The organism is Pseudomonas sp. FYR_5 (assembly GCF_043106315.1).
GTDB classification, from domain to species: domain Bacteria; phylum Pseudomonadota; class Gammaproteobacteria; order Pseudomonadales; family Pseudomonadaceae; genus Aquipseudomonas; species Aquipseudomonas putida_Y.
The window spans coordinates 1-45,423 of the sequence record NZ_JBICMK010000065.1 but is presented as its reverse complement, the minus strand read 5'-3'; the positions used below and the strand labels follow the sequence as shown (position 1 = coordinate 45,423).

Genomic DNA, 45,423 nt, shown 5'->3' with positions numbered 1-45,423 from the left:
GTTTTTTTGTCTTGAGAGTATGTCGCCTTTGCTGGTTGCTGGCATTCAGCGTCCGGGCGTGGAATCCGATCAATTACCGAGTAACTGTCGTCATGGCCGTTGTGCGCGGAAGGTCACAAACCTACCGGTTTAACTCGTAGCCTGGATTCCACACCGCGTAGAGCTGCCACCCTTCGTGTGGAATCGGAGAAGCAGTCAATCAGTAAGCCTACGAGTGATTGATATGAAAATGACAGTCCCTGATCCCCCCCTCATTTCCATTAGAACTTTCATTCATTGTCACTCGAAATGATTCAGGAGAAGGATCAATGAGCACAGTCGACACCCAATTCACCGTCGGCAAAACCACTTTCTTCCAAGGTGAAAACCAGACCCACCCACTGTTTCGCATCGAAGCAGGCATTCCGTGCCGGGACGCCCGTGATCAGGCATCCGAATTGATGGGTTATGTGCACGAGCTGACCATCCTCGGCCTGATGGATGAAAAACCCATGATGATCTGGGCTGCCCACTACCTCAGTGCGATGACCAAGGCGTTGATGGATGATGCCGAGTTAGGCTCTGTATGAAATCCCTTGATACTCAGTAACGCTGCGTTGAAAACAGCCTCGGAATGCTCATTTACGGCCCATAAACTGCGCTTCTTCGGCTGTTTTCGCCTTGCCTGACTTTCGTCTCAAGGCATTTCATACAACCCCTAGGTATGTCGCGTTGAGGTTGGCGCCACTGCTACTCGGCTAAGGGCAGTAATTACTCCATACATGAATGGGTCACCTCCCCCATGTACACCTTCTTGCCCCGACACACCGGGGCAACGGAAGATTTCCCACAGCCAATTACCTAAAGAGCCACATCAGCTTCGGAAAATCTTCTCAATCAGTAACCCCCATATCTTATCGAACCCACTACACCAAGCGACTAATGTCTCCTAGCGCCAACCACCACTATCTGGCTAACAGCCTTTAAGGCATTGTTCAAAACTTGAGGCATAGCCAATGCAAAGACAATTCGCTCCAAGTGACATTAGCATTCTAGACAATGCCATTACACTGGATGAACAAGCCAAACAAGAAGATTAGAGCTATTCCAAGTTAACACCTGGGGGCAACCAGTTATTTATGGCGGTGTGAATCCCCCCATTCAGCCGCCGCCATCTACTAGTGACGGCGCTACGATCACCGTTGGAATTGACAGCATTAATGGACAACCGCCCGCAGGTCCTCGTCCATCAATCACCACCGTCATAGGTGGCGGCCAGGACAAGTACGCTTGTTGCTCTGCCCCACAGCAAGACAAATATCGTTAGAAGGCTTCATTCCTAGGAGGGATTTGCTGATGTTAACTTGGCGTGCCTGGATCGAAATCATGCAGGCTTTGGAACCCCATAAGCGAATGACATCCATGTTACTTATCGGCTTCATTTTCTTATGTTTTATTCCGATCTACCTAACGAACTGGAACAGCAGCACACAACCAGTAACAGCTCCCTGGGTACGCGTTCCAGCCACTCTTACATCAAAACCTGAACTTTGGGAGCATGACAAGTCGATCTACAGTTTTGGCATTGCTTACACCGAACCAAGCGGCCATCTGATCAAAACATGGGTTTATGCAGAAAAAGCCCGCTTCGACGCCGCCAACCTTAGCAAGGCAACGCCCCTGTTTGCAGATATCGAAGATGCTTTAGCCGGCTCAATCGTCAGACAATTATCGACCAGCGATGAGATTCTGTACGATCAAACAATCAAGAAGTATGTGAGAGAGACTTACAACCGGGAAGCAGTCGAGGGGATGGTGTTCTTCTCACTGCTGAGCCTGGCTTCGTTCGTCGCAGCAGGCGTCATGCACTGGCAGAACCGGAAGCGCAAAAGGCAATCCGAGATCCGCCACTAACAGTTGCATGTGTGGGAGCGGGCATGATTTGAGGTCAATGCGGGCGAGGGGGCTGGCTTGCCGGCGATGGGCTGCAAAGCAGCCCCCATTTACAGTCAGCGCGGCTCCATATGCGCAATCATCAACTGCACACTCTCATTACCGCGAAACTCGTTCACATCCAGCTTGTACGCCAACTCCACCCAGCGCACCGTCGGGTTTGGCCACACTTCGCGGTCAATGCCGAAGGCAATGCCATCCAGCCGCACCGAGCCACATTCGCTCTTGAGCACCACTTTCAGGTGCCGTTCGCCAACCACACGCTGCTCCACCAACTGGAACACGCCATGGAACAGCGGCTCCGGGAAGTGCTGGCCCCAAGGCCCGGCGTGGCGCAGGGCCTTGGCCAGGTCGAGGTGGAATTCCTCGACCGCCAGGCTACCGTCGGATAACAGCCGGCCGGTCAGGTCTTCTTCGCGCAGTTGACGCCGCACCTCTTCATCGAACGCCTCGGCAAATGCCGGGAAATTGGCCTCGGGCAACGATAACCCTGCCGCCATGGCGTGGCCGCCGAACTTGCTGATCAACTGCGGATGGCGCGCCGCCACGGCATCCAGCGCATCGCGAATATGGAACCCCGGCACCGAGCGCGCCGAACCTTTGAGCATGCCGTCGCCAGCATCAGCGAACGCAATGGTCGGCCGGTGGTAACGCTCCTTCAAGCGCGAAGCCAGAATACCGATCACGCCCTGGTGCCAGTCGGCATCGAACAGGCACAACCCATACGGCATCGACTCGACCGGCAGGTCCTTGAGTTGGGCCAGGGCTTCGCGCTGCATGCCCTGCTCGATGGACTTGCGGTCCTGGTTCAGGTCATCCAACTGCTGGGCCATGTCCTGGGCCAGCGCCGCGTCCTCGCACAGCAGGCATTCGATGCCCAGGCTCATGTCGTCCAGGCGCCCGGCGGCATTCAACCGTGGGCCGAGGATGAAACCAAGGTCAGTCGAAGTGATGCGCCGGTGATCGCGCCGCGCCACCTCAAGGATGGCCTTGAGGCCGGGCCGGGCGCGGCCGGCGCGGATGCGCTCGAGGCCTTGGTGCACCAGGATGCGGTTGTTGGCATCCAGCGGCACCACGTCAGCAACACTGCCCAGCGCCACCAGATCGAGCAGCTCGCCAATGTTCGGCTGTGGCTGCGCCTCGTAGCGCCCAAGGCTGCGCAAGCGAGCGCGCAGGGCCATCAACACATAGAAGATCACCCCTACCCCGGCCAGCGACTTGCTCGGAAAGCTGCAGCCCGGCTGGTTGGGGTTGATGATGGCATCGGCGTCGGGCAACTGCTCGCCCGGCAGGTGGTGGTCGGTGACCAGCACCTTGAGCCCGGCGGCCTTGGCCGCCGCCACCCCGTCGACACTGGAAATGCCGTTGTCCACGGTAATCAGCAACTGCGGCTGGCGCTGCAGCGCCACCTCGACGATTTCCGGGGTCAGGCCGTAGCCGTACTCGAAGCGGTTGGGCACCAGGTAATCAACATGGGCCGCACCCAGCAGGCGCAGGCCCAGCACCCCGACGGTGCTGGCAGTGGCACCGTCGGCATCGAAGTCGCCTACGATGAGGATGCGCTGGCGCTGGTCGATGGCTTCGACCAGCAGGTCCACACCGGCCTCGATCCCCTTGAGCTGCTGGTACGGCAGCAGGCGTGCCAGGCTTTTGTCCAGCTCGGCCTCGCTCTGCACGCCACGCGCGGCGTAAAGGCGGGTCAGCAAGGGTGGCAGGTTACCCAGAAATGGCAGGGTAGGCGGCAGCGGGCGAGGTTCGATACGCATGGGTTGCTTCAACCACGCTCACCGAGCAGCCACTGCAGTTGGACTTCATGCTGGCCACGGTCGTCAGTCACGAATACCGTACCTTCACTGATCATCACGTCCCACTTGATGCTACGCGGCATGTCGGTCGCCAGGGTTTCCAGCACCTCTTGCGGCACAGCGGCAATGCTCAGGTTTTTCAGGTTCTTTACCGCGCTTACCACTTTACCCTCCCACACTCGCAGGCTGCCGTAAGCCAGCAAGCTGGTGCGTTCGGTACGACGCGAGCACCAGGTCAGGCGATCGGCATCGGGCTGGCCAACTTCAATCCAGTGCAGCACGCGGTCGTCCAGGCTCTTTTCCCACAGCGCCGGCTCATCGACATCCGACAGGCCGCGGCCAAACGACAAGTTCTCGTTGTACCAGAGCGCGTACGCCAACAGACGAACTGCCATGCGCTCTTCGGTTTCCGAAGGGTGCCGAGCGATAGTCTGTTTGACGCTTTCGTAGACGTTGCGATCAAGGTCGGTGAGATTCAATTCGAACTTGTAGGTGGTGGACGGCTGGGCCATGGTCAACGGGCTTCGTGCAAAAGAAAGTGGCACAGTCTACCCCATCCGCACCTTCCATGCCCCGCAGCAGTACCCGGCGAAACCGACGTGTGATAAAACCACGGCTCTGCCCAACAGCCACGGATACCCCATGTCGACGCCCAGCAAACCCCTCGCCGGCCTTAAAGTTGTCGAACTCGGTACCCTGATCGCCGGGCCGTTCGCCTCGCGCATCTGTGCCGAATTCGGTGCCGAAGTGGTCAAGGTCGAATCGCCCGACGGCGGCGACCCGCTGCGCAAGTGGCGCAAGCTGTACGAGGGCACCTCGCTGTGGTGGTTCGTGCAGGCCCGCAACAAGCAGTCGCTCACCCTCAACCTCAAGCACCCCGAGGGCCGCGATATCCTCAAGCGCCTGCTGGCCGAGGCCGACATCCTGATCGAAAACTTCCGCCCGGGGGTGCTGGAGAAACTTGGCCTGGGGTGGGATGTACTGCATGCGCTGAACCCGCGCCTGGTGATGGTGCGCCTGTCGGGCTTTGGCCAGACCGGGCCGATGAAAGACCAGCCAGGCTTCGGTGCCGTAGGCGAGTCGATGGGCGGCCTGCGTTACATCACCGGTTTCGATGACCGCCCGCCGGTGCGCACGGGGATTTCCATCGGTGACTCGATTGCCGCCCTGTGGGGGGTGATCGGCGCGCTGATGGCGCTGCGCCACCGGGAGGTCAATGGCGGCCAGGGCCAAGTGGTGGACGTGGCCCTGTACGAAGCGATCTTTGCCATGATGGAGAGCATGGTCCCGGAGTTCGATGTGTTCGGTTTCATCCGCGAACGCACCGGCAACATCATGCCAGGCATCACGCCCTCCTCCATCCACACAAGCGCCGACGGCAAGCATGTGCAGATCGGCGCCAACGGTGATGCGATCTTCAAGCGCTTCATGCAGGCGATCGGTCGTGACGACCTGGCCAATGACCCCACCTTGGCCAGCAACGACGGCCGCGACCTGCGTCGTGACGAGTTGTACGGGGTAATCGACCGCTGGGCCAACAGCCTGCCACTGGAGCAACTGATGCAGGTGCTGACCACCGCCGAAGTGCCGGCCAGCCGTATCTATTCGGCCGAAGACATGTTCAACGACCCCCAGTACCTGGCGCGCGAGATGTTCCTGCAGGCCAAGCTGCCGGATGGCAAGCCATTCCACATGCCCGGCATCGTGCCCAAGCTGTCGGAGACTCCCGGCTCTAGCGAATGGGTCGGCCCGGCCTTGGGCGAGCATACCGAGGCGCTGCTCGGCAGCCTGGGCTACGACGCAGCGGCCATCGCCAGCCTGCGTGCAGCGGGCACGGTCTGACCCTGGCGCTTCCGTCTCCATGTACGCAATCCGCTGCCTACGCCTTCTGGTCCTGCTCTGCGGGCTTTTGCCCGCGTTGCTGATGCAGCCAGCGAGCGCCAAGGAGCACCTCTTCTGGCTGGTACGTGACCTGCCACCGTTCACCATTTTTGATGGCCCGGAAGAAGGCCGGGGGGTGATCGACCAGTTGTTACCGCTGCTGATCAGGCAGATGCCCGAGTACGAGCACAGCATCGTGCGGGTCAACCGCGCCCGCGGCCTGCAGATGCTGCAAGACCGTGACACCTTTACCTGCGACCCAACCGTGCTGTGGACCCCGAAACGGGCCGAGTATGTGCATTTTTCCGTTCCATCGCTGGGCGCGCTCAGCGGTGGCCTGGTGTTGCGCAAGGAAAACCAGGCGCTGGTGGCACCCTACCTCGACGGCCAGCAGGTGGACCTGCGTGGCCTGCTGAGCAAGACCCCGCTGAAGCTGGGGGTTGTCGCCGAGCGCAGCTACGGTACGCAGATTGACAGCATCCTGCGCCAGTTGCCCGACAGCGCGCTCAGCCGGCACTACGGCAACGAGGCCACCGCCAACCTGCTGCAGATGCAGCAGCTGGGGCGCCTGCGCCTGGTGCTCGGCTACTGGCCTGAAGTGCGCTACCTGATACAACAACAAGGCGGATCACTGGATGACTATCAGTTTCATACTGTGCAGGGCGTGAAGCGCTACCAGTTTCTGCACGTGGGGTGTACAGACAGCGAACTGGGGCGTGCGGCAGTTGCCCACATCGATCAGTTGCTGCCTGCCCTGCGCCGGGATGTGTTGCCTGGGTTGTATGCCCGCTGGCTGGACCAGGCATTGCGGGAAGACTACCTGCAAGAAAGCCGCCGTTTCTTTGAGGCCAGATAAACCCAACCGGCATGCACCGTGGTTGCAGGAGCAGCCTTGGGGATAGGTGCCTGCCCGGAAAAAGAAACCCCGGGCGCTGGGGAAGACGCCCGGGGCCAAGCGAAAGCCCTTGAGGACTTCCCGTGACAGCCTTGCCAGCGCTGGAGCAAAGCACTGGCTGGCTGCCCCTACACTGTCTGATAAGCCACTCAGGCAAAGGTTCCCTGCGGTTGCTGACGATGCTGCAATGCCGCGATCACACAAGGCTGCAACCGCCCCTCAGCTATCTGCAGGTCTCGGTGCAAGCCGTCCACGAGGTCGATCAGCAGGCGTTGCTCTTGCAATTGGCGCTCGCTGACCGTGCGCCGCAAGGTAATACCTGAGAGGGGATCGTGAACGGTCAGTTGACGATTACCGCCGGGATCGGCGATGCCAAGGTGGGTCTGATAGGGCGTCAGGGCTTCGTTGAGCAGGCTGCAGATTCTTTCCATCCGGATCACTCGCTGCGTGGTGGGACCTAAAGTGACTGACCAGCAGGCGCCGCAGAAAGTTCGTCAAACCGCGCCCGCTTCAATGAGCATGCGGGGCTGGCATGACAGTTTGAATACGCCGACCAGGGCGTACCTGCAGTGTCTGCAAGGCATGCTGCAGGCGTGGCATAGACAGCGGCCAGGGCAACTCGTCGAGCACCCACATGCCGCGCTTTCTGGCCTCTTGGGCAAGGTTTTGACGCGTTGGGGCAGGCTGCCCGACGAACAGCAATGCGCGCGCGCGCTGCGGCTGGGCGAACAGGGCAAGGCCGGCCCGGGCTGGCATGGCGTGGTCGAGGATCAGCAGGTCGGGGCGACGCTCAGCACAGAGGCAGGCGTCGAGGTCAGCGATGCTCTCGCTGATGCGCACGTTGAAGACGCCTTGGCCGTTAAGGGCCTGGTGCAAGAGGATCTGATGGGATGGGCGAGCCTGGTGGATCAACACATAGGGCTGGTGCATGAGCCGCTCCTGGAGGGAGGACCGGCTAATTTATGCTTGAAGCTCTGCGGACCGAATAGGATGTTTCTGATAGACCGGAGGGAAAAGTCTGAGACTTTGGGGCTGCTCTGTGCAGCCCCAAACGCCATGCAATTACAGCGGCTTGCCGCGGTTGCCGTGCTGGCTGACAAAGCCCTGTACAGCCTTCAGGTCATTGGCCAGTACCGTGCAACGCTCTTCACGGCTGAACAGGTCGCTGAGGTGCACGGGTAGCTCCAGCGCCTTGCCCACACCGGCCTTCTCCACCGCTTCCGGGAACTTGACCGGGTGCGCGGTACCCAGCACCACCATTGGCGTGTCCAGGCTGCGGCGGCACTCGCGGGCAGCCTTGACGCCGATTGCGGTATGCGGGTCGAGCACTTCACCGGTGGCGGCGAACACTTCTGCGATGGTTTCGCAGGTTTGCTCGTCACTGACAGCCAGCGAGTCGAACAGTTTGCGGGCTTCGGTCCAGCGGTCTTGCTCGACGCTGAAGCCGCCACCTTGCTTGAAGTTGGCCATCAGCTCGGCAATCGCACCACCGTTGCGGCCATGCAGGTCGAACAGCAGGCGCTCGAAGTTGGACGAGACCATGATGTCCATCGACGGCGACAGGGTGGCGTGCAGGGTTTCCTTGACGTACTGGTTGCCGCTCATGAAGCGGTGCAGGATGTCGTTGCGGTTGGTGGCGACGATCAATTGGCTGACCGGCAGGCCCATGTTGCGCGCCAGGTAGCCGGCGAAGATGTCGCCGAAGTTGCCGGTCGGTACCGAGAACGCCACCGAGCGCGCCGGGCCACCCAACTGCAGGGCTGCATGGAAGTAGTAGACGATCTGGGCCATGATCCGCGCCCAGTTGATCGAGTTGACGGCTACCAGGCGGGTGCCCTTGAGGAACGACTGGTCGGCGAAACTGGCCTTGACCATTTCCTGGCAATCGTCGAAGTTGCCTTCGATGGCGATGTTGTGGATGTTGTCGCCAAAGATGGTAGTCATCTGGCGGCGCTGCACTTCCGACACACGCTGGTGCGGGTGCAGGATGAAGATGTCGACGTTGTCGCAACGGCGGCAGCCTTCGATCGCGGCGGAACCGGTATCACCGCTGGTGGCACCGATGATGACCACGCGCTCGTTGCGCTTGGCCAGCACATGGTCCAGCAGGCGGCCGAGCAACTGCAGGGCAAAGTCCTTGAACGCCAGGGTCGGGCCGTGGAACAGTTCCAGCACCCACTCGTTGCTGTTCAGTTGACGCAACGGGGCGACCGCGGCGTGGGCGAACTCGCCGTAGGTTTCTTCGAGGATCTTCTTGAAGTCGGCGTCGGCGATGCTGCCTTCGACGAACGGGCGCATCACGCGGAAGGCCAGCTCGTGGTAAGGCAGGCCTGCCCACGAGGCGATTTCTTCCTGGGTGAAGCGTGGCAGGTTTTCCGGCACGTAGAGGCCGCCGTCGCTGGCCAGGCCAGCCAGCAGCACGTCTTCGAAATTGAGGGCCGGTGCCTGGCCGCGGGTACTGATATAGCGCATGGGTGCAAACCTTCGATGCTGGGGCCGGGGCCGCGCAGGCGGCCCGTCGGCAAATACTTGTTAGTTGAGCTGTTCGACGCGAATGCGCACAACCTTGCCGACCACGTCCTGCAGGGCTTCCAGAGCGACGATGGCATCATTGATACGCTGCTCGACCACGCCATGGGTCACCAGGATCATTGGCACCAGGCCATCCTGTTCCTCGGCTTCCTTCTGCATGATCGACTCGATGTTGATACCACGCTCCGAGAGGATGCTGGCGACCTGGGCCAGTACGCCCGGGTGATCCTTGGCCTGGATGCGCAGGTAGTAGGCGCTTTCGCAGGCTTCGATCGGCAGGATCGGGTGGGCCGACAGCGAGTCTGGCTGGAAGGCCAGGTGCGGCACGCGGTTTTCCGGGTCGGAGGTCATGGCACGGACCACGTCGACCAGGTCGCCGACCACTGACGAAGCGGTAGGCTCCATACCCGCGCCGGCACCGTAGTACAGGGTGGAGCCTGCAGCATCACCGTTGACCATGACAGCGTTCATCACGCCGTTGACGTTGGCGATCAGGCGGTCGGCCGGGATCAGCGTCGGGTGCACGCGCAGCTCGATACCTTCGGCGGTGCGACGCGCCACGCCCAGGTGCTTGATGCGGTAGCCCAGGGCCTCGGCGTAGTTCACGTCTGCCGTTGTCAGCTGGGTGATACCTTCGGTGTAGGCCTTGTCGAACTGCAGCGGGATACCGAACGCGATGGACGCCAGGATCGTCAGCTTGTGCGCAGCGTCGATGCCTTCTACGTCAAAGGTCGGGTCGGCTTCTGCGTAGCCCAGCGCCTGAGCTTCGGCCAGCACGTCCGGGAAGGCACGGCCCTTCTCACGCATTTCGGTGAGGATGAAGTTGCCGGTGCCGTTGATGATGCCAGCCAGCCAGTTGATGCGGTTGGCCGACAGGCCTTCGCGAATGGCCTTGATCACCGGGATGCCACCGGCTACGGCCGCCTCGAACGCAACAATCACACCCTTCTCGCGGGCTTTGGCGAAGATTTCGTTGCCATGCACGGCAATCAGCGCCTTGTTGGCGGTGACCACGTGCTTGCCGTTTTCGATGGCCTTCAGCACCAGGTCGCGGGCGATGGTATAGCCACCGATCAGCTCGATGACAATGTCGATCTCCGGGTTGCTTGCAACTTCGAACACGTCAGCGGTAATGGGGGTACCGGTAATCTGGCAGTTCGGGTTCTGCGAGCGCATGGCGATCTGTGCCACTTCAATACCGCGCCCGGCACGGCGGGCAATCTCCTCGGCGTTGCGCTGAAGTACATTGAAGGTTCCGCCACCGACGGTCCCCAACCCACAGATGCCTACTTTGACCGGTTTCACTGTGAACTCCCCATTGAACGGCCGACACGTTTGCCGACCGTGAAACTTGCCGTCACCCCATGACGACGGCGTACTGAACTGAATTACTTGGCAAGTGCCAGCTTGGCGACCTGCGGTGCCGGCTGGTAGCCAGGAATGACCTGGCCGCTTTCAAGAACAATGGCCGGCGTGCCATTGACCCCGATCGACTGACCCAGCTGGAACTGCTTGCTGACCGGGTTGGTGCACTTGGCGGCCTTGATTTCTTTACCTTCGACCATTTTGTCCATCGCCCCACGGCGGTCACTGGAGCACCACACCGCCTGCAACTGCTGGTCACCCGACGAACCGAGGCCCTGGCGCGGGAAGGCGACATAGCGCACTTCGATACCGCGACGGTTCAACTCGGGCACTTCGGCGTGCAGCTTGTGGCAGTACGGGCAGGTGGTGTCGGTGAACACGGTGATGTGCGACTTGGTCTCGCCCTTGGCAGGATAAACCACCATCTCGGCGGCTGGAATGCCGTTGATGAGTTTGGCGATACCTTGGCGTTCGGCTTTTTCGGTGAGGTTGACCGGCTTGCCGTCCTGGATCTGGAACAGGTAGCCCTGCATCACGAACTGACCGTCGGCGCTGGCGTACAGCACGCGCCCGCCCTGCAGCTTGACTTCATACAGGCCATTGAGCGGGCTGCTGGCCACGCTTTCCACGGGCACTTCCAGTTCGAGGTTCTGCAACGATTTACGGATGGCCTGCTCCGCACCGGCGTTGCTATCGGTTGCCGCGGCAACGGCAAAGGTACTGGCCAACGCCAACGCGGCGGCGGCGAAAAACTGGGTCACGCGCATGGGAACTCCTGAAGGCGGACAGGGGCCGGAGGGCGCCACCTGCGGAAAATACGCGGTGACCGTGCGGCCCGTGGTGCAAACCGCTCAAGCCTACCACATCACGCTGCCAGTGAAGGGGCTCGCAAGGACCGGTCGGCGGAACATGAATAACATTCATCCACGCGGATGGTGCTGGGCGTGCAACTGCTGCAGCCGGGCCTTGGCGACGTGGGTATAGATCTGCGTGGTCGACAGGTCACTGTGCCCCAGCAGCATCTGCACCACACGCAAGTCGGCACCATGGTTGAGCAGGTGGGTGGCGAAGGCATGCCGCAGGGTGTGCGGCGACAGCGGCTTGTCGATGCCGGCAACCCGTGCGTGGTGCTTGATACGGTGCCAGAAGGTCTGGCGGGTCATCTGCTCGCCGCGCTGGCTGGGGAACAGCACATCGCTGGGACGGCCATTGAGCAGTTCGGCGCGCCCATCGCGCTGGTAGCGCTCCAGCCACACTACCGCCTCTTCCCCCATAGGCACCAGGCGTTCCTTGCTGCCCTTGCCCATCACCCGCAGCACACCCTGGCGCAGGTTGACCTGGTCGAGGGTCAGGCTGACCAGTTCGGTGACCCGAAGGCCGCAAGCGTAGAGCACTTCGAGCATGGCACGGTCGCGCTGGCCAATGGCTTCGCCCAGGTCCGGAGCCTGCAGCAAGGCTTCGACGTCGGCTTCAGACAGCGACTTGGGTAGCGGCTTGCCCAATTGCGGCATGTCGACCTGCAGGGTCGGGTCGATCGCCACCAGCTTTTCCCGCAGCAGGTAACGGAAGAAACCGCGCAAACCAGACAGGAAACGCGCCGTGGAACGTGGCTTGTAACCTTGATCCAGGCGCCAGGCCAGGTGATCGAGGATCAGGTCGCGGCCGGCGTCTGGCAACGATACCGAATGCTCCTGCAACCAGCCATTGAACAGGGCCAGGTCGCTACGGTAGGACACGCGGGTGTTGTCGGACAGGCCTTTTTCCAACCATAAGGCGTCAAGGAACTGGTCGATCAAGGGGTGGTCGAGGGCGGGCATGAAATCTCGGTGGCAAACGATGAAATGGCGCTTAGTCTTTCATAACAACGCCGGCATAGGGAGCCCGCATGAACGAACAGCAGATCCTTCTGAGCGTGGGCGGCATCGGCGCCGCAGCGCTCGCCTGCCAGTGGCTGGCCTGGCGCCTGAAGCTGCCGGCGATTCTGTTTCTGTTGTTGGCCGGGATCCTTGCCGGCCCAGCGCTGGGATGGCTCGACCCCGAGGCGCTGTTCGGCCCATTGCTGATGCCGCTGGTGTCGCTGGCGGTGGCGCTGATTCTGTTCGAAGGCAGCCTGACCCTGCACCTGTCCCAGTGGCGCGAGATCGGCAGCGTGGTGCATCGCTTGGTCACAGTGGGCGCACTGGTCACCTGGCTGGTGATTGCACTGGCAACCCACTGGCTGCTCGGGTTCGACTGGCCGCTGGCGATTCTCTTCGGCACCCTGACCCTGGTGACCGGCCCAACGGTGATCGTGCCCATGCTGCGCGTGGTGCGGCCAAAGGCAGCGATCGCGAACATCCTGCGCTGGGAAGGGATCATGATCGACCCGATCGGCGCGCTGCTCGCCGTGGTGGTATACAGCTTCATCATCGCCAGCGCCGAGGGTAACGGCCTGAGCCAGAGCCTTATCACCTTCGCCGGTGTGCTCTTCTGCGGTACCGCCCTGGGCGCGGCTGGGGGCTGGCTGCTGGGGCAAATCATGCGCGAACAGTGGCTACCGGAATACCTGCACAACCTCGCGTCACTGGCGGCGGTACTGGGTATTTTCATCGCCGCCAACCAGATCATGCACGAGTCCGGGCTGCTGGCAGTGACCGTGATGGGGATGTGGCTGGCCAACATGCGCGGGGTTGATGTGCGACAGATCCTGCACTTCAAGGAAAACCTAAGTGTGCTGCTGATTTCCGGCCTGTTCATCCTGCTGGCTGCACGCCTTGACCTGCATGCCCTGCTAGGCCTTGGCCCTGCCGTCCTGGCACTGTTGCTGGTGATCCAACTGCTGGCACGCCCGCTCAGCGTCTGGCTGGCCACATTGGGCTCGACACTCAACTGGCGGGAGCGCGCGCTGCTGGCCTGGATTGCGCCACGCGGCATCGTTGCCGCAGCCGTTTCAGCCATTTTTGCCATCCGTCTGCACCAGGCCGGCCACCAGGATGCCTTGCTGCTGGTACCGTTGACCTTCGCGGTAATCATCGGCACGGTAGTACTGCAAAGCGCCACAGCCAGGCCGCTGGCACGCTTGCTCAAGGTTGCCGAACCGGCTCCCAGCGGGTTTCTCATCGTCGGTGCCAACGAGCCGGCCCGGGCCATCGCCAAAACCCTCCAGCAATTGGGCTGCCGGGTTTTGCTGACGGACTCCAGCTGGGAAAACATCCGCGCCGCGCGTATGGACGGGCTCACGACCTATTTTGGCAACCCAGCCTCGCAGCATGCCGACGCCCATCTGGACCTGGTCGGCCTCGGGCACTTGCTGGGCCTCTCTCCTGCCGGCGAAATCAATGCCTTGGCCTGCGCCAGGTTCCGTCATGATTTCGGGCACAGCCGGCTGTTCGTGCTTGCCAGTGGCCTGGAAAAACAACGTAGCGACAAGCATCGGGCGGCCGAAGAGCACCGCGGGCATCTATTGGGGGCCAAGCCGATGACCTATCTGCAACTGGCCAACCGCATGCATCAGGGCGCCGAGCTGTACAGTACCAACCTGACCGAAGGCTTTGGCTGGGACGCCTACCAGGCGCTGCATGGCGAGCGTGCACACTTGCTGTTCGCGCGCGATGACCATGGCTGGGTCCATGTAGCCAGCCCTGACAACCCGTTGCAGCCGCAACCGGGATGGACCTTGGTGGCATTGATCGAGCGAGCACCGGAGCCGTGATACTCAGGCGCCTGGCAGCACGGGTACCGGGCGCTTGTCCTCGTCGATGGCGACGAAGCTGAACACCCCATGGATCGCCCGGTCACGGCCATCCAGGTACATGTTCTCGACAAACACATCCACCTGCACCTGCAAGCTGGTATTGCCGACCTTGATCACCGTACCCACCAGCTCGACGATCGAGCCCGCCGGAATCGGGTGCTTGAAATCGATGCGGTCGGTAGACACGGTCACCAGCGGCAGGCGACAAAAGCGCGTGGCAGCGATGAACGACACTTCGTCCATCCAGGCCAGGGCGGTGCCGCCGAACAGGGTGTTGTGGTGGTTGGTGGTATTGGGGAACACCGCCTTGGTCACGCGGGTCACCGACAGTTCGGTGCGGCGCTGGATTTCCTGGTCTCGGGTCGTCATGGCAATCACATTTTCGGGGTTTCAAAACGCAAAAAAGCAGCCCGAAGGCTGCTTCTTTCTCGCTAGGCGGCCTCGGCCACCGGGCAAACTGCACTCAGGACAGTTTTTCCTTGATGCGAGCGGCTTTGCCGGACAGGTCGCGCAGGTAGTACAGCTTGGCTTTACGCACGTCACCACGACGTTTCACGGCCAGGCTGTCGATTTGCGGGCTGTAGGTCTGGAAGGTACGCTCTACGCCAACGCCGCTGGAGATCTTGCGCACGGTGAAGGCGCTGTTCAGACCGCGGTTACGCTTGGCGATAACGACGCCTTCGAACGCCTGCAGACGGGAACGCTCACCTTCCTTCACTTTAACCTGAACGACAACGGTGTCGCCTGGTGCGAAGGTCGGGATTTCCTTGCTCATCTGCTCGGCTTCGAGCTGCTGGATGATCTTGTTGGTCATGCTGTGCTCCTAAGATGGATACGCGATCCACCATCGATACGTTTAACTATCGTCCCGCTCGCGGAGATATTCCTCGAGCAGCTTCTTCTCTTCTCCAGAAAGCGAGCGACTTTCCAGAAGATCGGCGCGTCGTTCGAAGGTCCTACCAAGGGACTGCTTCATCCTCCAACGCCGGATATGTGCATGGTTGCCACTTAGCAACACGTCGGGAACACGCTGATCCGCATACACCTCAGGCCGGGTGTAGTGCGGGCAATCGAGCAGACCGTCGGTGAAGGAATCTTCTTCCGCCGAGTCCACATGCCCTAAAGCTCCGGGCAGCAGCCGCGTAACCGCATCGATCAGTACCATGGCCGGCAGCTCGCCACCGGAAAGCACATAGTCGCCAATCGACCACTCCTCATCGACATGAGCCTCGATAAAGCGCTCGTCGATGCCTTCATAACGACCGGCGATCAGGATCAACGATTCCTGTTCGGCCAGGCCTTTGACCGCCTGCTGAGTCAGCTTGCGGCCTTGTGGCGAAAGGTAGATCACCTTCGCCGCTGCTCCGGTCGCCTGCCTGGCGCTAACCAGGGCGTCTTCCAGAGGCTTGATTTTCATCACCATGCCCGGACCACCGCCAAACGGCCGATCATCTACCGTGTGGTGACGATCTGTGGTGTAGTCCCGCGGGTTCCAGCAAGTCACCTGAAGCAACCCCTGTTTCACCGCGCGGCTGGTAATGCCGTACTCCGTGATGGCCGAGAACATCTCGGGGAACAACGTGATGACGTCTACGCGAAGGTTACCCATCGTTTAGAAGTCCGCGTCCCATTCGACCCGCATCACGCCTGCTTCGAGGTCGATTGCCAGCACACATTGCTCCGTATAGGGCAACAGACGCTCGCGATCATCCAGGCTGCCTGCGCAGGGCTTGACCACCATTACATCGTTCGCACCGGTCTCCAACAGGTGATCGACCTTGCCGAACAGTTGTTCGTCCTGGTTGATGACCTTCAGACCTACCAACTGGTACCAGTAGTACTCGTCGGCAGCCAGGTTGGGCAAAAGGCTCCGCGGGATGCAGATTTCGTAACCGCTCAGAAGACGGGCTTCATCGCGATCCTCGAGACCTTTCAGTTTCACGACCAGGCCCTTTTGGGAGCCACGACCGCTGACCAGCTCGACCTGCTTTACCTTGCCTTCGTGCCGAAGCGTCCAGCGCGGATAATCCAACAGGTTTTCAATCGGATCGGTAAAGGAATACACCTTCACCTCGCCGCGAACGCCGTGAACCGAAAAAATCTTGCCAACGACGATGAGGTCGTCAGCCTTTTCTGGCGTCGCGTTCATACTATTCAGGCAGCGGCCTTGGCAGCTTCCTTCAGCAGCTGAGCAACACGCTCAGACGGCTGTGCACCCTGGCTCAGCCAGTAGGTGACGCGCTCTTGGTTGACCGACAGCTTGACTTCGGCGCCAGCAGCGATCGGGTTGAAGAAACCTACGCGCTCAACGAAACGGCCGTCACGGGCGTTACGCGAGTTGGTCACGGTCAGGTGGTAGAATGGGCGCTTTTTCGAGCCGCCACGGGCCAGACGAATGGTTACCATGTGAACATCGTTCCTATAGTCGGTGCTGCAGTTGATACAGCAGCTGGTACTGCAAATCTGAATGCCAAATAGGCACACGGGTGCCCAAAAGGCCGCATATTCTCGGGGAATACACGGACATTTGCAAATGACTTTTTCGGCAAGGCCTCGCCCTGCCGTCCAGATTTGCCGGTTGCGCCGCGAAATTCGCGGCCGTTGCCCCGCTACAGCGGGGATTCTGGGCGCTTGCCAGACAAAAGGCAGGCACCCGGATCAGGGGTTACAGCTTTGGCATGCCGCCACCTGGCAGCATCCCACCGAGGCCGCGCATCATCTTGGCCATGCCGCCTTTGGCAGAAAACTTCTTCATCATCTTCTGCATCTGCTTGTGCTGCTTGATCAGCCGCCCGATGTCCTGCACCTGGGTACCGGAACCCAATGCAATACGGCGCTTGCGCGAACCGCTGATCAGGTCAGGGTCACGGCGCTCGGCCGGGGTCATGGAGTTGATGATCGCTTCCATCTGCTTGAACTGCTTTTCGGCCGCGCCTTGGGCGTTGCCCATTTGTGAGAGGTTGACCCCACCGATGCTCGGCAGCTTGTCCATCAGGCCGCCGAGGCCGCCCATGTTCTTCATTTGCTGCAACTGGTCGCGGAAGTCTTCGAGGTCGAAGCCCTTGCCCTTCTTCAGCTTCTTGGCCAGCTTGTCGGCCTTGGCCTTGTCGATGGTCTGCTCGGCCTGCTCGATCAGGCTGAGCACGTCGCCCATGCCGAGGATGCGCGAAGCGACGCGGTCGGGGTGGAACGGCTCGAGTGCCTCGGTCTTCTCACCCATACCGATGAACTTGATCGGCTTGCCGGTGATTGCACGGACCGACAGCGCGGCACCGCCACGGGCGTCACCGTCGACCTTGGTCAGCACCACACCGGTCAGCGGCAGCGCCTCGCCAAACGCCTTGGCGGTGTTGGCGGCGTCCTGACCGGTCATGGCGTCGACCACGAACAGCGTCTCGACCGGTTTGACGGCCGCGTGCAGCGCCTTGATCTCGTCCATCATGTCGGCGTCGATGTGCAGACGGCCGGCGGTGTCGACGATGACCACGTCGATGAACTTCAGCTTGGCTTCACGGATGGCGGCTTCGGCGATGGCCACCGGCTTCTGGCTGATATCGGACGGGAAGAAGGTGACGCCAATATCGTTGGCCAGTGTTTCCAACTGCTTGATCGCCGCAGGGCGATAGACGTCGGCAGATACCACCATCACACTCTTTTTCTTGCGCTCTTTAAGGAAGCGCGCAAGCTTGCCGGCGGTGGTGGTCTTACCGGCGCCCTGCAGGCCCGCCATCAGTACGACAGCAGGCGGGGCGGCGTTCAGTGCGAGGTCTTCGTTGGCCGCGCCCATCAGGCTTTCCAGCTCGGCCTGGACGATCTTCACGAAGGCCTGGCCCGGGGTCAGGCTGCGCGACACCTCGGTACCGACCGCACGATCCTTGACGCTGTTGACGAAATCCTTGACTACCGGCAGGGCGACGTCGGCCTCGAGCAGGGCCATGCGCACTTCGCGCAGCGTGTCCTTGATGTTGTCTTCGGTCAGCTTGGCCTTGCCGGTGACATGGCGCAGCGTCTGTGACAGGCGGTCGGTCAGGTTTTCGAACATGGTGATCCTTTCAGGCCCAGTAAAGCCGAGGTTTGTCAGGTGCCAGGGGGGAACTACCCACCCGCCGGGCACAGCAAGGCGGCGATTATAGCGAAGTGCAGCGGCGACGCACACCTTGGTAGATATTCGGTGGCTGTGCTGGCCTCTTCGCGGGCGCGCCCGCTCCCACAGGATCCTCACTGCTTGCAGGCCTGCGCCATACCTGCAGAAGCGGGCGTGCCCGCGAATGCCCTGACACAAGCCTTCAGTCTTCCTTGATCAGCGGAATCTATGCCAAACTCCGTCTCTTTAAGGCTCGCCAACCAGGACTTATGGTCTCCTCTCCCAGCCTCATCCCCAACCTGATCGCTGCCGGCCTATATATAGCGGCGGCCATCTACCAGGGCTCATACCTGTCCCAGGGCCGCAAGGCCGACAAGCGCCTGCTTGGCCTGCTGGGTGTCATCGCGGTCCTGGCCCAGGCCGGCGCACTGTTCTTCCAGCTGATCACCCCGCTGGGCCTGAGCCTGGACTTCTTCAGCGCCGCCAGCCTGATCGCCGTGGCCGTCATCTCCCTGACCCTGCTGGCCTGCCTGCGCATACCCGTGGAAAACCTGTTGGTGCTACTGTTCCCGCTGGGTGCGGTGACCGCGCTGCTGGCCCAGTTCGCACCACCCGGCACGGTACCGCTGATCAACGAAGAACCCGGCATCCTTGCGCACATCCTGTTGTCGATCCTGGCCTACGGGCTGTTCACCATCGCGGTGTTCCAGTCGCTGCTGTTGCTGCTGCAGGACCGCCAATTGAAGAACAAGCACCCGTCCGGGCTGATCCGTAACTTCCCGCCACTGCAAACCATGGAAAGCCTGCTGTTCGGCTTCCTCTGGGCCGGCTGGTGCCTGCTGTCGCTGTCGCTGATCTCCGGCTGGCTGTTCCTCGACAACCTGTTCGCCCAGCACCTGGTGCACAAGACCTTGCTGGCCTGTGTCGCCTGGGTGGTGTTCAGCGTGCTGCTGTGGGGCCGCACACGCCTGGGTTGGCGAGGCCACATGGCCATCCGCTGGACACTGGCCGGTTTCTGCCTGCTGATGCTGGCCTATTTCGGCAGCAAGCTGGTTCGCGAATTCATCTTGCATATCTGACGGCCGCCCATGGATACCCTGCCGTACGCACCGCTATTCGGCACTCTGGCACTGGCCCTTTTGTGGTCAGCGCTGTTCACCGCAGTGGATGCTGCCCGCCTGCAGCTCAATGGCGCACTGCGCGCCGGCGAAGACGGCCAGCCCGTACTGCCAGCCCAGGCCTTGGTGCTGTGCGCCAGCCTGGGCAAGCTGCTGGTACTGGGGCTGGCCTGCCTGGTCGGCCAGCGCCAGAGTGGCGAGCACGGCTTCTGGCTGGCAGGCCTGGCCGCCACCCTTGCCTTGCTGGTTTTTGCCGAATACCTGCCGCGACGCCTGGCCCGGCGTAACCCGCAGGCGTTCGTGAGCCTTGGCGCCAGCCTGCTGAAAGTGCCCCTCGCACTGCTGCAGCCACTGGCCTGCCTGCTGGACGGCACCGCCAAGCTGATTCTGCGCCCGTTCCGTGCACAGCCCACAGCGGTGGCCCTGCACACGCAGGATAGCGATGACTTCGATGAGGATGAACAGCACGAAGCGCCTCGCCATGGCCTGCTCGACGGCCTGCAATCGCTGGACAAGATCACCGTCAACGACATCCTGGTGCCGCGCAACGAAGTGGATGGCATCAACCTCGACGAGCCGATCGAGCGCATCATCGAGCAGTTGATCGTCAGCCGCCACACCCGCCTGCCGGTCTACCACAACGATATCAACCAGGTCGAAGCGATCCTCAACACCAAGCTGATCAGCCACCTCTTGCCCAAGGCCGGGCTGACCCTCGAAGCGCTGCACGGCGCCTGCTACGAGCCCTATTTCGTACCGGAAAGCACGCCCCTGCAAATGCAGTTGTTGAACTTCCACAAGCAGCAACGCCGCTTGGGCGTGGTAGTGGACGAGTACGGCGAAGTACTGGGTATCGTCACCCTGGAAGACATTCTCGAAGAGATCGTCGGCGAGTTCGAGGACGAGCAAAGCCTGGATAACCCGCATGTCCACCCGCAGCCCGATGGCACCTTCGTCATCGATGGCACCGCTTCGTTACGCGAAATCAACCGCACCCTGGGCTGGCACCTACCCTGCGACGGCGGGCCGAAAACCCTCAACGGGCTGGTGACCGAAGCGCTGGAAAGCATCCCGGAAAGCGCTGTTTGCCTGAAGATAGGCCGCTATCGCCTGGAAATCCTTGAAACAGAGGACAATTGTGCCAGCAAGGTACTGGTGTGGACCGTGACCCGATAGCTATACTCGGGTCACGCTTACCCAGCCCCGCCGTCACGCCTGCTACCCGCACCCGGCGCTCCACGGCCAGTCCGCTCCACTGATACGCCCTGCGGTCCTGCGTCAATACCCCGAACAGTACCCGCCCCGCCCCTACCCCCCTTGGGCCATCGTCAGTCGGGCGCACACAACGAAACGCTCCGGCGTCCGCGTAACCGTGCCTTTTACATGGCAAGCCATCGCGGGCCAAGCCCATGGAGCCGGACCAGACTGTCAGGGACTTACTCAATGACAAGCAGTACTTACGCCCAAGCGCCTGCCGCGCCAGTCAACTCGCCTGCGCGGGTAGCCACTGCCAGCTTCATCGGCACCGCCATCGAGTTCTATGATTTCTATGTCTACGCCACCGCCGCAGCCCTGGTGATCGGCCCGGTGTTCTTCCCGTCCGGGTCGGGCACCGCGCAAATGCTGGCCGCCTTCCTCACCTTCGGTATCGCCTTCCTCGCCCGCCCACTGGGCTCGGCATTGTTCGGCCATTTTGGCGACCGCATCGGCCGCAAGTCGACGCTGGTTGCCTCGCTGCTGCTGATGGGCGTATCCACCACCGCCATCGGCGTGCTGCCGGGCTATGACAGCATTGGCGTGTGGGCGCCGATCATTCTCTGCCTGCTGCGCTTTGGCCAAGGCCTGGGCCTGGGCGGCGAATGGGGTGGAGCGGCCCTGCTGGCCACCGAAAACGCTCCGGAAGGCAAGCGTGCCTGGTTCGGCATGTTCCCACAGTTGGGCCCTTCAATCGGTTTCCTGGCTGCCAACGGCCTGTTCCTGACTCTGGCCCTGGTGCTCAGCGACGAGCAGTTCCGCGAGTGGGGCTGGCGCATTCCGTTCCTGCTCAGCGCCGCACTGGTACTGGTTGGTCTGTATGTGCGCCTGAAGCTCGAAGAGAGCCCGGTGTTTGCCAAGGCCGTTGCCCGCCACGAGCGGGTGAAAATGCCGGTGGTCGACCTGTTCTCCAAATACTGGCTGCCAACCCTGCTGGGCGCTGCGGCCATGGTGGTGTGCTATGCACTGTTCTACATTTCCACGGTGTTCTCGTTGAGCTACGGCGTGACCACACTGGGCTACAGCCGCGAAACGTTCCTTGGCCTGCTGTGCTTCGCGGTGGTGTTCATGGCCCTGGCCACACCATTGTCGGCCTGGCTCAGTGACCGTTACGGGCGCAAGCCGGTACTGATCGTCGGCGGCCTGCTGGCGATAGCGTCGGGCTTTACCATGGAGCCACTGCTGACTTCGGGATCGACCACGGGTGTGGCGCTGTTCCTGGCCATCGAGCTGTTCCTGATGGGCGTGACCTTTGCGCCGATGGGGGCACTGCTGCCAGAGCTGTTCCCGACTCACGTGCGTTATACCGGTGCCTCGGCGGCGTATAACCTGGGCGGTATCGTCGGCGCCTCGGCGGCACCGTTCTTTGCCCAGAAACTGGTGAGCATGGGGGGGTTGAGCTGGGTGGGGGGCTATGTGTCGGTGGCGGCGGTGATCAGCCTGATTGCCGTGCTTTGCCTGAAAGAGACGCGCAATACCACGCTGTAAGCCACTGGGGCCGCTTTGCGGCCCTATCGCGACACAAGGCCCCCCCCCAGGGATCGCATAAGCCTGGAAGCTGCGCTATCCCTGTGGGAGCGGCCTTGTGTCGCGATAGGGCTGCAAAGCAGCCCAGCACTCTCGGATCAGAACTCGACCTTGACCGCCTGCGAAGCACGGGTCGCCTTGGCCCGCGCCAGTTCGACCGATTCGTCACGCGCCAGGCACACACCCATGCGGCGGGTGCCATTGATTTCCGGCTTGCCGAACAGGCGAATGGCGGTATCCGGCTCGCTCAGCGCTGCGCCCAGGTTGGCGAAGCTGGTCTGTTGGGACTGGCCTTCGGGCAAGATCACTGCCGAAGCCGACGGGCCGAACTGACGCACCACCGGAATCGGCAGGCCGAGAATGGCGCGGGCATGCAGGGCGAATTGCGACAGGTCCTGGGAAATCAGGGTGACCAGACCGGTGTCATGCGGGCGCGGCGACACTTCGCTGAACCACACCTGGTCGCCCTTCACGAACAGCTCCACACCAAACAGGCCACGACCGCCGAGGGCATCGGTGACCGCCTTGGCCACGCGCTGCGATTCGGCCAACGCCTTCGGGCTCATGGCCTGTGGCTGCCAGGACTCCTGGTAATCGCCCTTCTCCTGACGGTGGCCGACGGGCTCGAGGAAGGTGGTGCCGCCCACGTGGCGCACAGTCAGCAGGGTAATTTCATACTCGAAGTCGATGAAACCCTCGACGATCACCCGGCCCTTGCCAGCGCGGCCGCCTTCCTGGGCATAGTCCCACGACGTCTGCAGGTCAGCATCGCTGCGCAGCAGGCTCTGGCCCTTGCCCGACGAACTCATCACCGGTTTGACCACGCACGGGTAACCCAGGTCGGCTACGGCCTTGGCGTAGTCTTCATAGGTGTCGGCGAAGTGGTACGGCGAGGTTGGCAGGTCCAGCTCTTCGGCAGCCAGGCGGCGAATGCCTTCGCGGTTCATGGTCAACTGGGTGGCGCGGGCGGTCGGCACCACGGTGAAACCTTCGTTTTCCAGCTCGACCAGGGTGGCGGTGGCGATGGCTTCGATTTCCGGAACGATGTAGTGCGGCTTCTCGGCTTCGATCACCGCGCGCAGGGCAACGCCATCGAGCATGTTGACCACATGGCTGCGGTGCGCCACCTGCATTGCCGGTGCATTGGCGTAACGGTCGACGGCGATTACTTCGACGCCCAGGCGCTGCAGTTCGATTACCACTTCCTTGCCCAGCTCGCCACAGCCGCAGAGCAGTACACGGGTCGCGGTGGGCGACAATGGGGTTCCGATACGGGTCATTTCAGGTCCTCGAAGGCAACCGGGGCCGCGCCAGGCTAGACGCCACCCGCTGAAAAAGGACCGCTATTCTACACCATCAACCGGCCACGGCAGCCCGCCGGGCGCGAAATGCCATGGCCAGCCACACCGCCGTTACACCGGCGAACTTCGAGGCCATCGCGGTGCCGATCACTGCCGGGGTCAAAGCGCCAATCATGCCGAAGAAAATGAAGGTATCCACCGGGATGCTCAGCGCCGAGCTGAGCCACAGGCGGTCGCGCAGGGGTCGACGGGTGATGCTGAACACCAGCCAGTCGATCAGTTCGGAAATGAAAAATGCGCTGGCGCTGGCCAGCGCGATCGCCGGCTCCGAAGTGACATAGGACAGCACCAGTGCCACCAGCATGGCGAACAGCGCGCCATGACCGAAGCGGGTCTGCACCATGTCGCGCAGGATAAACACCAGGCCGCCCCAGGCGGACCAGATGATGTCCAGGTGCGGGGCACTGGAGAAGGCGTAGTTGATCAGCACTACGCTGCTGATGTAGGCAATCAGATAGAACATGGCGGGCTGTCTGTGGGCAAGCCGTACAGATTACCGCTGGGCCGTTCGCGGGTAAACCCGCTCCCACAGATGTTGTGCAGCCCTCAAGGCTGTCGCTGTACCTGTGGGAGCGGGCGTGCCCGCGAAGCTGCCACTGCGGTGCATGGCACCGGCTTCGCCGGTGTTCGCGGGTAAACCCGCTCTTACAGGGTTCGCGTCAGGCCTGCAAGATGAGGCCGGCTTCTACTGCCCGTTCATGGCAACGCTTGAGCACCGCCCGGCGCTCAGCATTGTCCATCCGCCCCCAGCGGCCAATCTCCGCCACGGTACGCTGGCAGCCGGTGCAGATATCCTGCTCGTCCAGCGCACAAATGCTCACACACGGCGAAGCCACCGGCCGCTCGACCACTTCACTCATCATCAACCACCAGATCCCGCGCATAGCGCTGGGCATTGTGCACGTAATGCGCGGCACTGGCTTCAAGCATGCGCTTCTGCTGCTCGGTCAGTTCGCGTACCACCTTGCCCGGCGAGCCCATCACCAGCGAACCATCCGGGATTTCCTTGCCCTCGGCAATCAGTGCGTTGGCGCCGATGATGCAGTGTTTGCCGATGCGCGCACCATTGAGGATCACTGCGTTGATACCGACCAGGCTGAAGTCGCCCACCGTGCAGCCATGCAACATGGCGTTGTGGCCAACGGTCACGCCCTTACCCAACGTCAGTGGCGAGCCCATGTCAGTGTGCATCACCGTGCCATCCTGCACGTTGCTGCCTTCGCCGATATCGATCAGCTCGTTATCCCCGCGCAACACCGCGCCAAACCACACACTGGCATTGGCTTGCAGGCGCACGCTGCCAATGAGCGTGGCGTTGGGTGCGGTCCAACTGGTGGGGTGGCTCTCGACCCGCAGGTCACCCAGGCGATATTTCATGCTTGTTCCTCAGGCTGCGACGCAGACGGCGGGTCAGGCCCCGCTCAATTTTTGATGTAACGCTCCGGCGGCTGATGCAGGCTGATACCGGCATCGAACAGCAGGTTGACCAACTCGACGATCATGATCGCCGACAACCCCCAGATCTTGTATTCGCCATAGCGATAGCTTGGCACGAACCAGCTACGGCCCTGGTAATCGATACGGTGGGTATGGTCACGCGGGTCCTGGCGGAAGAACTCCAGCGGCACGGTGAACACTGCCGCAATCTCGGCATCATTGGCGCGATATTCGACGAAGTCGGGAATAAGCCCGACGAATGGCGTCACTTTCAGGCCATGTAGCGAGATCAGCGGACTGAGCGGGCCAATCACCTCCACCAGGCCAGGGGGCAGGCCTATTTCTTCTTCAGCCTCGCGCAGGGCAGTAAACACCAGGTCCGGGTCTTCCGGGTCCCGACGGCCACCGGGAAAGGCCACTTCACCACCGTGGGTAGACAGACCCTTGGCGCGCAGGGTCAAAACCAGTTCGGGCGCTTCGCTGCGGGTAATGGGCAAGAGGACCGCCGCTTCAGGGAACCGTCTGTCGGTTTCCAATGACGCGGGTTGGTGGTTGCTCATTCGGCGAAGTAGCTCGTCCAGCATTGCGCACGCTCGTATCCAGGTCCTGTGTTGCATGATGCACCAAAGCCGCGAAGCACCCAAGCCCCAGCGCTTGCGGCGGCACGGTGGCCGCGCCAAGATAGCCTTGAACATAAGGAACCACACATGAAATTCTGCAGCGCGTGCGGCCAACCGGTCACTCAGCAGATCCCCGAGGGCGACAGCCGCCTGCGGTACGTCTGCGGCTCTTGCCAGACCATCCACTACCAGAACCCCAACATCGTGGCCGGCGTGTTGCCGACCTGGGGTAGCCAGGTGTTGCTGTGCCGCCGCGCCATCGAACCGCGCCGGGGCTTCTGGACCCTGCCCGCCGGTTTCATGGAAAACGGCGAAACCCTCGACCAGGCCGCGCGTCGCGAAACCGTCGAGGAAGCCTGCGCCCGGGTCGGGCCGACATCCCTGTACCAGCTGTTCGATCTACCGCACATCAGCCAGGTGCATGTGTTCTTCCGCGCAGAGTTGGCAGACCTGGACTTTGCCGTCGGTGTGGAAAGCCTGGAGGTACGCCTGTTCGAAGAACATGAGATACCGTGGGACGAGCTGGCTTTCCGCACCGTCACCCGCACACTAGAATGCTACTATCGCGACCGCATCGGCCAGCACTACCCCATAGGCCATGAATACCTGCCGCCGATGAACGTGTCGCCACACACCTAAAAGCCTTCAGGGATACTGTTCCATGCGCTGGTTGCTTGCCTTCTTCTGCCTTTGCGTTACCTCGGTGTCCCAGGCGGCCTTCACCGAAACCATCATCCGCAAGCCCGTGCCGGCAGCGCAATCCCCATCGCCTTCGCAGCAAGCCATGCAACCGTTGATCGACAAGGTGCTGGTGATCAAGTCCGAGCGCCGGCTGCAGCTGATCAGCCGTGGCGAGCCGCTGAAAACCTACCGCATCTCGCTGGGCAAGCAGCCCAAGGGTGCCAAGGAACGCGAAGGCGACAAGAAAACCCCAGAGGGCTTGTACTGGCTGGACTGGCGCAAGCAGAGCGACCGCTTCAACCTGGCCATGCACATCAACTATCCGAACATCAGCGATGCCGCCCGCGCGACCCGGGCAGGGGTGAATGCCGGCAGCATGATCATGATTCACGGCACGCCGATCAACGATGAATACCCGGAATGGTACTTCCATACCCTGGACTGGACGGATGGTTGCATCGCCATGCGCAACCGCGACATGCAGGAAGTGTGGGATCTGGTACGGGATGGAACGCTGATCGAGATCCGGCCTTGATATAGGGCCTTCCGGCAACGGTTGTAGGAACCTTCCCACCGTTTTGCGAGAACCTGCCTTACAGGTGCTTAGGCAGGGTACTGCATCCAGGCGAATGACTTAATTTTTAGCATCCACGCAGACGAGTACGAAAACCGTACATCATTTGCGGGGTGCTTCAATGCCGTGCCTGATTCACCGCATCGCCCATTGGCTGTCGGCCGGTTGCCTTTCTGGCTTGCTGTCCATCCCCCAGGTGCTGGCCGACGACCCTGCCAGCCAGCAGCTGCGCGATCAACAGCAGGGGCTGCGGCAGCTGGAGCAACAGCAGCGGCTGGAACGCTGGCAGCGTATACCCGCCCCGACTGAACCGACCAACACCACTTCCCGCCGCCCGCACGGCGATCACTGCTGGGCAGTCGATGGCGTGCGCGTGGCTGGCATGCACCGGCTTTCGAGCTCGGCACTGGCGCCGACGCTCCGTGCTTTCACACCTGCCTGCATGGGCATCGCCGACATCAACCGGCTGCTCAAAGCCATCACCCAACGCTATGTTCAAGCCGGCTACCCAACCAGCCGACCCTACCTGCGGCAGCCCCCAGAAGAGGGCATGCCGCTGGACATCGTCATTGTCGAAGGTTTTGTCGAAACCATCGAACTGGCAGGCCCCGACTTGCCGTTGTCCCTCTCCAGCGCCTTCCCTGGCCTGCTCGGGCAGCCACTGTACCTGCCCGACCTTGAGCAAGGCCTGGACCAGCTCAACCGCCTACGCGCCTATGAGCTGGGCGCCACCCTGCTGCCCGGCGAACTGCAGGGCGGCACCCGCGTGGTCGTGCAGCCAGGCAAGGTTGGTTCACGCTGGCACCTGGACAGCCGCTTCGACAACCGGGGCAGCGAGCTGACCGGCCGCCACCGCCTCAACCTCGGTATTGGCCTGGACAGCCCGCTTGGCCTCAATGATGAGCTGCGCCTGTCGTTGACCAGCACGGTGCTCGATACGCCCGGCCAAAGCCAAGGCATGTCGCTGTACTACAGCATCCCCTATGGCGCCTGGACCTTTGCCCTCAGCGCCAGCCAGCTACGTTATCAAGCCCCCCTCCCCTACAGCGACAAGGCTGTCGACGGCAGCAGCAGCTATCAGGGCCTGAGTATCGAGCGGGTGTTGTGGCGCAACCAGCAAGGCCTGCTCAGCGCCAGTGCCCGGCTGGACCGCAAGCAACTGGTCAACCGCAGCGCTGGCGCGGTTATCGTCCAGCAGAGCCCGACGCTGACCACGGTAGAGGCCGGCATCAACCTGCTGTGGCTCGAAAGTGGCTTGTGGAACGGCTACTTCGGCGTTGCCCAAGGCATTGACGCATTGGGTGCCGACCATTCGCCGTTGGGTGCTCAACGCCTGCGCCCGGACTTTCGCAAATACCGCGCCAACCTGCTGCACCTGCGTCAGGGCCCGGCACCCAACCCTTGGCGCTGGCAGAGCGAGTTGGCCCTGCAGTACAGCCGCGACCTGTTGCCTGCCGTCGAACAACTGCTGGTCAGCGACGATTCGGCTGTCCGCGGCTTTCGTCTGCACACTTACTCCGGTGCCAGCAGCGCCGTCTGGCGCAATACGTTCAGCCAAGCGCTGCCACTGACCTGGGCCCACCCCTTCGAGATACGCCCCTACATCGGCCTGGACCAGGGCTGGGTTCGTACCGCCGAAGGCAAACCGTCACAGCGCCTGGCCGGGGCCGCAGCAGGGTTGGAACTGAGCCTGCCCGGCAGCCGCTTGCGCCTGGACTACCAACGCGCCTTGTACACCAGCGACCTGCCCCGCCCGCGGCTGGAGCCCGGCTTCTGGGTACTGGACTGGACACTGAGCATCTGATTCACCCACAACAAAGAGAACGAGAAAATGCAAACACTCTCGCAGTTACCGCCTGTTCGCCCGGATACCTTGCGCTGGGCAATCTTCTTCGCGGTGTTCGGGCCCAGCGCCGCACTGGCTCAGACCGGGCTGGAAGCAGCCAGCGGCCCCGGGGGTACCCCGGTCATCCACAACGGCCACGGGGTACCGGTCATCGACATCGTGCCGCCCAACGCCAGGGGGCTGTCACATAACCAGTTCATCGACTACAACGTTGGCACCCCAGGCCTGGTGCTGAACAACGCCACCGCAGCCGGGCAATCGCAACTGGCCGGTGCCCTGGCGGCCAACCCGCAGTTTCAGGGCCAGGCCGCCTCGACCATTCTTAACGAAGTGGTCAGCCGCAACGCCTCGCTGATCGAGGGGCCACAGGAAATCTTCGGGCGCCCGGCCGACTACATCCTGGCCAACCCCAATGGCATCACCCTCAACGGCGGCAGTTTCATCAACACCACCCGCGCGGGCTTCGTGGTGGGCACCCCGCAATTCGAGGAGCAGCAGCTCAGGTACCTCGATACGCTCACTGCCAGTGGGACCCTGCAGGTACTTGAGCATGGCCAGAGCAATGCCGGTGGCGCACTCGAACTGATCGCACCGCGCGTGGACAGCAAAGGCCTGCTCATGGCCAGCGAAACGCTCGACATCACCGTCGGTCGCAACCGTATCGACAGCCGCAGCGGCGAGGTGGTCGAACACCTGCCCAGCCCCTCTTCGAGCATTGACGCCAGCCTGTTCGGCGCCATGCGCGCCGGGCGTATCCGTGTGGTAAGTACTGCCGAAGGCGCGGGTGTGCGTGTGGGGGCCTCGCAGATTCTGGGCACCGAGGGGGTCGACATCAGCTCGGCCGGGGGCCTGCATGTCAGCGGCACTGGCGACCGCCCGACCGAGCTGCGCAGCGAGCGTGGCCTACTGAAACTCACCGCTGCCGATGACCTGATGCTTGAAACGGTTGACGGCCAGGCCCAGCGAATCGAAGCAAGGGCCGGCAAGAAGCTCACACTGGATGCCAAGACAATCGAGCACATCAAGCACGACAGTGATAGCTGGAACAAGAAGTTCTGGTTCGTCACCCGCGAAACCTACAACAGCAAGACCACCACCACCCACCAGCAGCAACAGGGCAGTCAATTGCTGGGCACTGACAGCGTGCTGCTGCAGTCCGGCGACGACATGCGCATGACCGCAGCGAAGGTGGACGCCGGTAACGAGCTGACGGTCGACAGCGGTGCCGGCCTGGACATCATCGCCGGCATCGATAGTAAACGCACCGAACAGCAGGTGCGTCATCGCAAGGATTTATGGCGCGGTGACAGCGATCGCGATCAGCTCAAGGAAACCGCAAAGGGCAGTACCCTGAGCGCCGGGCACATGTCGATAAAGGCAAGCGACAACCTCAACGTGCAGGGCAGCAGCCTGCACAGCCGCGGCGATCTGGCTATCCAGGCAAAACAGGCAGACATCGGCACCACCACCCTGCAGGAACACGGCACCCAACGCGACTACCGAGGCGACCTGGTGTCCGGCACATTCTTTGGTGACCGCAAAGGTAACGACACCGCGGGCCAGGTCGTCGCGGGCAGCACGATAACCAGCGATGGCGAGCTCACTGTGAGTGCCGACCAGGTCACCATCAAAGGCAGCACCGTGTTCGGTAAACAGGACGCGGTGCTCTACAGCGAGAACGGCTCGCTGGCCATCGAGGCAGACCATGGCAGCACGACCTCCACCCAGCGCACCAGCGACAGTAAGCTGTTCGGCCTGATCGGCAGCACGCACGAAAGCACGGACCGCAAACAGCAGGTACTGGTCAGCGACGTCAGCTCGACCAGCAACCTGCGCCTGGCCAGCGCCGAAGAGATGCGCATCCAGGGCGCCAAGGTCGAAGCTGGCAAGCACCTGCAAGTCGAGGCCAAAGGCGACCTGCTGATTGGCAGTGCGCAATCGGTCGATGAACGCGAAACCCGCGACCAACAACGCGGTTTCACGGCCAGCGCCAGACAGACCCAGGAAGCCGAGGATGGCAAGCCCGAGTCCCGCCAGTACGCGGCTGGCGTGGCCTATGAGGTCGTTACCACCACCGGCAAGCAGCGCGCGACCACCCAGGTTGCCAGTGAGCTCAAAGGCGCCTCGGTGGGCATGAGCAGCGGCGCGCACCTGCAGGTCAACGGCAGCAAGGTCCAGGCCACTGCCGGCGACCTCGATGTGCAGGCGCGGGAAGTGACACTGGGGGCGACCCGCAACGACCGTGACACAGCCACCAGCACCACCGAAAGCGGTGGCGGGCTGACGGTAACCGGTGGCATCGACCGTCTGGGCAGTTTGTTCGAAGGCCATCACAATCGCGAGGTGCAAGCCGAACGCGAAAGCAAGGTGCAGCGCAGCGAGTTGCAGGCCAGCGGCGATCTGAAATTGCGCAGTGATGCACTGCTCACCGAGGCCGCGCACGTCGAGGCCGGCAACACCCTGCAGGTGACCGCCGAACGCATCGACAACCGTGCGGCGCAGGATACCCATGAACATGAACAAACCCGTGACGACTGGTCGGGTAGCCTGGGCGCCAGCATCGAATACCGCGACCTGACCCGCCCTATCGAGCGCCTGGTGCTGGGTGAGGAAGCCCCGCGCTTCCAGCAAGCCTCGCCCGAAGACGCCATGGCGCCGCCCAGCGTGGGTGCCGACATGACGGTCGAACACCTCAAGCGCCTGGAAAACCAGCGCCGTGGAATCGCTCAGGTAAGCGAGTTCTCCGCAGCAAAGGTCGAGGTCAAGGCTGAGACACTGGCCGACCAGGGCACAGCCTGGCGGGCCAATGCCGGCTCGCTGAAGATTGAGGCGCAGCAACACCAGATGAACGCCGCCGAAAATACCCAGGAAACCACCGTTCAACGTCTGGCCTATGGTGGCGACGCGCGCCTGGACACCAGCACCGGCGAGGACCTGAATGTTCGCGCCGCCGGCAAAGGGGGTTCGCTGGATAAAAAGGATATTGCCAGCAGCGCTGTGCCCGGTAGCCTTTACGGGCAACAGGGTATCCAGGTACAGCTGGGCAGCGATGGCCGCTACGAAGGGGCCCACATCGATGGCGGTGAAGGCAGCGTGGTCATGCACAGTGCCGGGTCGCTGGCCTTACCCCAGGCGACCGACCAGGCCGAACAGCAGTCACGCCAGCTCGATGGCAATGCCTGGGCCAAAGTCGGCAACCGCCCGGGCAGCACCGGTGTCGATGGCCGGGGTTATCTGGACCATGGCCAGAAGCTGAGCACGCAGGGCAAGGCACAAGTGGCACAAATCGACGCCAAGGGCGAGGTAAAGCTGACCAGCACAGGCGACCTGTTGCTCGAAGGCACGCGCATTGGTAGCCGCGAGGCCAAGGCCGGCGACATACAGGTGCAAAGTGGCGGCCAGTTGCAGGTCAAGGCGGCCAGCAATACCCAGCAAGCCGCGGGCAGCAACCTGGGTGGCGGCATGGAGCTGGCGGCCAAGGCTGGCCAGACCAAGGGGGGAGCCATCGGCGGCCACTTCAGCCACGGCAAGCAAGACGAACAAGCACGGCAGGCGGTCGATGCCCAGTTTGCCAGCAACGGCACACTGACCCTGAGCAGCAGCGCCCGCGAGGACATCGCCCTGCACCTGCAAGGTCTGCAGGCCTCGGCCGAACAGATAACCCTCGACGCCTCGAATGGCGGCATGCTGGTTGAAGCCTCTTCCAGCCAGGAGCGACGCGACAACCTCGACATCTCGGCCGGCGCCGGTTTCAACATGGCCAAGGGCGCGTTGGACACCCGCGGCTTGCATGGCCGGCTCAAGGTTGAACTCGACAAACGCGACAACCTCACCTGGAATACCAGTGACCTGCGCGCCGAGCGCATCGACCTGCAAAGCCGTGGCGATACCCGCATCGAGAGTGCCACCCTGGATGCAGGGCATATTGGCGGCACAATCGACGGTGACCTGCGCATCGCCAGCCTCAAGGACAGCGTCGACACCCTGAGCGTGAAGGGCGATGTCAGGCTGAGCCAGGAGAAAAACCCGCAGGGCTATGTCAACGCGGCCAAATCGGTGGCTGGCCCGCTGGGAGGCAAGGTCGAGAAAACGGCCGGTTCGGCCCTGAGCGAGGCAGACCCAGGGTTCTCGCCAACCGTCAGCCTCGACGTGTCGCATGCACAGCGCGACAATGTGGCGCGTCAGACCACGCTTAAAAGCAGCGACGGCATCGACCTGCAGGTCGGTGGCAGCGCCCATCTGGTGGGGGCACGCTTGCAGTCGGCCAAGGGTGACGTGAGGCTCGACGCCAACTCGGTCACCCAGGAAACGCTAAGCGGTAATGACTATCGCCGAGACCTGTCGCTGGATGCGTCCAACTCACCGGTGGACCTGGGCACGGCAATCGCCGAGATAGCCAAAAGCAAAATGGCGGCGGATGGCGAAAATGCGCTGGACCTGGGCGTGTTGAGGACCAGTGGGCATAGTCGCAGCGAGCAATGGGTTTCGAGCATGCAAGGGAAGAAGCACTAAGACGCCATCGCGGCCCAGGCCATTTGGGGATGTCAGAAATCTTGTGCCCCGCTGCTGACACCCCGGCCGCGTGTCTCCCGCTTCCACAGCGAATACCACAGCCCCTGGGCTTGTGATTTCTCTGCGGGAGCGGGCTTGCCCGCGAAGAGGCCGGTACAGGTCAAGCCAGTCTGTGCAGCCCCCGCCACCGATCCAGCCCAAGCAACACCAGCCCTATCCCCCAGAAACCCGCCAGCACCCCGAGCGCATTGAGCATCACCTGCCCATACCCCAGGCTCGCCACATCGATAAACGGGTAGGCATACACGCCAATCTCGCTCCCCCGCCACAGCGCATAACCAAAGTAGACCGCCGGGTACACCGCCCACACCAGCAAATGCCATAGCCGCAAACTGCCCTTGGGCACTTCGCACCACCAGTACAAGGCATACAGCACCGGCATCACGTCGTGCAGCAACTCGTCCGCCAGCCATTGCCAACCCTGTGGTTGCCACAAATGACGCAGCAGCACGCTGTAGGCCAGCGCCACCAGTACGATACTGGCGGCCACAGCAGTGCTGACTGAAGGCGACAGGAAAAAGCGTTTGCCACGACCTTCCCGACCGAACGCGGCATAGCTGAGCACCGTCGCCACCAGGGTATTGGTAAGCACGGTGAAGTAGCCGAACACATTGATCAGGCCGCCAATCAGGCTGGCCTGTTCCTGCCAACGCGCCAGCAGCACCAGGTTCACCTGCACGGCCAGGCCGAACCAGCCCAGCACAGCCATACCGGTCAGCCAAGGGCGACGCGACATGTCAGGCCTGGCGCTGCAGCTTCACGTACAACTGCTCGACCTTTTCCCGCGCCCACGGTGTTTTGCGCAGGAACGTCAGGCTCGACTTGATGGTCGGGTTGCTCTTGAAGCAGCGCACATCGATACGCTCGGCCAGGCCAGGCCATTGGTAATGCGCCACCAGCTCGGTGAGGATCTGTTCAAGGGTCTTGCCGTGCAGCGCGTTGTGTTGGGCCGTGCTCATGCTGTGCTCCGTAGGAAAGATGCGCACCTTACACGAGTGTAGTGGTGGGCGGGATCCGTCGAGTCGACAGAAAAATCGCTGGTCAGCGGCAAAACCTCTGTGATGGAATAGTTATGTTATGTTGTAACACTAAAAAGCATCTGCCAAGGAACGCCCCATCCCCATGCTGCACACACCGCTTCGCCTCTCCCCCCTTGCCATCGCACTCTGGCTGGCTGCATCCCCCAGCCAGGCCGTAGAACTCGAACCACAGGTCATCACCGCCAACCCGTTGGGTAACCGCCAACTGGCCGCCCCCAGCACCGTGCTCGAAGGCGAAAACCTGCTGCAACAACAGCACGGCAGCCTGGGTGAAACCCTGAACAAGCAGCCCGGTGTCGCTTCTACCTGGTTTGGCCCTGGCGCGAGCCGACCGGTCATTCGCGGACTGGACGGCGACCGCATCCGCATTCTGCGCAACGGCGTCGGCGCCCTGGATGCCTCGTCGCTGTCCTATGACCACGCCGTGCCCCTGGACCCGGTGACGGTCGATCGCGTCGAAATCGTCCGTGGCCCAGCCGCCCTGCTTTACGGCGGCAACGCCATTGGCGGGGTGGTCAACACCTTCGACAACCGCATTCCGGATGCTCCGATCGAGGGCATTCACGGTGCCGGTGAACTGCGTTACGGCGGTGCCGACACCACTCGCAGCAGCGCTGGCAAGCTGGAGGCCGGTAACGGTGCCTTCGCCCTGCACCTGGACGCCAACAGCCGCCAGTTCAACGATCTGCGCATCCCTGGCTACGCCCGCAGCGCCAAGGTGCGCGATGCCGACGAGCCCGGCAGCAAACACCGCCTGGAAAACAGCGACGGTCGCCAGGACGGCGGCGCAATCGGTGGTGCCTACCACTGGGACCACGGCTACGCCGGCCTGTCGTACAGCGGCTACGACAGCAACTATGGCTCGGTGGCCGAGTCCGGCGTGCGCCTGGACATGAAACAGGATCACTACGCCTTCGCCTCCGAACTGCGCGATCTGGACGGCCCATTCAGCTCGGTCAAGGTAGATGCCGGCTACACCGACTACGAGCACAAAGAAATCGAAGAAGGCGAGGTCCATACCACCTTCAAGAACAAAGGCTACGAAGCGCGTATCGAAGCCCGCCACCAACCGCTCGGACCAGTGGAAGGGGTCATTGGGGCCCAGGTCAGCCGTAACGAGTTTTCGGCCCTCGGCGAGGAAGCCTTCGTCCCGCATACCGATACCGACAGCGTGGCACTGTTCATGCTCGAGCAGTGGCAAGCCAACGAGCGCCTGAACCTCAACCTGGGCGCGCGCATGGAGCATACCCGCGTAGACCCGGACGCCAAAGGCAACGAGAACTTCGTTGACGCCGACAGCGCCAGCAGCTTCAACGCCTTTAGCCTGTCTTCAGGCGCGGTGTACCAACTCGACCCGGCCTGGTCGCTGGCGGCCAACCTCGGCTACACCGAGCGCGCCCCGACCTTCTACGAGTTGTATGCCAACGGCGCCCACGTGGCCACCGGCGCCTTTGAAGTGGGTGATGCCAGCCTGAACAAGGAAAAGGCCATTTCCGCCGACCTGGCGCTGCGCTTCGACAACGGCACCCACAAGGGCAGTGTCGGGGTGTTCTACAGCCACTTTCGCAACTACATCGGCCTGATCGGCACCGGCAACCTGCGTGAGGGCGGGCATGATCACGACCATGACGAGGATGACCACGATCACGACCATGAAGGCTTCCCGGAATACCAGTACCAAGGCGTGCGGGCGCGCTTCTACGGCATCGAGGCCCAGGACCGCTGGCAGCTGGCCGAGAATCGTTACGGCAGCTTCGCGCTGGAGCTGTCCGGTGACTATACCCGGGCCAAGAACCTCGACAGTGGCGAGCCCCTGCCCCGTATCGCCCCGCTACGCCTGAACAGCGGCCTGGTCTGGGAGCTGGACCGCTGGCAGGCGCGAGTAGATGTGCAACATGCCGCATCGCAGCACCGCAAACCCGCCAACGAAACCAGCACCGATGGCTACACCACGCTGGGGGCCAGCGTTGGCTACCGCTTCGACATTGGTCAAAGCCAGTGGTTGGCGTTTGTGCGCGGCGAAAACCTGACCGACCAGACCGTGCGCTACGCCAGTTCGATCCTGCGCGATATCGCACCGGCGCCGGGGCGTAGCGTGGAAGTCGGGTTGCGTACTACCTTCTGAACCACAAGCGACGAAGATCGGTGTAGGAACGGGTTCACCCGCGAATACGATGGCAGGGCAACCGGCGCATTCGCGGGTGAACCCGCTCCTACACCTGCCTCGATTAATGACGACTGTTGCCCGTTCAACAACAGTCATCTGCGACAATTTGTCTTTTTTTCTTGTAGCTTCCCCTATATCCTCCCCGCCGCAAGCTGAAACGCTTCATCGAACAATCTTGTCGCCATATCCATTGAGGGGCCCGCCCTTCGATGCGCTTGCCGTTTTTTCAATAATCAAAAGATAGCGCTATCTCATGCTCCAACTGCCTAAAACCTGTTACATCGGCCTCGCCCTCAGTGCCTTGGCAACCCCCGCCAGCGCCAGCGAAATGTTCGCCAGCGACTCTCCGTGGATGCTCGGCGACTGGGGTGGAACCCGCAGCGAACTGCTGGAAAAAGGCTACGACTTCACCCTTGGCTATACCGGCGAGATGGGCAGCAACCTGCACGGCGGCTACGACCACGACCGCACCGCGCGCTACAGCGACCAGTTCACCTTTGGCAGCCACCTGGACCTGGACAAGATCCTCGGCTGGCACGACACCGAACTCCAGCTGACCATCACCGAGCGCCACGGCGACAACATCAGCAACGACCGCATCAACGACCCGCGTGTCGGCGGCTTCACCTCCGCCCAGGAAGTCTGGGGCCGAGGCGAAACCTGGCGGCTGACGCAGATGTGGATCAAGCAGAAGTACTTCGATGGTGCGCTGGATGTGAAATTCGGCCGCTTCGGTGAAGGCGAAGACTTCAACAGCTTCCCTTGCGACTTCCAGAACCTGGCCTTCTGCGGCTCGCAGGTGGGCAACTGGGTGGGTGGCATCTGGTACAACTGGCCAGTCAGCCAGTGGGCCCTGCGCGTGCGCTACAACCTTTCCCCTGAGCTGTACGCACAGGTCGGCGTCTTCGAGCAGAACCCTTCCAACCTCGAATCTGGCAATGGTTTCAAGCTCAGCGGCAGCGGCACCCAGGGTGCGGTAATGCCGTTCGAACTGGTATGGACCCCACGTATCCAAGGTTTGAAAGGGGAATATCGTGCCGGCTACTACTACAGTAATGCCAAGGCACAAGATGTTCTCAAGGACAGCAACGGTCAGCCGGCCGCCATCAGCGGCGCCGCCTACCGCAGCAGCTCGAGCAAGCACGGCTTGTGGATCGGCGCCCAGCAGCAGGTCACCTCGCTGGCGTCCGACCAGTCGCGCGGCTTGAGCGTGTTCGCCAACGCCACGATGCATGACAAGAAGACCAATGCCATCGACAACTATGTGCAGGCAGGACTGGTATACAAAGGGCCCTTCAATGCCCGCGCCAAGGACGACATCGGTTTCGCCCTGGCCCGCGTGCACGTCAACCCTGCCTATCGCAAGAACGCCCGCCTGGTCAACCAGGCCGCCGGCCTCTACGACTACGACAACCCAGGCTTCCTGCCAGTGCAGGACACCGAGTACAGCGCCGAGCTGTACTACGGCATCCATTTGGCCGACTGGCTCACGGTACGCCCCAACCTGCAATACATCCGCCACCCGGGCGGGGTGTCGCAGGTCGATGGCGCCCTGATCGGCGGCCTGAAGATCCAGAGCAGTTTCTAACCCCTTTTTTGACCTGACGGAGAACCTACGATGAGCACTGAAGGTGCGAACCAAGGAAGCCGCTGGCTACCGCGCCTGGTTGGCGCGCTGCTGTTGCTGATGGGCCTGGCCCTGCTGGCCGGCGGTATCAAGCTGAGCCAGCTGGGCGGATCACTTTACTACCTGATCGCCGGTATCGGCTTTGCCCTGTCGGGCATCCTGCTGCTGGCCCAACGCCGGATCGCCCTGGGCCTGTATGGCCTGGTGCTGCTGGGCAGCACCGTGTGGGCCCTGCTCGAAGTAGGCCTGGACTGGTGGCAACTGGTGCCACGGCTGGCTATCTGGTTCGCCATCGGCGTGGTGTTGCTACTGCCGTGGGCACGTCGCCCGCTGATCGGCCCAGCCAGCAAAGCCAATACTGCACTGCTCAGCGTGGCGGTGGTCGCTTCGGGCGCTTGCGCGCTGGCCAGCCAGTTCACCCATCCCGGTGAAGTGTTCGGCGAACTGGGCCGCGACAGCAGCGAAATGGCCAGCGCCGCTCCGGCCATGCCCGATGGCGAATGGCAGGCCTACGGCCGTACCGAGCATGGCGACCGCTACTCGCCGCTGCGCCAGATCACCCCGCAGAACGCCTACCGTCTGGAAGAAGCCTGGCGCATTCGCACCGGTGATCTGCCCACCGAAAACGACCCGGTGGAGCTGACTAACCAGAACACCCCGCTGAAGGTCAACGGCATGCTCTACGCCTGCACCGCGCACAGCCGCCTGCTGGCGCTGGACCCGGACACTGGCGCGGAAATCTGGCGCTACGACCCGCAGGTCAAGAGCCCGACCGGCACCTTCAAGGGCTTTGCCCACATGACGTGCCGTGGCGTCTCGTACTATGACGAAAACCGCTACGTCAGCCGCGACGGCAGCCCGGCGCCGAAAATTACCGACGCAGGCCAGGCCGTGGCCCAAGCGTGCCCACGTCGCCTCTACCTGCCTACCGCAGATGCCCGCCTGATCGCCATCAACGCCGACAACGGCAAGGTCTGCGAAGGCTTCGCCAACCAGGGCGTGATCGACCTCACCACCGGCATCGGCCCGTTCACTGCCGGCGGCTATTACTCCACCTCACCTGCTGCGATTACCCGTGACCTGGTGATCATCGGTGGCCACGTCACCGACAACGAGTCGACCAATGAGCCGTCCGGGGTGATCCGCGCCTACGACGTGCACGACGGCCACCTGGTGTGGAACTGGGACAGCAACAACCCGGACGACACCAAGCCATTGGCTGCCGGCAAAATGTATAGCCGCAACTCGGCCAACATGTGGTCGATCGCCAGCGTCGACGAAGACCTTGGCATGATCTACCTGCCGCTGGGCAACCAGACCCCGGACCAGTGGGGCGCCGACCGCACCCCGGGCGCCGAGAAGTACAGCGCCGGCGTGGTCGCACTTGACCTGGCCACCGGCAAGGCACGCTGGAACTACCAGTTCACCCATCACGACCTGTGGGACATGGACGTCGGCAGCCAGCCGACCCTGGTACACCTGAAAACCGACGATGGTGTGAAACCGGCGATCATCGTACCGACCAAGCAAGGCAGCCTGTACGTGCTCGACCGCCGCGACGGTACGCCAATCGTGCCGATCCGCGAGATCCCCACCCCACAAGGCGCAGTGGAAGGCGACCACACCTCGCCAACCCAGGCCCGCTCCGACCTCAACCTGCTCGGCCCAGAGCTGACCGAACAGGCCATGTGGGGCGCCACGCCTTTCGACCAGATGCTGTGCCGCATTCAGTTCCGCGAGCTGCGCTACGAAGGCCAGTACACCCCGCCATCCGAGCAAGGTTCGTTGGTCTACCCCGGCAACGTCGGTGTATTCAACTGGGGCAGCGTGTCAGTCGACCCGGTGCGCCAGTTGCTGTTCACTTCGCCCAACTACATGGCGTTCGTGTCGAAAATGATCCCGCGTGAGCAGGTTGCCGAAGGCAGCAAGCGCGAAAGCGAGACCAGCGGCGTGCAGCCGAACACCGGCGCACCGTATGCAGTGACCATGCATCCGTTCATGTCGCCGCTTGGTGTACCGTGCCAGGCACCCGCCTGGGGCTACGTCGCCGCCATCGACCTGTTCACCAACAAGGTGGTATGGAAACACAAGAACGGCACCACCCGCGACAGCACCCCGCTACCGATCGGCCTGCCGATTGGCGTGCCGAGCATGGGTGGCTCGATCGTCACCGCCGGTGGCGTCGGCTTCCTCAGCGGCACGCTCGACCAGTACCTGCGCGCCTATGACGTGAACAACGGCAAGGAGTTGTGGAAAGCGCGCCTGCCAGCGGGTGGCCAGGCCACGCCGATGAGCTACACCGGCAAGGACGGCAAGCAGTACGTGCTGGTGACTGCCGGCGGCCATGGCTCGCTGGGCACCAAGATGGGCGATTACATCATCGCTTACAAATTAGCTGAGTAAGCTACACCGCTCCCGCAGGCTCAACCCTGTGGGAGCGGCCTTGTGTCGCGATTGGGTCGCGCAGCTGCCCCAACGATCTAGAATGCTGGATGGATTCTGGGGCTGCTGCGCAGCCCAATCGCGACACAAGGCTGCGCCCGAACCATTGAAACCCATCCCTCCCCGCCCCATCTAAGCACCATAGTCATTCACGCAGGTGCCCCATGAGCGACCAGCAGGATTTCCCCGAACACCCTGACGAGCACAGCGAAGTCGAACACACCCTCCAGGCCGAAGCCGGCCACGCCCTCGCCCTGCCCGGCCAGCAGCTGCCGGACAAGGTCTACGTCATCCCGATCCACAACCGCCCGTTCTTCCCGGCCCAGGTACTGCCGGTCATCGTCAATGAAGAACCCTGGGCCGAAACGCTCGACCTGGTGGCCAAGTCACCGGACCACTGCCTGGCGCTGTTCTTCATGGACACCCCGCCAGAAGACCACCGCCACTTCGACACCTCGGCACTGCCGCAGTACGGCACGCTGGTCAAGGTGCACCATGCCAGCCGCGAAAACGGCAAATTGCAGTTCGTCGCCCAGGGCCTGTCCCGGGTGCGCATCCGCAACTGGCTCAAGCACCACCGCCCGCCCTACCTGGTCGAAGTCGAATACCCGCGCCAGCCCGCCGAGCCGACCGACGAGGTCAAAGCCTACGGGATGGCACTGATCAACGCGATCAAAGAGCTGCTGCCGCTCAACCCGCTGTACAGCGAAGAGCTGAAGAACTACCTCAACCGCTTCAGCCCCAACGACCCTTCACCGCTCACCGACTTCGCCGCCGCGCTCACCTCGGCCACCGGCAACCAGTTGCAGGAAGTGCTCGATTGCGTGCCCATGCTCAAACGCATGGAAAAGGTACTGCCAATGCTGCGCAAAGAGGTGGAAGTCGCGCGCTTGCAGAACGAGATCTCGGCCGAGGTCAACCGGCAGATCGGCGAGCACCAGCGCGAATTCTTCCTGAAGGAACAACTCAAGGTCATCCAGCAGGAGCTGGGGCTGACCAAGGACGACCGCAGCGCCGACCTCGAACAGTTCGAACAGCGCCTGGAAGGCAAGACCCTGCCGCCCCAGGCACGCAAGCGCATCGATGAAGAGATGGGCAAACTGGCCATCCTGGAAACCGGCTCGCCCGAATACGCCGTCACCCGCAACTATCTGGAATGGGCCACCGCCCTGCCGTGGGGCGTGTACGGCAAAGACAAGCTCGACCTCAAGCATGCGCGCAAAGTCCTCGACCAGTACCATTCCGGCCTCGACGACATCAAGGAGCGCATCCTCGAGTTCCTCGCCGTGGGCGCCTGGAAAGGCGAAATCAGCGGTTCGATCGTGCTGTTGGTGGGCCCGCCCGGGGTGGGCAAGACCAGCATCGGCAAGTCCATCGCCGAATCGCTCGGCCGGCCGTTCTACCGCTTCAGCGTCGGCGGCATGCGTGATGAAGCCGAGATCAAGGGCCACCGCCGCACCTACATCGGCGCCCAGCCCGGCAAGCTGGTGCAGGCCCTGAAAGACGTCGAAGTGATGAACCCGGTGATCATGCTCGACGAAATCGACAAGATGGGCCAGAGCTACCAAGGTGACCCGGCATCAGCGTTGCTGGAAACCCTCGACCCCGAGCAGAACGTCGACTTCCTCGACCACTACCTCGACCTGCGCCTGGACTTGTCCAAGGTGTTGTTCGTGTGCACTGCCAACACCCTTGATTCAATACCCGGGCCGTTGCTCGACCGCATGGAAGTGATCCGCCTGTCCGGCTATATCACCGAAGAGAAACTGACCATCGCCAAGCGCCACCTGTGGCCCAAGCAACTGGAAAAGGCCGGCGTTTCCAAGACCAGCCTCAGCATCAGCGACAGCGCCCTGCGCCTGGTGATCGACGGCTATGCCCGCGAAGCCGGCGTGCGCCAGTTGGAGAAGCAACTGGGCAAACTGGTGCGCAAAGCTGTGGTCAAGCTGCTGGAGAACCCCGAAGCCAAGCTGAAGATCGGCGCCAAGGACCTGGAAACCGCGCTCGGCATGCCGGTGTTCCGCAGCGAACAGGTACTGGCTGGCAAAGGCGTGATCACCGGCCTGGCCTGGACCAGCATGGGCGGTGCCACGCTGCCGATCGAGGCGACCCGCATCCACACCCACAACCGAGGCTTCAAGCTGACCGGCAAGCTGGGTGACGTGATGAAGGAGTCTGCCGAAATTGCCTATAGCTACATCAGCTCCAACCTCAAACAATTTGGCGGGGATACAGGTTTCTTCAACGAAGCGTTCATCCACTTGCACGTACCCGAAGGCGCCACGCCCAAGGACGGCCCGAGTGCCGGCATCACAATGGCCAGCGCTTTGCTTTCACTGGCCCGCGACCAGCCTGCCAAAAAAGGTGTCGCCATGACGGGCGAGCTCACCCTCACCGGCCAGGTACTGCCGATTGGCGGCGTGCGCGAGAAAGTGATTGCTGCGCGGCGGCAGAAGATTTTCGAACTGATCCTGCCGGAGCCTAACCGCGGCGACTTCGAAGAACTGCCGGAGTACCTGCGCGAAGGGCTGACAGTGCACTTCGCCAAGCGCTTTGCCGACGTGGCGAAAGTGCTGTTCTAGCCTGAACCGGCCTCTTCGCGGGCAAGCCCGTTCCTACAGGGAACCCTTGCAGGAGCGGGCTTGCCCGCGAAGGGGCCGGCACAGGCAACACAAATTTCCTCGATCATCGGTTATCCTCAGGCCATCGCCAGCCTTCGGAGCCACCATGACCTCTCCTCGTCTGCTCGTTCCCCTGAGCTTCGCCCTGCTTTCTGCCTGCGCGCAACAATCCTCGCAGCCCGTTGACCTGGACGCCGAAAGCGAATGCCCCAAGCGCCTGCAGGTCGGTCAGATCCTGACGCTAACCCTGCCCAGCAACCCCACCACCGGCTACCGCTGGCTGGTACAGAATCCGGCGCCCAACGTGTTGCAAAGTCTTGGCCCCGAGGTTTACAGCGCGCCTGAAGACACCGGCATCGTCGGCAGCTCGGGCATGTCGACCTGGCGCTTCCAGGCCCGCGCGACTGGCGAAGGGAACCTGGTATTGATCTACCAGCAACCCTGGGCCCCGGAAGTGCGCCCCGTGCAGACCTTCGATTGCGCCATTCGGGTCAATTGAACGCAAAGCGCTGGTCAGCCAACCATGCATCCAGGCTGCGGTTTGGCTAGAATGCGCCCCCTGCCTATCACCAGCCACCTGGATTCACCGTGAGCAAACAACCCGACCGCCTTTTCTCCCAACCCCTGGAGCAGGTGCCCGACTTCGTCTTCAACGAGGACGTCGTGCGTGTGTTCCCGGACATGATCAAGCGCTCGGTGCCCGGTTACCCAACCATTGTCGAAAACCTCGGCGTGCTGGCCGCTCGGTTCGCCCAGCCAGGCACCGCGCTGTACGACCTGGGCGCATCGCTGGGTGCCGTTACCCAGTCGCTGCGTCGCCATGTACGCAGCGACGGCTGCAGGGTAATCGCGGTGGATAACTCCGCCGCCATGGTCGAGCGCTGCCGCCAGTACCTCACTGCACAAGATTCGATGTTCCAGGAGTTGCTGCCGGTGCACGTGCTGGAGGCCGATATCCTTGCCCTGCCCTTCGAGCCCGCCTCGGTAGTGGCGATGAACTTCACCCTGCAGTTCATCGCCCCTGACCAGCGCCTTGAACTGCTCGGGCGAATCCGCCAGGCGCTGCTGCCCGGCGGCGCGCTGATTCTCTCGGAGAAGCTGCGCTTTGCCGATGAGCAAGAGCAGGACCTGCTCAATGAACTGCACCTGGATTTCAAACGGGCCAATGGCTACAGCGAACTGGAGATCGCCCAGAAGCGCAGCGCCATCGAGAACGTGATGAAGCCCGATACACTCGAAGCCCACCAGGAACGCCTGCGCGCAGCCGGCTTCTCGAAAGTGGTGCCTTGGTTCCAATGCCTTAACTTCGCCTCGTTGATAGCCCTGCCATGATCGATCTGTCTCCCCTCGTCCGCCGCCTGGTGGGCACGCCCCTGGCTTCCTGGTCACAAGGCCTGCAAGCGCAACTGGACGCCAAGCTGGAAAAGGGCCACGGTGACCTCGACCGCTGGCGCGGGGCGCTGGAAGCCCTGCCCGCCCTGCAACCCAGTGAAATCGACCTGGTCAACGGGTTACGTCTGGATTGCGAGTGCGACGACGCCACCCGCGCGCAGATGCGCCAGGCATTGATGGGCCTGTCGCCTTGGCGCAAAGGGCCGTTCGACCTGTTTGGCGTGCACGTTGACACCGAATGGCGTTCGGACTGGAAGTGGTCGCGGGTTGGCCCGCACCTGGACCTCAAGGGCAAGCGCGTACTCGACGTGGGCTGTGGCAATGGCTACTACCAGTGGCGCATGCTCGGTGCCGGCGCGGACATGGTGATCGGGGTCGACCCCAACTGGCTGTTCTTCTGCCAGTTCCAGGCCGTGCAGCAGTACCTGCCGGAGTTGCCGGCCTGGCACCTGCCATTCGCCCTGGAAGACCTGCCCGCCAACCTGGAAGGTTTCGACACCGTGTTTTCCATGGGCGTGTTCTATCACCGCCGCTCGCCCATCGAGCACCTGCTGGCGCTCAAGGACTGCCTGGTCAAAGGTGGCGAGCTGGTGCTGGAAACGCTGGTTATCGAGGGCGACGAAAACCAGGTGCTGGTGCCTGAGGACCGCTACGCACAGATGCGCAATGTCTGGTACCTGCCGTCGGTACCGGCGCTGGCCCGCTGGTTGCGCCGTGCCGGCTTCAGCGATGTGCGCTGCGTCGACGTAAGCGTGACCAGCGTCGAGGAACAGCGCAGCACCGAGTGGATGCGCTACCAGTCGCTGAGCGACTTCCTCGACCCGAACGACCACAGCAAGACCGTCGAAGGCCTGCCAGCCCCACGCCGCGCCACCCTGCTGGCGCGCAAATAAAAAAGGCGCCCGCATGGGTAATGC

Annotated in this window: 40 protein-coding genes; 19 read left to right on the top strand and 21 right to left on the bottom strand. The window is 62.3% G+C overall.

All coding sequences use genetic code 11. From position 1 onward, the window contains the following. Positions 1 to 308 precede the first annotated feature (308 nt). Together ACF8RA_RS10520 and ACF8RA_RS10515 are read left to right on the top strand one after the other, a co-directional pair. On the top strand, positions 309 to 569 hold the full coding sequence (locus ACF8RA_RS10520; RefSeq protein ID WP_392514131.1) for a DUF3077 domain-containing protein: 261 nt from the start codon (positions 309 to 311) through the stop codon (positions 567 to 569). Positions 570 to 1,335: 766 nt separating this feature from the next. Continuing rightward, complete coding sequence (locus ACF8RA_RS10515) at positions 1,336 to 1,893, top strand: hypothetical protein (protein WP_392488383.1); 558 nt, start codon at positions 1,336 to 1,338, stop codon at positions 1,891 to 1,893. A gap of 95 nt (positions 1,894 to 1,988) precedes the next feature. Here the strand turns inward: ACF8RA_RS10515 and recJ are convergent, their stop codons facing one another. Both recJ and ACF8RA_RS10505 read right to left on the bottom strand, forming a co-directional pair. Next, a complete protein-coding gene (gene recJ / locus ACF8RA_RS10510) occupies positions 1,989 to 3,698 on the bottom strand; it encodes a single-stranded-DNA-specific exonuclease RecJ (RefSeq protein WP_020192999.1) in 1,710 nt (569 codons plus the stop codon). Positions 3,699 to 3,706: 8 nt separating this feature from the next. Continuing rightward, positions 3,707 to 4,249: a YaeQ family protein gene (locus tag ACF8RA_RS10505; protein ID WP_003252169.1), complete on the bottom strand. Its 543-nt coding sequence runs from the start codon at positions 4,247 to 4,249 to the stop codon at positions 3,707 to 3,709. Positions 4,250 to 4,379: 130 nt separating this feature from the next. Between ACF8RA_RS10505 and ACF8RA_RS10500 the strand changes: the two genes are divergently transcribed. Both ACF8RA_RS10500 and ACF8RA_RS10495 read left to right on the top strand, forming a co-directional pair. Beyond that, a complete protein-coding gene (locus ACF8RA_RS10500; protein ID WP_010952569.1) occupies positions 4,380 to 5,579 on the top strand; it encodes a CaiB/BaiF CoA-transferase family protein in 1,200 nt (399 codons plus the stop codon). Positions 5,580 to 5,598: 19 nt separating this feature from the next. After that, positions 5,599 to 6,474, top strand: coding sequence for a TIGR02285 family protein (locus tag ACF8RA_RS10495; protein ID WP_392460530.1), 876 nt, complete (start codon positions 5,599 to 5,601; stop codon positions 6,472 to 6,474). A gap of 188 nt (positions 6,475 to 6,662) precedes the next feature. Here ACF8RA_RS10495 and ACF8RA_RS10490 read toward each other — a convergent pair whose 3' ends face one another. From ACF8RA_RS10490 to xerD, 6 genes are all read right to left on the bottom strand, one after another. Continuing rightward, positions 6,663 to 6,944 carry a DUF3509 domain-containing protein gene (locus ACF8RA_RS10490; protein WP_176682709.1) on the bottom strand — a complete coding sequence of 94 codons (282 nt, stop codon included), beginning with the start codon at positions 6,942 to 6,944 and terminating at the stop codon, positions 6,663 to 6,665. A 79-nt stretch (positions 6,945 to 7,023) separates the two neighbouring features. Beyond that, the gene (locus ACF8RA_RS10485) at positions 7,024 to 7,443 is read right to left on the bottom strand and encodes a response regulator (RefSeq protein ID WP_121162130.1); all 420 of its coding nucleotides are present in this window, start codon (positions 7,441 to 7,443) and stop codon (positions 7,024 to 7,026) included. A 132-nt stretch (positions 7,444 to 7,575) separates the two neighbouring features. After that, on the bottom strand, positions 7,576 to 8,985 hold the full coding sequence (gene thrC, locus ACF8RA_RS10480) for a threonine synthase (protein WP_176682708.1): 1,410 nt from the start codon (positions 8,983 to 8,985) through the stop codon (positions 7,576 to 7,578). Between the two features lie 60 nt (positions 8,986 to 9,045). Further along, on the bottom strand, positions 9,046 to 10,350 hold the full coding sequence (locus ACF8RA_RS10475; protein ID WP_003252157.1) for a homoserine dehydrogenase: 1,305 nt from the start codon (positions 10,348 to 10,350) through the stop codon (positions 9,046 to 9,048). Positions 10,351 to 10,433: 83 nt separating this feature from the next. After that, positions 10,434 to 11,177, bottom strand: a complete 744-nt coding sequence (locus ACF8RA_RS10470) for a thioredoxin fold domain-containing protein (RefSeq protein WP_104962463.1) — start codon at positions 11,175 to 11,177, stop codon at positions 10,434 to 10,436. 153 nt (positions 11,178 to 11,330) lie between these two features. Further along, complete coding sequence (gene xerD, locus ACF8RA_RS10465) at positions 11,331 to 12,227, bottom strand: site-specific tyrosine recombinase XerD (RefSeq protein ID WP_003252154.1); 897 nt, start codon at positions 12,225 to 12,227, stop codon at positions 11,331 to 11,333. Between the two features lie 68 nt (positions 12,228 to 12,295). Between xerD and ACF8RA_RS10460 the strand changes: the two genes are divergently transcribed. After that, entirely contained in the window at positions 12,296 to 14,101 is a 1,806-nt protein-coding gene (locus ACF8RA_RS10460) for a sodium:proton antiporter (RefSeq protein WP_176682706.1), read from the top strand. Between the two features lie 3 nt (positions 14,102 to 14,104). On the opposite strand, the gene ACF8RA_RS10455 is transcribed toward ACF8RA_RS10460, so the two are convergent. From ACF8RA_RS10455 to ffh, 6 genes are all read right to left on the bottom strand, one after another. Beyond that, positions 14,105 to 14,512 (bottom strand): acyl-CoA thioesterase, encoded by a 408-nt coding sequence (locus ACF8RA_RS10455; RefSeq protein ID WP_014592194.1) that lies wholly within the window; start codon positions 14,510 to 14,512, stop codon positions 14,105 to 14,107. 94 nt (positions 14,513 to 14,606) lie between these two features. Then, the gene (gene rplS / locus ACF8RA_RS10450) at positions 14,607 to 14,957 is read right to left on the bottom strand and encodes a 50S ribosomal protein L19 (protein ID WP_003252148.1); all 351 of its coding nucleotides are present in this window, start codon (positions 14,955 to 14,957) and stop codon (positions 14,607 to 14,609) included. 42 nt (positions 14,958 to 14,999) lie between these two features. Continuing rightward, positions 15,000 to 15,752 (bottom strand): tRNA (guanosine(37)-N1)-methyltransferase TrmD, encoded by a 753-nt coding sequence (trmD, locus tag ACF8RA_RS10445; protein WP_003252146.1) that lies wholly within the window; start codon positions 15,750 to 15,752, stop codon positions 15,000 to 15,002. A 3-nt stretch (positions 15,753 to 15,755) separates the two neighbouring features. Then, entirely contained in the window at positions 15,756 to 16,292 is a 537-nt protein-coding gene (rimM, locus tag ACF8RA_RS10440) for a ribosome maturation factor RimM (protein ID WP_084850792.1), read from the bottom strand. Between the two features lie 5 nt (positions 16,293 to 16,297). Beyond that, positions 16,298 to 16,549 (bottom strand): 30S ribosomal protein S16, encoded by a 252-nt coding sequence (gene rpsP / locus ACF8RA_RS10435; RefSeq protein WP_003252142.1) that lies wholly within the window; start codon positions 16,547 to 16,549, stop codon positions 16,298 to 16,300. A 259-nt stretch (positions 16,550 to 16,808) separates the two neighbouring features. After that, a complete protein-coding gene (gene ffh, locus ACF8RA_RS10430) occupies positions 16,809 to 18,185 on the bottom strand; it encodes a signal recognition particle protein (RefSeq protein ID WP_176682704.1) in 1,377 nt (458 codons plus the stop codon). Positions 18,186 to 18,496: 311 nt separating this feature from the next. On the opposite strand from ffh, the gene ACF8RA_RS10425 reads away from it, so the two are divergent. From ACF8RA_RS10425 to ACF8RA_RS10415, 3 genes are all read left to right on the top strand, one after another. Then, positions 18,497 to 19,306 (top strand): inner membrane protein YpjD, encoded by an 810-nt coding sequence (locus tag ACF8RA_RS10425; protein WP_176682703.1) that lies wholly within the window; start codon positions 18,497 to 18,499, stop codon positions 19,304 to 19,306. A gap of 9 nt (positions 19,307 to 19,315) precedes the next feature. Next, on the top strand, positions 19,316 to 20,521 hold the full coding sequence (locus ACF8RA_RS10420) for a transporter associated domain-containing protein (protein WP_176682702.1): 1,206 nt from the start codon (positions 19,316 to 19,318) through the stop codon (positions 20,519 to 20,521). A 267-nt stretch (positions 20,522 to 20,788) separates the two neighbouring features. Then, on the top strand, positions 20,789 to 22,087 hold the full coding sequence (locus ACF8RA_RS10415) for an MFS transporter (protein WP_392460532.1): 1,299 nt from the start codon (positions 20,789 to 20,791) through the stop codon (positions 22,085 to 22,087). Between the two features lie 137 nt (positions 22,088 to 22,224). Here the strand turns inward: ACF8RA_RS10415 and purT are convergent, their stop codons facing one another. The 5 genes from purT to ACF8RA_RS10390 form a co-directional block, all read right to left on the bottom strand. Then, positions 22,225 to 23,406 carry a formate-dependent phosphoribosylglycinamide formyltransferase gene (purT, locus tag ACF8RA_RS10410; protein ID WP_392460533.1) on the bottom strand — a complete coding sequence of 394 codons (1,182 nt, stop codon included), beginning with the start codon at positions 23,404 to 23,406 and terminating at the stop codon, positions 22,225 to 22,227. Positions 23,407 to 23,482: 76 nt separating this feature from the next. After that, positions 23,483 to 23,950: a VUT family protein gene (locus ACF8RA_RS10405; RefSeq protein WP_021785715.1), complete on the bottom strand. Its 468-nt coding sequence runs from the start codon at positions 23,948 to 23,950 to the stop codon at positions 23,483 to 23,485. 196 nt (positions 23,951 to 24,146) lie between these two features. Beyond that, on the bottom strand, positions 24,147 to 24,350 hold the full coding sequence (locus ACF8RA_RS10400; RefSeq protein WP_209963821.1) for a DUF1289 domain-containing protein: 204 nt from the start codon (positions 24,348 to 24,350) through the stop codon (positions 24,147 to 24,149). Further along, a complete protein-coding gene (locus ACF8RA_RS10395) occupies positions 24,340 to 24,864 on the bottom strand; it encodes a gamma carbonic anhydrase family protein (RefSeq protein WP_103443794.1) in 525 nt (174 codons plus the stop codon). Before ACF8RA_RS10395 ends, ACF8RA_RS10400 begins: the two co-directional genes overlap by 11 nt. A 44-nt stretch (positions 24,865 to 24,908) precedes the next feature. Beyond that, positions 24,909 to 25,508, bottom strand: coding sequence for a CoA pyrophosphatase (locus tag ACF8RA_RS10390; RefSeq protein ID WP_176682699.1), 600 nt, complete (start codon positions 25,506 to 25,508; stop codon positions 24,909 to 24,911). 123 nt (positions 25,509 to 25,631) lie between these two features. On the opposite strand from ACF8RA_RS10390, the gene ACF8RA_RS10385 reads away from it, so the two are divergent. The 4 genes from ACF8RA_RS10385 (at position 25,632) to ACF8RA_RS10370 (ending at position 33,157) form a co-directional block, all read left to right on the top strand. Further along, positions 25,632 to 26,183: an NUDIX hydrolase gene (locus tag ACF8RA_RS10385; protein WP_021785719.1), complete on the top strand. Its 552-nt coding sequence runs from the start codon at positions 25,632 to 25,634 to the stop codon at positions 26,181 to 26,183. Between the two features lie 22 nt (positions 26,184 to 26,205). After that, entirely contained in the window at positions 26,206 to 26,760 is a 555-nt protein-coding gene (locus tag ACF8RA_RS10380) for a murein L,D-transpeptidase family protein (protein WP_176682698.1), read from the top strand. A gap of 160 nt (positions 26,761 to 26,920) precedes the next feature. Further along, positions 26,921 to 28,603, top strand: coding sequence for a ShlB/FhaC/HecB family hemolysin secretion/activation protein (locus tag ACF8RA_RS10375; protein WP_392519148.1), 1,683 nt, complete (start codon positions 26,921 to 26,923; stop codon positions 28,601 to 28,603). Between the two features lie 27 nt (positions 28,604 to 28,630). Further along, positions 28,631 to 33,157, top strand: coding sequence for a hemagglutinin repeat-containing protein (locus ACF8RA_RS10370; protein WP_392519147.1), 4,527 nt, complete (start codon positions 28,631 to 28,633; stop codon positions 33,155 to 33,157). 160 nt (positions 33,158 to 33,317) lie between these two features. Here the strand turns inward: ACF8RA_RS10370 and ACF8RA_RS10365 are convergent, their stop codons facing one another. Next, positions 33,318 to 33,953 (bottom strand): Pr6Pr family membrane protein, encoded by a 636-nt coding sequence (locus tag ACF8RA_RS10365; RefSeq protein ID WP_021785723.1) that lies wholly within the window; start codon positions 33,951 to 33,953, stop codon positions 33,318 to 33,320. A gap of 1 nt (position 33,954) precedes the next feature. Next, positions 33,955 to 34,176 (bottom strand): VF530 family DNA-binding protein, encoded by a 222-nt coding sequence (locus tag ACF8RA_RS10360; RefSeq protein WP_021785724.1) that lies wholly within the window; start codon positions 34,174 to 34,176, stop codon positions 33,955 to 33,957. A 163-nt stretch (positions 34,177 to 34,339) separates the two neighbouring features. Between ACF8RA_RS10360 and ACF8RA_RS10355 the strand changes: the two genes are divergently transcribed. The 7 genes from ACF8RA_RS10355 (at position 34,340) to cmoB (ending at position 45,399) form a co-directional block, all read left to right on the top strand. After that, positions 34,340 to 36,382, top strand: a complete 2,043-nt coding sequence (locus ACF8RA_RS10355) for a TonB-dependent receptor (protein ID WP_392519146.1) — start codon at positions 34,340 to 34,342, stop codon at positions 36,380 to 36,382. Positions 36,383 to 36,677: 295 nt separating this feature from the next. Continuing rightward, positions 36,678 to 38,012: a carbohydrate porin gene (locus tag ACF8RA_RS10350; protein WP_176682694.1), complete on the top strand. Its 1,335-nt coding sequence runs from the start codon at positions 36,678 to 36,680 to the stop codon at positions 38,010 to 38,012. 30 nt (positions 38,013 to 38,042) lie between these two features. After that, positions 38,043 to 40,454 (top strand): glucose/quinate/shikimate family membrane-bound PQQ-dependent dehydrogenase, encoded by a 2,412-nt coding sequence (locus tag ACF8RA_RS10345; RefSeq protein WP_392488389.1) that lies wholly within the window; start codon positions 38,043 to 38,045, stop codon positions 40,452 to 40,454. A 203-nt stretch (positions 40,455 to 40,657) separates the two neighbouring features. Next, on the top strand, positions 40,658 to 43,075 hold the full coding sequence (gene lon, locus ACF8RA_RS10340) for an endopeptidase La (protein WP_176682692.1): 2,418 nt from the start codon (positions 40,658 to 40,660) through the stop codon (positions 43,073 to 43,075). Positions 43,076 to 43,220: 145 nt separating this feature from the next. Next, on the top strand, positions 43,221 to 43,613 hold the full coding sequence (locus ACF8RA_RS10335; RefSeq protein ID WP_392488476.1) for a protease inhibitor I42 family protein: 393 nt from the start codon (positions 43,221 to 43,223) through the stop codon (positions 43,611 to 43,613). Positions 43,614 to 43,702: 89 nt separating this feature from the next. Further along, positions 43,703 to 44,446, top strand: a complete 744-nt coding sequence (gene cmoA, locus ACF8RA_RS10330; protein ID WP_021785730.1) for a carboxy-S-adenosyl-L-methionine synthase CmoA — start codon at positions 43,703 to 43,705, stop codon at positions 44,444 to 44,446. Beyond that, positions 44,443 to 45,399 carry a tRNA 5-methoxyuridine(34)/uridine 5-oxyacetic acid(34) synthase CmoB gene (gene cmoB / locus ACF8RA_RS10325; protein ID WP_392460542.1) on the top strand — a complete coding sequence of 319 codons (957 nt, stop codon included), beginning with the start codon at positions 44,443 to 44,445 and terminating at the stop codon, positions 45,397 to 45,399. The genes cmoA and cmoB overlap by 4 nt, the downstream gene beginning before the upstream one ends. Positions 45,400 to 45,423: the final 24 nt, after the last annotated feature.

What these genes read in the sequence shown, in the direction of transcription:
- ACF8RA_RS10520 (WP_392514131.1), top strand. Translation starts at nt 309, where the DNA reads ATGAGCACAGTCGACACCCAATTCACCGTCGGCAAAACCACTTTCTTC.
- ACF8RA_RS10515 (WP_392488383.1), top strand. Translation starts at nt 1,336, where the DNA reads ATGTTAACTTGGCGTGCCTGGATCGAAATCATGCAGGCTTTGGAACCC.
- recJ (WP_020192999.1), bottom strand. Translation starts at nt 3,698, where the DNA reads ATGCGTATCGAACCTCGCCCGCTGCCGCCTACCCTGCCATTTCTGGGT.
- ACF8RA_RS10505 (WP_003252169.1), bottom strand. Translation starts at nt 4,249, where the DNA reads ATGGCCCAGCCGTCCACCACCTACAAGTTCGAATTGAATCTCACCGAC.
- ACF8RA_RS10500 (WP_010952569.1), top strand. Translation starts at nt 4,380, where the DNA reads ATGTCGACGCCCAGCAAACCCCTCGCCGGCCTTAAAGTTGTCGAACTC.
- ACF8RA_RS10495 (WP_392460530.1), top strand. Translation starts at nt 5,599, where the DNA reads ATGTACGCAATCCGCTGCCTACGCCTTCTGGTCCTGCTCTGCGGGCTT.
- ACF8RA_RS10490 (WP_176682709.1), bottom strand. Translation starts at nt 6,944, where the DNA reads ATGGAAAGAATCTGCAGCCTGCTCAACGAAGCCCTGACGCCCTATCAG.
- ACF8RA_RS10485 (WP_121162130.1), bottom strand. Translation starts at nt 7,443, where the DNA reads ATGCACCAGCCCTATGTGTTGATCCACCAGGCTCGCCCATCCCATCAG.
- thrC (WP_176682708.1), bottom strand. Translation starts at nt 8,985, where the DNA reads ATGCGCTATATCAGTACCCGCGGCCAGGCACCGGCCCTCAATTTCGAA.
- ACF8RA_RS10470 (WP_104962463.1), bottom strand. Translation starts at nt 11,177, where the DNA reads ATGCGCGTGACCCAGTTTTTCGCCGCCGCCGCGTTGGCGTTGGCCAGT.
- xerD (WP_003252154.1), bottom strand. Translation starts at nt 12,227, where the DNA reads ATGCCCGCCCTCGACCACCCCTTGATCGACCAGTTCCTTGACGCCTTA.
- ACF8RA_RS10460 (WP_176682706.1), top strand. Translation starts at nt 12,296, where the DNA reads ATGAACGAACAGCAGATCCTTCTGAGCGTGGGCGGCATCGGCGCCGCA.
- ACF8RA_RS10455 (WP_014592194.1), bottom strand. Translation starts at nt 14,512, where the DNA reads ATGACGACCCGAGACCAGGAAATCCAGCGCCGCACCGAACTGTCGGTG.
- rplS (WP_003252148.1), bottom strand. Translation starts at nt 14,957, where the DNA reads ATGACCAACAAGATCATCCAGCAGCTCGAAGCCGAGCAGATGAGCAAG.
- trmD (WP_003252146.1), bottom strand. Translation starts at nt 15,752, where the DNA reads ATGGGTAACCTTCGCGTAGACGTCATCACGTTGTTCCCCGAGATGTTC.
- rimM (WP_084850792.1), bottom strand. Translation starts at nt 16,292, where the DNA reads ATGAACGCGACGCCAGAAAAGGCTGACGACCTCATCGTCGTTGGCAAG.
- rpsP (WP_003252142.1), bottom strand. Translation starts at nt 16,549, where the DNA reads ATGGTAACCATTCGTCTGGCCCGTGGCGGCTCGAAAAAGCGCCCATTC.
- ffh (WP_176682704.1), bottom strand. Translation starts at nt 18,185, where the DNA reads ATGTTCGAAAACCTGACCGACCGCCTGTCACAGACGCTGCGCCATGTC.
- ACF8RA_RS10425 (WP_176682703.1), top strand. Translation starts at nt 18,497, where the DNA reads ATGGTCTCCTCTCCCAGCCTCATCCCCAACCTGATCGCTGCCGGCCTA.
- ACF8RA_RS10420 (WP_176682702.1), top strand. Translation starts at nt 19,316, where the DNA reads ATGGATACCCTGCCGTACGCACCGCTATTCGGCACTCTGGCACTGGCC.
- ACF8RA_RS10415 (WP_392460532.1), top strand. Translation starts at nt 20,789, where the DNA reads ATGACAAGCAGTACTTACGCCCAAGCGCCTGCCGCGCCAGTCAACTCG.
- purT (WP_392460533.1), bottom strand. Translation starts at nt 23,406, where the DNA reads ATGACCCGTATCGGAACCCCATTGTCGCCCACCGCGACCCGTGTACTG.
- ACF8RA_RS10405 (WP_021785715.1), bottom strand. Translation starts at nt 23,950, where the DNA reads ATGTTCTATCTGATTGCCTACATCAGCAGCGTAGTGCTGATCAACTAC.
- ACF8RA_RS10400 (WP_209963821.1), bottom strand. Translation starts at nt 24,350, where the DNA reads ATGATGAGTGAAGTGGTCGAGCGGCCGGTGGCTTCGCCGTGTGTGAGC.
- ACF8RA_RS10395 (WP_103443794.1), bottom strand. Translation starts at nt 24,864, where the DNA reads ATGAAATATCGCCTGGGTGACCTGCGGGTCGAGAGCCACCCCACCAGT.
- ACF8RA_RS10390 (WP_176682699.1), bottom strand. Translation starts at nt 25,508, where the DNA reads ATGCTGGACGAGCTACTTCGCCGAATGAGCAACCACCAACCCGCGTCA.
- ACF8RA_RS10385 (WP_021785719.1), top strand. Translation starts at nt 25,632, where the DNA reads ATGAAATTCTGCAGCGCGTGCGGCCAACCGGTCACTCAGCAGATCCCC.
- ACF8RA_RS10380 (WP_176682698.1), top strand. Translation starts at nt 26,206, where the DNA reads ATGCGCTGGTTGCTTGCCTTCTTCTGCCTTTGCGTTACCTCGGTGTCC.
- ACF8RA_RS10375 (WP_392519148.1), top strand. Translation starts at nt 26,921, where the DNA reads ATGCCGTGCCTGATTCACCGCATCGCCCATTGGCTGTCGGCCGGTTGC.
- ACF8RA_RS10370 (WP_392519147.1), top strand. Translation starts at nt 28,631, where the DNA reads ATGCAAACACTCTCGCAGTTACCGCCTGTTCGCCCGGATACCTTGCGC.
- ACF8RA_RS10365 (WP_021785723.1), bottom strand. Translation starts at nt 33,953, where the DNA reads ATGTCGCGTCGCCCTTGGCTGACCGGTATGGCTGTGCTGGGCTGGTTC.
- ACF8RA_RS10360 (WP_021785724.1), bottom strand. Translation starts at nt 34,176, where the DNA reads ATGAGCACGGCCCAACACAACGCGCTGCACGGCAAGACCCTTGAACAG.
- ACF8RA_RS10355 (WP_392519146.1), top strand. Translation starts at nt 34,340, where the DNA reads ATGCTGCACACACCGCTTCGCCTCTCCCCCCTTGCCATCGCACTCTGG.
- ACF8RA_RS10350 (WP_176682694.1), top strand. Translation starts at nt 36,678, where the DNA reads ATGCTCCAACTGCCTAAAACCTGTTACATCGGCCTCGCCCTCAGTGCC.
- ACF8RA_RS10345 (WP_392488389.1), top strand. Translation starts at nt 38,043, where the DNA reads ATGAGCACTGAAGGTGCGAACCAAGGAAGCCGCTGGCTACCGCGCCTG.
- lon (WP_176682692.1), top strand. Translation starts at nt 40,658, where the DNA reads ATGAGCGACCAGCAGGATTTCCCCGAACACCCTGACGAGCACAGCGAA.
- ACF8RA_RS10335 (WP_392488476.1), top strand. Translation starts at nt 43,221, where the DNA reads ATGACCTCTCCTCGTCTGCTCGTTCCCCTGAGCTTCGCCCTGCTTTCT.
- cmoB (WP_392460542.1), top strand. Translation starts at nt 44,443, where the DNA reads ATGATCGATCTGTCTCCCCTCGTCCGCCGCCTGGTGGGCACGCCCCTG.